General features: G+C 37.4%; 54 protein-coding genes and 1 riboswitch (1 of these 55 running past the window's edge). Of the genes, 21 read left to right on the top strand and 33 right to left on the bottom strand.

What is annotated here, in order from left to right:
- A protein-coding gene (locus MWJ95_RS00265; RefSeq protein ID WP_249074328.1) for a LysR family transcriptional regulator crosses the window boundary here: on the top strand, positions 1–13 show its 3' portion. It extends 878 nt beyond the left edge of the window; 13 of the gene's 891 nt are visible here — the last part of the coding sequence; its start codon lies beyond the left edge, outside the window; its stop codon occupies positions 11–13.
- 146 nt (positions 14–159) lie between these two features.
- Positions 160–1,284, top strand: coding sequence for an N-methyl-L-tryptophan oxidase (solA, locus tag MWJ95_RS00260; protein WP_249074329.1), 1,125 nt, complete (start codon positions 160–162; stop codon positions 1,282–1,284).
- A 53-nt stretch (positions 1,285–1,337) separates the two neighbouring features.
- Here the strand turns inward: solA and MWJ95_RS00255 are convergent, their stop codons facing one another.
- The 8 genes from MWJ95_RS00255 to rpoN (MWJ95_RS00220) all read right to left on the bottom strand — a co-directional run bounded on the left by MWJ95_RS00255 (position 1,338) and on the right by rpoN (MWJ95_RS00220) (position 15,073).
- A complete protein-coding gene (locus MWJ95_RS00255) occupies positions 1,338–1,787 on the bottom strand; it encodes a hypothetical protein (protein ID WP_249074331.1) in 450 nt (149 codons plus the stop codon).
- A gap of 364 nt (positions 1,788–2,151) precedes the next feature.
- Entirely contained in the window at positions 2,152–4,131 is a 1,980-nt protein-coding gene (locus MWJ95_RS00250) for a hydantoinase B/oxoprolinase family protein (RefSeq protein ID WP_249074332.1), read from the bottom strand.
- Between the two features lie 23 nt (positions 4,132–4,154).
- Entirely contained in the window at positions 4,155–6,179 is a 2,025-nt protein-coding gene (locus MWJ95_RS00245; protein WP_249103635.1) for a hydantoinase/oxoprolinase family protein, read from the bottom strand.
- A gap of 175 nt (positions 6,180–6,354) precedes the next feature.
- A complete protein-coding gene (locus tag MWJ95_RS00240; protein WP_249074334.1) occupies positions 6,355–7,752 on the bottom strand; it encodes an aldehyde dehydrogenase family protein in 1,398 nt (465 codons plus the stop codon).
- Positions 7,753–7,790: 38 nt separating this feature from the next.
- On the bottom strand, positions 7,791–9,119 hold the full coding sequence (locus MWJ95_RS00235) for an aminotransferase family protein (protein ID WP_249103632.1): 1,329 nt from the start codon (positions 9,117–9,119) through the stop codon (positions 7,791–7,793).
- A 633-nt stretch (positions 9,120–9,752) separates the two neighbouring features.
- Positions 9,753–11,399, bottom strand: coding sequence for a sigma-54 interaction domain-containing protein (locus tag MWJ95_RS00230; protein WP_249103629.1), 1,647 nt, complete (start codon positions 11,397–11,399; stop codon positions 9,753–9,755).
- 172 nt (positions 11,400–11,571) lie between these two features.
- On the bottom strand, positions 11,572–12,987 hold the full coding sequence (locus MWJ95_RS00225; protein WP_249074337.1) for an amino acid permease: 1,416 nt from the start codon (positions 12,985–12,987) through the stop codon (positions 11,572–11,574).
- Between the two features lie 748 nt (positions 12,988–13,735).
- Positions 13,736–15,073, bottom strand: a complete 1,338-nt coding sequence (gene rpoN / locus MWJ95_RS00220) for an RNA polymerase factor sigma-54 (RefSeq protein ID WP_249103626.1) — start codon at positions 15,071–15,073, stop codon at positions 13,736–13,738.
- A gap of 277 nt (positions 15,074–15,350) precedes the next feature.
- On the opposite strand from rpoN (MWJ95_RS00220), the gene MWJ95_RS00215 reads away from it, so the two are divergent.
- The 5 genes from MWJ95_RS00215 (at position 15,351) to MWJ95_RS00195 (ending at position 20,450) form a co-directional block, all read left to right on the top strand.
- The gene (locus MWJ95_RS00215) at positions 15,351–16,505 is read left to right on the top strand and encodes an acyl-CoA dehydrogenase family protein (protein ID WP_249074339.1); all 1,155 of its coding nucleotides are present in this window, start codon (positions 15,351–15,353) and stop codon (positions 16,503–16,505) included.
- Entirely contained in the window at positions 16,502–17,578 is a 1,077-nt protein-coding gene (locus MWJ95_RS00210) for an acyl-CoA dehydrogenase family protein (protein ID WP_249103622.1), read from the top strand. Before MWJ95_RS00215 ends, MWJ95_RS00210 begins: the two co-directional genes overlap by 4 nt.
- Before the next feature lie 47 nt (positions 17,579–17,625).
- Positions 17,626–18,432 carry an enoyl-CoA hydratase/isomerase family protein gene (locus tag MWJ95_RS00205; protein ID WP_249103619.1) on the top strand — a complete coding sequence of 269 codons (807 nt, stop codon included), beginning with the start codon at positions 17,626–17,628 and terminating at the stop codon, positions 18,430–18,432.
- Positions 18,433–18,452: 20 nt separating this feature from the next.
- Entirely contained in the window at positions 18,453–19,595 is a 1,143-nt protein-coding gene (locus tag MWJ95_RS00200; protein WP_249103615.1) for a CaiB/BaiF CoA transferase family protein, read from the top strand.
- A gap of 87 nt (positions 19,596–19,682) precedes the next feature.
- A complete protein-coding gene (locus MWJ95_RS00195) occupies positions 19,683–20,450 on the top strand; it encodes an IclR family transcriptional regulator (protein ID WP_249074343.1) in 768 nt (255 codons plus the stop codon).
- A 391-nt stretch (positions 20,451–20,841) separates the two neighbouring features.
- On the opposite strand, the gene MWJ95_RS00190 is transcribed toward MWJ95_RS00195, so the two are convergent.
- The 4 genes from MWJ95_RS00190 to MWJ95_RS00175 are packed head-to-tail and all read right to left on the bottom strand — an operon-like array spanning position 20,842 to position 24,360.
- The gene (locus tag MWJ95_RS00190; RefSeq protein WP_249103614.1) at positions 20,842–21,405 is read right to left on the bottom strand and encodes a 5' nucleotidase, NT5C type; all 564 of its coding nucleotides are present in this window, start codon (positions 21,403–21,405) and stop codon (positions 20,842–20,844) included.
- A 17-nt stretch (positions 21,406–21,422) separates the two neighbouring features.
- Positions 21,423–22,508, bottom strand: a complete 1,086-nt coding sequence (locus tag MWJ95_RS00185; protein WP_249074345.1) for an FAD-dependent monooxygenase — start codon at positions 22,506–22,508, stop codon at positions 21,423–21,425.
- Positions 22,505–23,614, bottom strand: a complete 1,110-nt coding sequence (gene ribD, locus MWJ95_RS00180; RefSeq protein ID WP_249103611.1) for a bifunctional diaminohydroxyphosphoribosylaminopyrimidine deaminase/5-amino-6-(5-phosphoribosylamino)uracil reductase RibD — start codon at positions 23,612–23,614, stop codon at positions 22,505–22,507. The genes MWJ95_RS00185 and ribD overlap by 4 nt, the downstream gene beginning before the upstream one ends.
- A 14-nt stretch (positions 23,615–23,628) precedes the next feature.
- Entirely contained in the window at positions 23,629–24,360 is a 732-nt protein-coding gene (locus MWJ95_RS00175) for a GTP cyclohydrolase II (protein WP_249074347.1), read from the bottom strand.
- Positions 24,361–24,633: 273 nt separating this feature from the next.
- Here MWJ95_RS00175 and MWJ95_RS00170 point away from each other — a divergent pair, with 273 nt between their 5' ends.
- The 4 genes from MWJ95_RS00170 to MWJ95_RS00155 all read left to right on the top strand — a co-directional run bounded on the left by MWJ95_RS00170 (position 24,634) and on the right by MWJ95_RS00155 (position 28,544).
- Positions 24,634–25,269 (top strand): GntR family transcriptional regulator, encoded by a 636-nt coding sequence (locus MWJ95_RS00170; protein WP_249074348.1) that lies wholly within the window; start codon positions 24,634–24,636, stop codon positions 25,267–25,269.
- A 283-nt stretch (positions 25,270–25,552) separates the two neighbouring features.
- Positions 25,553–26,752: a quaternary amine ABC transporter ATP-binding protein gene (locus tag MWJ95_RS00165; RefSeq protein WP_249074349.1), complete on the top strand. Its 1,200-nt coding sequence runs from the start codon at positions 25,553–25,555 to the stop codon at positions 26,750–26,752.
- Entirely contained in the window at positions 26,745–27,599 is an 855-nt protein-coding gene (locus MWJ95_RS00160) for an ABC transporter permease (RefSeq protein ID WP_249074350.1), read from the top strand. The genes MWJ95_RS00165 and MWJ95_RS00160 overlap by 8 nt, the downstream gene beginning before the upstream one ends.
- Before the next feature lie 69 nt (positions 27,600–27,668).
- A complete protein-coding gene (locus MWJ95_RS00155) occupies positions 27,669–28,544 on the top strand; it encodes a glycine betaine ABC transporter substrate-binding protein (protein ID WP_249074351.1) in 876 nt (291 codons plus the stop codon).
- A gap of 955 nt (positions 28,545–29,499) precedes the next feature.
- Here MWJ95_RS00155 and MWJ95_RS00150 read toward each other — a convergent pair.
- Together MWJ95_RS00150 and MWJ95_RS00145 are read right to left on the bottom strand one after the other, a co-directional pair.
- The gene (locus MWJ95_RS00150) at positions 29,500–29,814 is read right to left on the bottom strand and encodes a DMT family transporter (RefSeq protein WP_249074353.1); all 315 of its coding nucleotides are present in this window, start codon (positions 29,812–29,814) and stop codon (positions 29,500–29,502) included.
- Positions 29,814–30,155, bottom strand: a complete 342-nt coding sequence (locus MWJ95_RS00145) for a DMT family transporter (protein WP_249074356.1) — start codon at positions 30,153–30,155, stop codon at positions 29,814–29,816. The genes MWJ95_RS00150 and MWJ95_RS00145 overlap by 1 nt, the downstream gene beginning before the upstream one ends.
- Before the next feature lie 478 nt (positions 30,156–30,633).
- Positions 30,634–30,730: riboswitch (guanidine-I (ykkC/yxkD leader) on the bottom strand.
- 298 nt (positions 30,731–31,028) lie between these two features.
- On the opposite strand from MWJ95_RS00145, the gene speG reads away from it, so the two are divergent.
- Positions 31,029–31,565, top strand: a complete 537-nt coding sequence (gene speG, locus MWJ95_RS00140; RefSeq protein WP_249074358.1) for a spermidine N1-acetyltransferase — start codon at positions 31,029–31,031, stop codon at positions 31,563–31,565.
- A 296-nt stretch (positions 31,566–31,861) separates the two neighbouring features.
- Here speG and MWJ95_RS00135 read toward each other — a convergent pair whose 3' ends face one another.
- Together MWJ95_RS00135 and MWJ95_RS00130 are read right to left on the bottom strand one after the other, a co-directional pair.
- Positions 31,862–32,278, bottom strand: coding sequence for a pyridoxamine 5'-phosphate oxidase family protein (locus MWJ95_RS00135; RefSeq protein WP_249074360.1), 417 nt, complete (start codon positions 32,276–32,278; stop codon positions 31,862–31,864).
- A gap of 97 nt (positions 32,279–32,375) precedes the next feature.
- A complete protein-coding gene (locus MWJ95_RS00130; protein WP_249074362.1) occupies positions 32,376–32,735 on the bottom strand; it encodes a winged helix-turn-helix transcriptional regulator in 360 nt (119 codons plus the stop codon).
- 434 nt (positions 32,736–33,169) lie between these two features.
- Here MWJ95_RS00130 and MWJ95_RS00125 point away from each other — a divergent pair, with 434 nt between their 5' ends.
- Positions 33,170–33,613, top strand: a complete 444-nt coding sequence (locus MWJ95_RS00125; protein WP_249074364.1) for an aminoacyl-tRNA deacylase — start codon at positions 33,170–33,172, stop codon at positions 33,611–33,613.
- A 300-nt stretch (positions 33,614–33,913) separates the two neighbouring features.
- Here MWJ95_RS00125 and MWJ95_RS00120 read toward each other — a convergent pair whose 3' ends face one another.
- From MWJ95_RS00120 to MWJ95_RS00110, 3 genes are all read right to left on the bottom strand, one after another.
- Complete coding sequence (locus MWJ95_RS00120) at positions 33,914–34,774, bottom strand: alpha/beta hydrolase (protein WP_249074366.1); 861 nt, start codon at positions 34,772–34,774, stop codon at positions 33,914–33,916.
- 157 nt (positions 34,775–34,931) lie between these two features.
- Entirely contained in the window at positions 34,932–35,807 is an 876-nt protein-coding gene (locus MWJ95_RS00115) for a DMT family transporter (RefSeq protein WP_249074368.1), read from the bottom strand.
- Between the two features lie 141 nt (positions 35,808–35,948).
- The gene (locus tag MWJ95_RS00110) at positions 35,949–37,298 is read right to left on the bottom strand and encodes a sigma-54 interaction domain-containing protein (RefSeq protein ID WP_249074369.1); all 1,350 of its coding nucleotides are present in this window, start codon (positions 37,296–37,298) and stop codon (positions 35,949–35,951) included.
- A gap of 264 nt (positions 37,299–37,562) precedes the next feature.
- Between MWJ95_RS00110 and MWJ95_RS00105 the strand changes: the two genes are divergently transcribed.
- The 7 genes from MWJ95_RS00105 (at position 37,563) to rpoN (MWJ95_RS00075) (ending at position 45,577) form a co-directional block, all read left to right on the top strand.
- Entirely contained in the window at positions 37,563–38,570 is a 1,008-nt protein-coding gene (locus MWJ95_RS00105; RefSeq protein WP_249074449.1) for an NAD(P)/FAD-dependent oxidoreductase, read from the top strand.
- The gene (locus MWJ95_RS00100; protein ID WP_249074370.1) at positions 38,571–38,798 is read left to right on the top strand and encodes a ferredoxin; all 228 of its coding nucleotides are present in this window, start codon (positions 38,571–38,573) and stop codon (positions 38,796–38,798) included.
- 42 nt (positions 38,799–38,840) lie between these two features.
- On the top strand, positions 38,841–39,929 hold the full coding sequence (locus MWJ95_RS00095) for an aromatic ring-hydroxylating oxygenase subunit alpha (protein WP_249074371.1): 1,089 nt from the start codon (positions 38,841–38,843) through the stop codon (positions 39,927–39,929).
- Position 39,930: 1 nt separating this feature from the next.
- A complete protein-coding gene (locus MWJ95_RS00090; RefSeq protein ID WP_249103609.1) occupies positions 39,931–41,355 on the top strand; it encodes an aldehyde dehydrogenase family protein in 1,425 nt (474 codons plus the stop codon).
- 25 nt (positions 41,356–41,380) lie between these two features.
- Positions 41,381–42,451 (top strand): tartrate dehydrogenase, encoded by a 1,071-nt coding sequence (locus MWJ95_RS00085; protein WP_249103607.1) that lies wholly within the window; start codon positions 41,381–41,383, stop codon positions 42,449–42,451.
- Positions 42,452–42,494: 43 nt separating this feature from the next.
- The gene (locus tag MWJ95_RS00080) at positions 42,495–44,015 is read left to right on the top strand and encodes a BCCT family transporter (RefSeq protein ID WP_249103604.1); all 1,521 of its coding nucleotides are present in this window, start codon (positions 42,495–42,497) and stop codon (positions 44,013–44,015) included.
- A gap of 224 nt (positions 44,016–44,239) precedes the next feature.
- Positions 44,240–45,577 (top strand): RNA polymerase factor sigma-54, encoded by a 1,338-nt coding sequence (rpoN, locus tag MWJ95_RS00075; RefSeq protein ID WP_249103602.1) that lies wholly within the window; start codon positions 44,240–44,242, stop codon positions 45,575–45,577.
- A 439-nt stretch (positions 45,578–46,016) separates the two neighbouring features.
- Here rpoN (MWJ95_RS00075) and MWJ95_RS00070 read toward each other — a convergent pair whose 3' ends face one another.
- From MWJ95_RS00070 to MWJ95_RS24675, 6 genes are all read right to left on the bottom strand, one after another.
- Positions 46,017–46,634, bottom strand: coding sequence for a hypothetical protein (locus MWJ95_RS00070; protein ID WP_249103601.1), 618 nt, complete (start codon positions 46,632–46,634; stop codon positions 46,017–46,019).
- Positions 46,635–46,955: 321 nt separating this feature from the next.
- Positions 46,956–47,258 (bottom strand): hypothetical protein, encoded by a 303-nt coding sequence (locus MWJ95_RS00065; protein ID WP_249103598.1) that lies wholly within the window; start codon positions 47,256–47,258, stop codon positions 46,956–46,958.
- A 44-nt stretch (positions 47,259–47,302) separates the two neighbouring features.
- Positions 47,303–47,758 carry a leucine-rich repeat domain-containing protein gene (locus tag MWJ95_RS00060; RefSeq protein ID WP_249103596.1) on the bottom strand — a complete coding sequence of 152 codons (456 nt, stop codon included), beginning with the start codon at positions 47,756–47,758 and terminating at the stop codon, positions 47,303–47,305.
- 33 nt (positions 47,759–47,791) lie between these two features.
- Entirely contained in the window at positions 47,792–47,944 is a 153-nt protein-coding gene (locus MWJ95_RS00055; protein WP_249103594.1) for a hypothetical protein, read from the bottom strand.
- A 176-nt stretch (positions 47,945–48,120) separates the two neighbouring features.
- Entirely contained in the window at positions 48,121–48,492 is a 372-nt protein-coding gene (locus MWJ95_RS00050; RefSeq protein WP_349294132.1) for an SMI1/KNR4 family protein, read from the bottom strand.
- Positions 48,493–48,707: 215 nt separating this feature from the next.
- Positions 48,708–49,001 carry an RHS repeat-associated core domain-containing protein gene (locus MWJ95_RS24675; RefSeq protein ID WP_481817336.1) on the bottom strand — a complete coding sequence of 98 codons (294 nt, stop codon included), beginning with the start codon at positions 48,999–49,001 and terminating at the stop codon, positions 48,708–48,710.
- A 93-nt stretch (positions 49,002–49,094) separates the two neighbouring features.
- On the opposite strand from MWJ95_RS24675, the gene MWJ95_RS00045 reads away from it, so the two are divergent.
- On the top strand, positions 49,095–50,159 hold the full coding sequence (locus MWJ95_RS00045; RefSeq protein ID WP_249103590.1) for a hypothetical protein: 1,065 nt from the start codon (positions 49,095–49,097) through the stop codon (positions 50,157–50,159).
- A gap of 322 nt (positions 50,160–50,481) precedes the next feature.
- On the opposite strand, the gene MWJ95_RS00040 is transcribed toward MWJ95_RS00045, so the two are convergent.
- From MWJ95_RS00040 to MWJ95_RS00005, 8 genes are all read right to left on the bottom strand, one after another.
- Complete coding sequence (locus MWJ95_RS00040) at positions 50,482–53,433, bottom strand: hypothetical protein (protein ID WP_249103588.1); 2,952 nt, start codon at positions 53,431–53,433, stop codon at positions 50,482–50,484.
- Between the two features lie 350 nt (positions 53,434–53,783).
- Positions 53,784–53,981: a hypothetical protein gene (locus MWJ95_RS00035; protein WP_249074380.1), complete on the bottom strand. Its 198-nt coding sequence runs from the start codon at positions 53,979–53,981 to the stop codon at positions 53,784–53,786.
- A gap of 34 nt (positions 53,982–54,015) precedes the next feature.
- Complete coding sequence (locus MWJ95_RS00030) at positions 54,016–54,201, bottom strand: hypothetical protein (RefSeq protein WP_249074381.1); 186 nt, start codon at positions 54,199–54,201, stop codon at positions 54,016–54,018.
- A 668-nt stretch (positions 54,202–54,869) separates the two neighbouring features.
- Positions 54,870–55,046: a hypothetical protein gene (locus MWJ95_RS00025; protein WP_249074382.1), complete on the bottom strand. Its 177-nt coding sequence runs from the start codon at positions 55,044–55,046 to the stop codon at positions 54,870–54,872.
- Between the two features lie 57 nt (positions 55,047–55,103).
- Positions 55,104–55,388 carry a hypothetical protein gene (locus MWJ95_RS00020; RefSeq protein ID WP_249103586.1) on the bottom strand — a complete coding sequence of 95 codons (285 nt, stop codon included), beginning with the start codon at positions 55,386–55,388 and terminating at the stop codon, positions 55,104–55,106.
- Between the two features lie 187 nt (positions 55,389–55,575).
- Positions 55,576–56,583 (bottom strand): DUF4179 domain-containing protein, encoded by a 1,008-nt coding sequence (locus MWJ95_RS00015; RefSeq protein ID WP_249103584.1) that lies wholly within the window; start codon positions 56,581–56,583, stop codon positions 55,576–55,578.
- Entirely contained in the window at positions 56,561–57,103 is a 543-nt protein-coding gene (locus MWJ95_RS00010) for a sigma-70 family RNA polymerase sigma factor (protein ID WP_249103582.1), read from the bottom strand. The genes MWJ95_RS00015 and MWJ95_RS00010 overlap by 23 nt, the downstream gene beginning before the upstream one ends.
- Before the next feature lie 377 nt (positions 57,104–57,480).
- On the bottom strand, positions 57,481–57,671 hold a 191-nt coding region (locus tag MWJ95_RS00005), incomplete at its 5' end, for a hypothetical protein (protein WP_249103580.1).

Here is a 57,671-nt window from a genome sequence, read left to right as displayed (position 1 = left end):
TTCGATTTCATAACAGCCACACTTCATAAATTACGTATATTCAAAAGCACAATACTCCTACTACTGGTGGAAGATTATGCATCTTCTAGATTATTTTCTGAAAATTCTACTCTATTCGCTTTTGTTTTGTTATACTAGAGTAAAAAAGTAGGGATTGAAATGATTTATGATGTGATTGTAATCGGTGCAGGATCGATGGGGATGGCAGCGGGCTATCATTTAGCGAAGGCCGGAAAAAATGTCTTGATGCTTGATGCCTTTAATCCTCCTCACGAAGAAGGTAGTCATCATGGAGAAACAAGAATTATTCGCTTTGCGTATGGTGAAGGAGCTAGCTATGTACCTTTTGTCAAAAGAGCAGGTGAATTATGGAGAGAGCTTGAAACGTTAACGAGTGAAGCTTTATTTTTACAAACAGGTGTTATAAATGTCGGTGAAGAGACCCATCCTTTTATTCAAAATGTGAAAACAAGTGCTAAACTCTATGATTTAGCATTAGAGCAGTATTCTGCGGCTGAAGCAATGGAAAAATGGCCTGGATTATCCTTACCCAAAAACTTTGTTGCTTGTTTTGAGCCTACTGCTGGTGTCCTCCGTGTGGAAGCCTGTATTAGCGCTTATAAAAAATTAGCTCTTGAGGCAGGGGCAACCTTACATACAAACGAAAAAGTGCAATCCATCAACGCTGGAGCAATTGTCCGCGTCCAAACAGCAACTAATATATATGAAGCTAAACATTTAATTGTGACAGCTGGTGCTTGGACAACTGAGTTACTACAAACAATGGACATCGCCATTCCTGTAACACCAACGCGAAAAACATTTGCATGGTTTGAGGCTGATGAGCAGCTTTATCGAGAAGATATTTTCCCGGCCTATTGTTTTGAATTTGCTGATTCCATGTACTATGGTTTTCCTAGTATTGATGGAGCTGGTCTGAAGCTTGGCAGGCACGATGGCGGTGAAGCTATCAATCCAAATGAACCTTTATGTCCGTTTGATGAACAGGATTCTGTTGATTTACAAAATTTCATTCAGCGATTTATGCCACAGCATGGAGCATTAAAATACGGCAAAACTTGCAAATATTCAATGACCCCGGACGAAAATTTCATTATTGACTTTTTACCTGAGCATCAAAATATTGTTATTGCAGCAGGTTTTTCGGGTCATGGCTTTAAATTTAGTAGTGCCGTTGGTGAAGTACTAGCGGATTTAACGCTACATGGAAAAAGTAAGCAGGATTTATCACTCTTTAAGCTTAGTAGATTTAATACAAACTGATGCATTACTACTGTGTTGGATTAAAGCGAGAAGACTGCCATAAAGGCAGTCTTCTATCGTTTCATGATCTTTTTTACGAAATAGACGAGTACATCCAACAACACACCGTATACTAACCCTAGCCCAATGCGCACGATATAGCGAACGAACGTAAAATCATTAGCAACCATATACTCTCGTACTGGGTCATGATAGAGCAGCCACATATAAACAAAATCAGCCGTGAAAAACGACATTATAAGTTCCTTCTCATCTTGACCCATCCAATGTAAGATGCAAATACCAATCATAATGATCACAATCCACGTAGTGAAATTATTAAATGGTGCTGGAGCAAAGCGTCTTCCAGCTAAAATCACCGTAATCGGAAATACAATAATAGCAAGCCCACCAAGTATCCCTAGTTGATAAAGATCGAATAGATTAATGCCAATTACCGTCACTATATACGCAATAATACATGCCGTTATAATTTTGATATGCAAAGAACGTAAAAATGTCATTTCATTCCCTCCTGAGATGCATAAATCAAGTAACACTTTTATCGATGTCCTTCAAAACTTGCTCATCCAACCAAAACAACACCATTAGTGTAACTTTACACCAACAGTGTTGTCATTCAACCACTTTTCGTTATCCATACCGATTTGATATAAGATATGCTTGCTGATCATGTTTGATTGGGCAAATCTTTAACTTTAGATTTGTTAAAATTATGTAGTAATATTTTCCATGGTATTTGCATTGCTTTTCAAAAAAATTGTTTACCCTATTTAGCGGAGAGAGTAATGTACAGTGCACACTACTCTCTTATTTATGATTAAAGTTTTAATTGACACTTGATCAAATCATGCTAGAACGCTATATCTATCCCCAATAGGCCAAAGAACGTTTCTTCATCGCTTCCCGGTATTGCTCTGTTGAGATTGGCAATGCTTTATTTGTTTCATAATCCATAATGACACCATATTTTCGAACAACATCCATTTGATTAATTTCACCTTTGTTGTACATCTGCTCCACTTCTATTGGATCTGTCTCTAGCCATTGATGGCGATTTTTACGAATATGATCGCGTTCCTTTAATGTAGCAGCCATATCAATTTCGAAGGCATCCATATCGCGGTCAATTTCATGGATGACTACGCCATAATCAATTTTGGCACGCTCAATCGAAACATATTCATCAATCACGTCCTCTAAAACAGCGTTTACATCTCTTGCTAATGGGTCACCTAAACCACCACCTCCTGCTGAGGGACGCGTAAAGGAATCTCCTGTCTTCAACTCAACATTGGAGAAAATCGTGCCTAAAAATTTTTCATCCTCTTTGTTGGGATTTAACATAGCCCCCTGTGCAATAGAAGGTAAGCCGCCCATAATCCCCCATGTAATCGAGCGAGAACGATCACAGCAATAAGACATCACTGTTTGGTTTACATTCGTTAAAACGCCGCCCTTTTCTACACCACAGCCACCACGGTATTTACCTGGACCAGCGGAGTCTATAATAATTTCATGCTTCGTTGTAACAACCGGCGATAAACGCTCTTGCCCTTCACATGGTTGAACACTTAACCCTACCCCGAAAACTGGTGAAGTTGTATTCGCACCATCACGGTCAATACGTCCACCATGGCCACCAGCCATCCAGTCATACCACATAAAATATTCACTACTATCTCTCCGCTGATCATACCCACCTATTAATAAATACTCTAAATTAAATGAACAGGCGATAGCGCGTTCAGGCATAATATTCGACCATAACTCAAAGCAGGCATTCATTATTTTTTCAAACGCTCCTGAACAATAACCAGATACAGCTACTGGGCTAGGTGCGTTAACAACAGAGTTTTCAGGGAGGAATATTTTTACGACACGATAAAACCCTGAGTTCAGCGGAATCTCTGGGAAAAATGTTTTAGTTCCTGCATAAGTACCAGAAAGTGCCGAGCCAAAGCCTGCATTTAAAAAACAGCTAATATAAGGATGTGAATCACTTAAATCATAAGCTATTTCATCCTCCGTAATGGTCATTTTCACACGAATCGGAATAAGACCATCCCCTAATTGTGGATCCATATCGATATAATCCACCGTTTCCCATTGACCCTTTGGTAAAGCTTTAATTTTCGCTTTCATTAATCGTTCTACATAATTTTGGACTTCCTCAAAAGCCACTAGCACCGTATTTATACCGTACTTATCAATCATTTCCTTGAGCTGCTTCTCTCCAACTTTCGCCGCTTCCACTTGAGAACGTAAATCTCCAATACGTTCCTCCGGGATACGCATATTCATGACAATAATCTTCACAACATCTGTTAAATATTGACCTTTACTATAAATTCGGACAGGCGGGATACGTAGACCTTCCCCGTAATGCTCCTTAGCTGTAATATCAAAGGAACCTGGATTTGAGCCACCGACATCTGCCCAATGTCCATTTGTTTGCATGAGTGCAATTAGTTTGTCATCATGGAATACCGGTAAAACTACGCGTACGTCACTGAAATGTGTGCCTCCCCGATAAGGATCATTGACTAAAAATACATCACCTGGATGAATATCATCAGCGAAGTCCTCTAAGACAGCTTTTGCCGTTAAGTGCAATGTCCCTACATGTACGGAAATATCTTGTGTTCCTTGCATAACGGTATTCCCCTGTGCATCGCATAATGCACAGCTGAAGTCTCGATTATAAATAACAAATGAGTAGCATGTTCGCAGCATTTGTTCAGCCATTTGATCGACTAAATTTACAAAGCCGTTTTTTAACACTTCAAATGTTACTGGGTCCAGATGTTGGACCTTATGATTGGTCTCCAATTTCGTTGTACTCATTGTCCATTCCTCCTTATCATGTATTAGTTCACCGTAATAATAATATTTTTATAGGCGTCTACTTCCGCAGTAAATCCTGGTGGTATAACAGTCGTCGTATCCAGCTGATCGATAATGGCTGGACCAGCAAATTGTGTGTGAACAGGTATTTGATCGCGATTATATACTTTTGTTTCAATATATTTCCCCTCAAAATAAACAGGACGTGTTTCTTTAAAAGCATCTTCTAACGAGCCTTCAGAAACATATTGTGGGAAATTAGGCTTTGGTACGGTGCCTATAGCCGTTACACGTAGACCAAATATTTCTACGGTTTGTTCCTTATCAGAAAATGCGAATTCTCGTTCATGTTCTTTATGGAATGCTTCCAAAATAGCATCTAAGGATGTTATTTGATCCGAGACGGGAACAGCTAGAGATCGCCATTGGCCCTTATAACGAAGATCAATAAAATTCGTTAATGTCGATGTATTTTCTGTTATCCCCTCCTCTTCCAATAACTCTCTTGCCTCTTGTCGAAGATCACTAAATTGATGTGTTAGTTCCTCCGCACTTACTTCATCTAGTTTTTTCACATATGTTTTAGAAATATCATGACGAACATCTACAAGTAAACATCCCATTGCCGCTGCTACACCTGGATGCGTAGGAATAATGACCTTTGGGATATTTAAATCTTTTGCCAAATAGGCGCCGTGTAATGGGCCTGCACCACCAAAGGCTACAAGCGCAAAATCACGGGGATCGTAGCCTCTTCGGACGGATATCAATCGAACTGCATCACTCATATTGGCATTGGCAACTTCGATAATGGCACTTGCCGCTTCCTCAACTGATTGATCGAAGACATTGGCGATTTTCCCTACAGCCTCTCTAGCCGCCTCTTTGTTTAATTGCATCGTGCCATCCAACAAATCTACACCTAAACGTCCTAACACTAAATTTGCATCGGAGTTAGTGGGCTCCGTCCCTCCTCGGCCATAGCAAGCTGGCCCTGGCACCGCCCCTGCACTTTGTGGTCCATTACGTAAAGAACCGCCTTCATCTTGCCAAGCGAGGCTACCTCCACCGGCTCCTATTGTTAATATTTCAATACTCGGAAAACCGATTGGATAGCCATATTCTATAGACCAATCCTTTGTAATTCGTATATCTCCTTTATACATCAGTGAAATATCAGTACTTGTACCGCCCATATCTAAGCCGATTGCATTGTCAAACCCGCACAACTTTGCGATATGCTTACTCGCAATTGCTCCAGCAGCTATCCCCGAACTCGCCAATCTAGCAGCATAGCGTGGAACTGTGCTTGATGTCATGACACCGCCACCAGAGTGTAAAACTAAAATTTCATCTTCATAGCCCTTTTTCTGCATTTCATCACTTAACTTACTAATGTAGTTACTCATAATTGGCCCAAGAACTGCATTGATAATCGTAGTACTCATGCGCTCATGCTCAAAAATTTCTGGAAGCACTTCACTCGAAATACAAACATAAACATCTGGTATTTCCTCTTTTAAAATTTCTTTGACTTTCGCCTCATTTTCCCCGTTCACATAGGAATTGATGAAACACACGGCAATGGATTCTGTTCCTCGTCTTTTTAATTTTTTCGCTAATATCCGAATTTCATCTTCATCAATAGCCTGAAGAATATTTCCTTCATAATCTATTCGTTCTGTCACTTCAAATCGATCTCGTCGTTGAATGTAAGGTCTCGCAGTATCTTTGTAGGTATCCCAAATATCTTCTTTCGTCCCACGGCGGATTTCGATGACATCTCTAAAGCCCTTTGTCGTAATAAGAGCTGTTTTTGGCAGCTTGCGTTCAATTAATGCATTCGTTCCAACTGTTGTGCCATGAGAAAAAATTTTAATATCCTTGCCATTTAGTTTTGCTTTTGCTACTCCATTTAAAATTCCTTGCTCCGGATTTGAAGGCGTAGACGACGTTTTCGTGACGAATACTTCCCCCGTCTCTTCATTAAAAACAAATACATCTGTAAACGTTCCCCCGACATCAATTGCTAAACGACTATGTGCCATAGCTCTACCTTCTTTCTTTTCATAAAATTTAAACCCCAATTTTTTTATATAGTTAATGCCTCAAGCGAAACCCCAGATTTTTTAAGTAGTTGCGTACAATTTGAAAAAATCTGGGCCATTTCACCGAGGCATAAGTGACATCTATTTTTGGTTTTCTATTCTAAATTTCTTTCATTTACTCACTTTTGGTACTAATCGTAATTGTTTTAAATGTTGTGAAGAACTCTTTTGCCGCCTGCCCCTGTTCACGGGCACCAGTACTTGAGTTTTTCATTCCTCCAAACGGCGCTTGTGGCTCAGCTCCACCCGTTTCATCGTTAACCTGTACAAGTCCAACTTCACTACGGCTAATAAAATCAAATGCTTTCGGAATGTTATTTGTATAAATAGAAGCACTCAATCCAAAATTAGAATCATTTGAAAGTCGGATTGCTTCTTCATAATCCTTTACTTTGATGACCGCTAAAACGGGTCCAAAAATCTCTTCATGGGCAATCGACATCTCGTGTGTTACATTTGTAAAGATTGTTGGATCAATATAGTATCCTTCTACCATACCTTTTGTAGGACCACCGCCAAATGCAAGCTCTGCACCATCAACTTTTGCTTTTTCGATGGCGGATAAAATAGCATCATATTGCCCTTTAGATGACACAGGCCCCATCGTAACACCAACTTCAATTTTCTTAGCTTCTTCTATTAACTGCTCTACAACTTGTTCATAAACCGCTTCCTCGATGTAAACTCGACTAGTCGCTGTACAGCGCTGTCCAGTTTGCTTCATCGCACCTTCAATCGTTAATTTTGCAGCCTGATGTATAGTGGCATCAGCTAAAATGATTGCTGCATTTTTACCGCCTAGTTCAAGCTGAATTTTTTTATTAGTAGATCCAGCAGTATCTAAAATGCTTTGCCCTACACTATTTGACCCTGTAAATGTAATCGCCTTTACTTCAGGTGCCTCCAATAATACCTGCCCCACCTTTGAACCGCGCCCTTGCACGACATTTAACACATTTTTCGGTAAGCCTGCCTGTTCAAATAATTCTCCTATTAATTTACCGGTTAAAGCGCTTTCAATAGAAGGCTTCCAAACGACTGTATTGCCATACACTAATGCAGGTGCAATTTTCCATATAGGAATAGCGACAGGGAAATTCCAAGGCGTTATGGCAGCAACGACACCAAGCGGTACCCGCATTGTGTACAAAAGTTTCGCTTCATTGGCAGAAGGTAAAACTTCTCCTTTTGCCCGCATCCCTTCTTGTGCAAAATAACGTAAAATGGAAGCACCACGTTTCACTTCTCCAAGCATTTCATTTTTCGTTTTACCCATTTCACTCGAAGCTATTTCGGCAACTTTATCCATATTTTTCTCAAGCAAGTCTGCTGTCACGCGTAAAATTTCTCCACGTGCAACAGAAGACGTATTTTTCCAACCTTCAAATGCTTCCTGAGCTGCAACGATAACGTCTTTTGTTTCATCAATTGTCAGAAGCTCTACTTGGCCTACACATTGTGATGGTTTCGCTGGATTAAATTGTTCTCGTATTTCTCTAACGATTGTTGTCATCAAATTCCTCCTTCAAATAGTGATTGTTTATGTTACCTTTACTGCTTTTCAACGATTGTTTTACGTATATGCTCAAATGTTTCATCTAAAATACGTAGCATTTCATCTAGCTCTACTTTTGATAGAATGAGAGGCGGAGAAAATACAACTGTATCTTGATCATAAGTGACTGTTCGAAGGATTAACCCTCGTTTCATCGTTTCTTGTACAAAAATCGGACTAAGAGGAGACTCAAACAATTCACCTGTCTCACGGCTCTTCACTAGTTCAATGGCTCCGAGCAATCCTAAAGTACGGACACGGCCGATAAAGCTATATTTTTCTTGCAATGCTCGGAATCCCTCTAACAGGGCATTCCCCATCTTTTCAGCATTTTCGACGAGATTTTCACGTTCAATAATTTCTATATTTTTCAACCCAACTTGACAAGCGAGTGCATGACCGCTGTAAGTATATCCGTGCATTAACGTTCCTTTAGAAAGCTCGCATAAATCTTGATGAAGCTTTTCGGAGATCGCTACACCACCAAGTTGAACATAGCCACTTGATACGCCTTTAGCGAATGACATCATATCTGGCACTACCCCATAATGCTCCATACCAAAGAATTTGCCTGTACGACCAAAGCCGGTAATAACCTCATCTGCAATGAATAAAATACCGTACTCATCACATATTTTTCGCACTTCTTTAAAGTAGTCTTTTTGCGGAATATTAACGCCACCAGCACCTTGTACAGGCTCAGAAATAAATGCTGCCACAGTCTCAGGGCCTAACGCTTCAATCGTTTCACGTAAATTACGTGCGGATTCGCTGTATACATAATGGAAATCTGGGGCGTGTGAATTGGTAAAGTCACGAAATGCCTGTAAGCCTGTCGCATTGGTTGCCCCCATAGCTACACCATGGTATGAATGAGTACGTGAAATAATTTTTTGGCGTGCTGGCTGTCCTTTTAGTAACCAGTAATGACGCGCTAATTTAATCGCTGTATCGTTCGACTCTGAGCCACCTGAAGTGAAGAATACAGTGTTTAAGTCTCCCGGCGTTAAAGAAGCAATTTTTGTCGCTAAACGAATAGCTGGCTCATTGCTAAAGGATGCAAAGCAGGAACTAAATGCTAAGGTAGATATTTGCTCCTTTGCCACTTCGGCAATTTCTTTACGACCATGCCCTATATTTACATTCCATAAAGAAGACATCCCATCAATGTAAATATTTCCTTCTATATCTTTTAAATAAATGCCATTGCCCTCTGTAAAAATGGCAGCTGGACCTTGTGTTTGCTGTTGCTCGATCGACGTTGTTGGATGCAGAAAATGTTTTTGATCTAACGTTTTTAACTCTTCTTTTAGTTGAATTGTCATAAATGCCATCCTCTTTTCGTTTAAAATTTCATACATATTTTTAGTAGCAATTCTCATGCCAACTGATGAAAAAAATTTATTTTAACGAAAAAATATTGCAACATTTTCAAAACGTGTGGTTGATTTCCGTTCCGGCTGGGCGCTTTGTAGCTGACGCTTCGCTTTCGCTACAGATAAAACATTTGCCGCTGACGCTTCGCTTTCGCGCAGAGCAGAGCTTCCTGGGGGCGTCCGATGAGCCGCTTCGCTTCGCTGCAGGGTCTCGGGCCAACACGAGGTTGGTCACGAAGGCGTTATCACAGGATGTGATGTTCTTAGCCTTCGTTCCCCTATCGCTGATCCCCAAGGAGTCGCCCAGCCTCCACTCCAATCAACTTATATTATGGGTATACATTTCAACAAAATCATTCCTTTCTTTTGGTAATTAGTGAAAAAATCAAACGGATCTTATTGTTACTTCACAAAACTGCAAAAATGAAAAAGAGGCACTTTCTTTGTTGAAAATGCCTTTTTTCTTCGATTTCTATTAACATATTAATGATGCATTTCATCACTTCTCTTGTATTAATTAGCGAGTTTTGCGATATCACATTTTATTATGCTTGAATGAAATTTTGATGCAAAAATACATCACTAGTCCTTATATGAAATTTGTTTCGTTAATTGGAATTTTTGTATTTTACGTACTAACGTTGACTGATCACAACCAAGTGATTTAGCAGCCTGCCTGATACTTGGATAGTTGGATAATGCTTCTTTAATAATTTGCTTTTCGAACGAGGCTACTTGCTCCTTTAAAGAACCACTAAATTTTGGCGTTACAACTTGTTCCTGATGGTTTTGAATTTCTACAGGACTTTCTAGACTACGTGTAATAGTAGGGTTACTATCTAACTCTTGTTGCACAATATAGGCTGTTATTTCTGGCTGCGTTGCCAGCAAGCAAATGCGCTCCACCATATTTTTAAGTTGACGTACATTTCCTGGCCAATCATAAGACTCTAATATTTTCATTGCAGATGACTCAATCGTTCGATGGATGCCATACTTTTCTTCAACAACGGCTAAAAAGTGGTTGACTAGTGGGATGATATCTTGACGACGTTGTCTTAATGGAGGAATATCAATCGGTATAATATTTAAACGATAATATAAATCCTCACGGAAATTACCTTGCCTCACCATCTCTGCTAAATTTCGATTTGTCGCAGCAATTATGCGTACATCGATAGGGATAGGTTTTCCACTTCCTAGACGCTGAACCTCTGATTCTTGGAGTACACGTAATAATTTCGCTTGCAGCTGTAAGGGCATCTCTCCAATTTCATCTAAAAACACTGTACCACCCGATGCAATCTCAAATAACCCTGCCTTACCACCTCTTGACGCCCCCGTAAATGCTCCTGCCTCATAGCCAAAAAGTTCAGACTCTAATAAATTCTCAGGGATTGCACTACAGTTAATTGTTAGTATTTGCTTATCATGACGTCTGCTATTTCCATGAATGAGCTTTGTTATTTCTTCTTTCCCTACACCCGATTCACCACCAATTAAGACAGTCGAGTCTACCTCTGCGACTCTCATAACACGCTTTACAACCTGCATCATCTCTGAAGACACAGCTATTAAACTACTTTTTGTTATTTCTTTATTATGTAAGACCTGTAGCTTATTTTTAAAATTCTCGTTTTGAACTTCTAATTTTTTTATTTCTTTCTCTAACCGTTTTAATTGTGTCATATCACGAGTAATGGCCACTACGTATTGTAAATCACCGTACTCATCAAATATTGGCTTACCAGAAACTAAAAAGCATTTGCCATTAATGAACGTCTGCAAAATCGTTACTTTTTCTTTTGATTCAATTACTTTCATCGAGATGGAATCACTCATCAATCCTTCAGCGATTACGTCTTTTGCATATCTCCCCATTAAATCAATGCCAACAATTTCAATATCAATATCATTTTGAAATAAAATCTTGCCATCACGATCACATACTGTCACACCGTCGGAAATAGAGTTTAACACTTTCATTGACAATGGGTTCATAAAGTCAATATAGCTATACTGCATAAATGGTTTAACATGAAATAAACAACCTTGTGAAGTTTCGACTACATGAATAAAATTTCCTTCTAACTCAAAGGTTTCAGTTCCTTTACTATATGTACTGATAATTTTTTCAAGCAGCTCTATTTGAATATCACTTTTCATCATGACCTCACCATTTTTCACAATAAAAAAATGCTCATCTTTATGTAGTTGAGTTATCGACATATAGTTCACTCCCTTTCGAACTTTAAACATTCTTCATCCGTAAATACAAAAAAATCCGCTCTTTCTACGGGGCATCTTGTACGTCGCAAAAGAACTTAAAACATCCTTTACATTCTTTCACGGTCTGATATCTCGCAGAAATATCGCGAATTTTTTGTATTTTATAGTTATTCTACTCCGAGGCTAGCTTTTCCTCTATTTGCTTTGCTGATCTTGTCGACAACTTTCTCATAATCATAAACAACACAATTGAGCCAATTAATACTAATGTACTTAAATAGAATTGTGGACGTAAAGATTCAATGAGCGCTTGGCACAAATAAACGACTGTTAAAATACCAATTGTGACATACGATAGATATGGGAATAGCCACATTCTAATCGATAATGGCTCAACTGAAACTTTGTCATAATAACGTCGGAAACGAATTTGAGAAATAGCAATAAAAATATAAACGGCAATCATTAATCCCCCAACACAATTCCCTAAAAAGTAAAAAATAACTTCAGGTGAAATAAAGTATAACATCGCACAAATATACGCTACCGCTGTACTACCAATAACAGCCGGAACAGGAACACCTCGGCTATTTTTTATTTGCGAGAATACTTTTGGTGCATCGCCTTGCCGTGACATTTCAAGTAACATCCGCGAGCTTGTATAAAGAGCAGAATTCAAAACAGAAATTAGTGAAATAAAAATGACTATTTGTATAAGTTGAGCAGCAATTGGAAGCCCTGCCATTGATAAAATATTCGCATAAGGCGCTGCCAATGTTTTTGTATCATTCCAAGGTATAATTAAAACCATAATGGCTACTGAACCTACAAAAAATAAACCTAATCGAAAGACAACATTACGAATGGCACGGACAATGTTTTTCGCTGGATTTTCAGACTCTGCTGCCGCGATGGCTGCAACCTCAGCACCACAAATCGAGAAAATAACAAAGACAATGGCCGTAAAAATAGGAACAATCCCATTCGGTGCAAATCCACCGAATTCTGTTAAAATACCTAATCCCTTCGTTTCATAATTTGGCCAGATTCCTAAAATCATGGCTATACCAACTACTAAAAATACAACAATAGCAGTAACCTTAACGAAGGACAGCCAATATTCAAATTCACCAAATGATTTTACTGAATAAATGTTAACAATTGTCATTAATAATGTTATGCCCACGCTTCCAAGCCATGTTGGGATCATCGGAAACCAATTATGCAGCATTCCCCCTATGAGTGCTGCTTCTAATCCTACAATAAATACCCAGCTTGCCCAATAAAGCCAACCTACTGTAAACCCTGCCCATGGACCAATATACTTCCCTGCATAGGAAGCAAATGAGCCTAGCTCTGCATTCCCTCCTGATTTCTTTCCTAATACAATTTCTCCTGCTGCCATTTCTCCAACCATTTGCATGATCAGCACTATGAGTAAGCATGCAATTGCATACGAAATTACCGCTGCCGGACCGGTACTTAAAATATTTTTCCCTGTCCCAACAAAGAGTCCTGTGCCAATAACCCCCCCAATGGAGATCATTGTAATATGCCGTGTTTTCAATGATTTTTGCAAAGCCCCCATTAAACCACCCCTTTAATGTTATGTAGACATTTACTGCTAGCCCCTTCCTCTAATTCAATGTCTACCGTTTAATTAGCAAATTTGATGCCAAACTTACAGAATTACAGAAAAATTCAAAATTTTTACCGCGTCGATTATTGTCACTAAAAATTGTCTTAAAATGCAAGGATAAGGATGTTTGGACGCCAAAAGAAGTTAATACGTATTCCATGTATAGATGATTGGAGTGAAGGCTGGGCGACTCCCCGGGGATCAGCGATAGGGGAACGAAGGCTAAGAACATCACACCCTGTGATAACGCCTTCGTGACCAACCTCGGTGCTACTGCTGACGTTTCGCTTTCACACATATGAAAACCTTTTACATCTGTTGGTCCGAGCAACGCGAGTGAAACGGGGAGGGGAACGAAGGCTAAAGGCATCAGTCCTGTGATAATGCCTTCGTGACCAACCTCGTGCTGCTGTCGCTGGTTAACACTACGCTTTCGCGCAAAAAACATCTGTTGCCCCGACGCCCCCAGGAAGCTCTGCTCTGTAGCGAAAGCGAAGCGACAGCAACAATTGTTTTATCTGTGCGAAAGCGAAGCGACAGCAACAACAAAGCGCCCAGCCGGAACGGAAATCAACCTCACGCTATGCTGATGAGCTTTAAATTTACTTTGTTAGGAAAATCTACGAATCTCTTCATATGCGATTTTCAAAATTTGATGCAAAAACACATCATTAACTGTTTATTTACATCACCTAAACTATCCAAATACTCGATTATATGAGCTCATAATATTCATCTCTTCCCTATACTTTGCTACTGTCCGTCTGGATATTTGGATACCCTCAGCACTTAACGTGTTTGTAAGCTGCTGATCCGTTAAAGGCTTTTGTTTATCCTCTGTTTCAATTAACTCTTTGAGTCGCTTTTTAATATACATAATCGAATCCATTTTTCCAGAAATATTCATAACGCCTTTTGTAAATAGCGTTTGTAAAGCATACACACCATGGGGGGTTTTCATATATTTTCCACGAACAGCTCGACTAATCGTTGATACATGTAGATTTAACATGTCCGCTACATCTTTTAACCGCATAGGCTTCAATGTCTCAATGCCTTTATGGAAAAAATCCTCTTGCAATTCCACTAGCAATCTAGCTAATTCATACAATGTTTTCTCACGCTGCTCTATTCCTTGTAATAATAACAGAGCATCTTTCATTGTATCTTTAAAATACGTTTTACAATTCGGATCGTTTTTTAGCATTTCAACATAATGCTTATCGATAGTAACAATCGGCAAATATCCACGATTTAATTGAATCAGCCATTCCTCTCCTTGTCTTTCCACTTCGATTTCTGGCATGACATATGGAATCGTTTCGAATTTATCTCCTGTCGTCACTGGTTTTAAATTTTTTATATAGTCGACAGTTTTCTTTACGTCATGTAGAGATGTTTTATACTTTTTACTTAACTGTTTAATAGCTTGTGCAGCCACTAGCTCTAAATCCGCTTCAATAAATCGAGAAGCTAATTTCGGTGCAAGCTCATCATTGTCTACCTGAATGAGTAAATACTCCTTATAATTACGTGCCCCTACCCCTATTGGCTCGAAAGTTTGAAGTAAGTCCAATAGTAATTCTACATGCAAAACATTTGTATGACATTTCTTTGCAACAATTGCTAAATCCACATCTAAAAATAGACGCTCATCTAAGGATTGAATTAAAAACGTTAAAATTTTCAAATCTAAAGAAGATAGATTTTTATGCATAGGGACTTGTTCCATCAAAAACTGCTCATAGCTTTCTTTCACAGCAAACTTCATCTCAATAGCGTTAAATGAATGCTGTTGTGGTGCATTATATCTCGCAGAATAACTTTTATCGGAATAACTTGCTAATTGCATAATGTCCTCATATTGCGTCTTTACTGACGCATCGGTAACAACTAATAGTGGGTTTTCATTCCCCTTATCATAAATATACTGTTCTAACTCATTTGTTGAATATTGCAGTATTTCTAAATGCTGTACTAATTGTGGTGATAAAACTTGCATTAATTTTTGGGAAGTTTTGATAGCTAATTGCATATCCCCTACCTCCAATACAGAATTTTCTACATAGTAACATTTTTATGCTGTGTTTTTCCATTTTTTCAACAAAATTTATTTTATACATAGCTCATTACTAAATTCCTTAGAACAGTGGAAGACAACGCCAAAAGTCGGAACGGAAATCAACTACACGCTTCATAAAATTTTCTAATAATTCCAAAAAAGTAATTGACTACAGCTATAAAGTGGTCATAAAATACACATATACAATAATGGTTACCACATTACGGTAAAATTTTAAAGGAGTGATCAAATGTTTCAATTACCAACTGTGCAATTTACACAAGAGCAAGAGCAATTTCGTTTAGATGTTCGAACGTTTCTACAGGATGAATTAGCAAAAGGAACTTTCACGCCTAAATGTGACTCTTGGCTAAGCGGAGATGACCCTGAATTCTCTAAATTAATCGGTCAAAAAGGCTGGATTGGCTTAACTTGGCCTAAACAATATGGCGGCCAGGAGAGGAGCACCATTGATCGATACATTTTAACAGAGGAATTTTTAGCCGTTGGTGCACCGGTTGCTGCACATTGGTTTGCCGATCGTCAAACAGGACCACTTCTTTTACGATATGGAACAGAAGAGCAGCGCGAATATTTCTTACCGAAAATTGTGAAGGGTGAATGCTACTTCGGCATCGGTTTAAGTGAACCAAATAGTGGATCTGACCTCGCTTCAGTTAGCACACGTGCTGAAAAAGTAGAGGGAGGATGGATCGTCAACGGTCAAAAAATATGGACGAGTAATGCACATCTTTGCCATTATATGGTGACTTTAGTCCGTACAAGTCCTTTTGATGGAAAAAGTAAGCATGCAGGGCTCAGTCAGTTGATTGTTGATTTACATGCGGAAGGTATCACTATTGTTCCAATCAAATTTTTAACCGGCGAACATCATTACAATGAAGTGTTCTTTGACAATGTTTTTGTCCCTGACAGTATGGTTGTTGGAGAGATCGGTAATGGGTGGGCTCAAGGCTTAGCAGAGCTTGCCTTTGAGCGTAGTGGTCCAGAACGAATATTGAGTACATTCCCATTAATCGATGAGCTTATTCAGGAGTTAAAGCGCCAAAACAATTTAGAAGGGTTACAGCAAGCGTCTAAAATAGTAGCTCGTCTTTGGGGTCTACGTAATTTGTCCATTGGAGTTGCCCAGCTTTTAGAATCCGGTAATGGTGATGACGTATCTATTCCTGCTGCACTTGTGAAAGCACTCGGTACGAAATTTGAGCAAAGTATTCCTGAAATCACACGCTTAATCATCCAAACTTATCCAACACTTGATGCGCATCGTAAAATCGATCGCTTTATGGCTGAATCCATTTTACATGCACCAGGTTTTACTATTCGAGGAGGAACGTCAGAAGTACTGTATGGCGTTGTAGCGAAAGGGGTTGTCGCTCAATGAGTGAAATGAAAGATATGATCGTTGACGTTGTAGAGCGCATGTTAAAAGAAAAAGTCGATAAAGAGTTAGTCGATACAGTTGAACAAGGACATTGGGCACCAGAATTATGGGAGTTATTGAAAGAAAACGGGATGACTGATGTAGCCATTACAGAAAAAAATGGCGGTGCTGGTGGTGACATAGAGGATTTATTGAATATTGTTCGCTTAACTGGTAAATATGCTGCACCAATCCCATTTACAGAAACAACATTTGCAAATTATTTATTGGAGTTTACTAATTTACAAGTCATTGAAGATTTGGCTACGTATATGCTCTGCCCTAACCAAGCTTTTTCTTTAGAAAATGGCAAATTAACGGGAGAGGCCATACAAATTCCTTGGGCACGTCATACAAAACATTTAGTAACACTTGCAAATAGTACAGAGGGTACTCATCTAGTAGAAATAGATTTAAGCCAAGCAGAAATAAAGCTAGGGTCGAATTTAGCAGGCGAGCCGCGTGATACTGTGATATTCCAGCATGCTAAGGTTTCACAAGTTTCTCCTGTGTTATCTTCTGACGACGTTCACGCTATAACAACACTCCATTCAGCGTTTCAATTAGCTCTGATGACTGGTGCCATCGATAAAATAAATGATTTAACAGTTCAATATACGAAAGAACGTGAGCAATTTGGTCGACCGATTCATCGCTTCCAGCTCGTTCAGCAGCATATAGTGCAGTTAGCAGGTGAAACGGCGATTGCCCTAGCAGCATTTAATAATGTAACCGAAGCCCTTCAGATGAACAATCAAAACAGTGAGGTTGCTTACGCTCGCATTCGTTTCGAAGAAGTTATTCAAGCAATAACAACCATTTCGCATCAAGTACATGCTGCAATTGGTACGACACACGAGCATAGTTTACATCAATTTACACGCAGACTTTGGTCATGGCGCGATGAAGGAACGAGCACCTCGTATTGGACTAATTTGGTCGCAACTCAACTACTAGAAAATAGCGGAGATAGTCTATGGGAATATTTAACTTCGTTTAGCTCTAACTCTCCCCTTCTTAAAGTAGAAGGATAAGAACTTAATAACCATTTGTAACAAACTACTAATAAGGAGTGTTAACAATGACTGATTTACTTTTTGATGTGCAAGACCACGTTGCCACAATAAAATTAAATAGACCTGAGGCGTACAATGCTTTTAGTGAAGAAATGATCTCAAAATGGATTGAAGCGCTTGAAAATGTTCGTGATTCAGAGGATATTCGTGTCGTCATCGTAAAAGGGAATGGAAAATCATTTTGTGCTGGTGGAGACATTAAGGCGATGCAAGCTGGTGAAGGATTTTTCCAAAGCGAGGACGATATTTCTTCTACAGGTTTAGCGCGAAAAAATTCACTTTGGAAAAAGATTCAGCGTATCCCCCTACTTCTTGAAGAAATCGATAAACCCGTTATCGCACAGGTACACGGGTTTGCCATGGGTGCAGGACTTGATATGGCCTTAATGTGCGATATACGGATTGCTGCAAAATCTACAAAGATTTCTGAAAGCTACATCAACGTTGCAATTGTGCCGGGCGACGGTGGAGCATATTATTTACCAAAATTAATCGGTATCGATCAAGCATTGGACATGTTCTGGACAGCTCGTGTATTAACTGCTGACGAAGCAAAAGACAAAGGTGTTGTGACATTTGTTGTTGAAGACCATGAGCTTGAAGAATACACATTGAATTATGCAAAGGAATTAGCAAGTCGCCCAACGACAACATTGCAATTCATTAAACGTGCTGTTTATCAAAGTCAACGAATGGATTTACGTTCTGCCCTTGATTACATTTCATCACAAATGGCTATTGTAACAGAGCTAGATGATTTTAAAGAGGGTGTCAACGCAGTTGTAGAAAAACGTAAGCCTGTTTATAAATGACGTGTGAAGGAGGAAGAACGATGCAACCTCTTGCAAATATTCGAGTGTTAGATTTATCGCGTGTTTATGCTGCCCCTGCCGGCTCCATGATGTTGGCAGATTTAGGAGCAGAAGTCATACGCATAGAACATCCAAATGGCTCTGATAGTATGCGTGATTGGGGGCCATTTGTAAATGGTCAGAGTACGTATTATTTATGTGCCAATCGCAATAAAAAATCGATCACATTAGATTTAAAGACAATAGATGGCAGAGAAAAATTTAAAGAACTTGTCAAAGATGCCGATGTCGTACTCGAAAATTTTAAAACGGGGGACATGGAGCGAATGGGACTCAGCTATGAGGAATTAAGAAAAGTGAATCCCAGAATTATCCATTGCGCTGTTACAGGATTCGGTCAAACAGGTCCTCTTGCACAAGAACCAGGCTTCGATCCAGTTATTCAAGCAATGAGTGGTTTAATGCATGTCACAGGCTCACCTGAAGGAGAAGCGACAAAAGTCGGTGTCCCTATTGCAGATATTTTAACATCTAATTATGTCGTCATTAGTATTTTAGCCGCCTTACGAATGCGCGATCAAAACAATACAGGGCAATTTATTGACTTAGCTTTATTAGACATTCAGATGAGCAGCTTAGCAAATGTAGCAAGCGCTTATATCAATACAGGCTTTATCTCAGAACGTCTTGGCAATCGTCATAATAATGTTGCGCCCTATCAAGTATTTAACTGTGCGGATGGCCCCTTAATGATTTGCGTTGGGACAGATGGTCAATTTAAAAAGTTTTGCACGATGTTGAATCGTGCAGAATGGGCCGATGATCCGCGCTTTGTCACAAATACAATGCGCAAGCAACACGAAGCGGAGCTAGTTCTGATGATCACTGACATGACCATGACAAAAACACGGGATGAATGGATTACCTTATTGCAACAATACAAAATTCCAGGCGGACGTGTGAACACGATTGCGGAAGCACTAGAACAACCGCAATTTAAGGCCCGCGACATGATTGGTGAAATAGAGCACGAACAATACGGGACAATCAGATTCATCAAAAACCCGTTAAAGTTCTCTGATTTAAATATTCAATATAAACAAGCTCCTCCGATACTTGGAGAACATACAAATGATTTTCAAAAGTCCACTCTACAACAATAAAATTACGCTATAATATAGATAAAATATATTTCAGAAGATAAATCCTCCGGCGGTTGTCGAAGAAAATTTTATTACGTAGGTGACGGGATGAATCAGGAGATTTTCGAAAAAAACTATACAATGTCATCGCTGCACAAAGCTATTAAAGTATTAAAAGCTTTCTCAAAAGATGAACCAAACCTTTCCCTAACAGAGTTAAGCAAAAAAACAGGGATCAGCATTTCGAGTTTACAGCGTTTCGTCTCTACCTTTGTGTACGAAGGCTTTCTTCACAAAGATGAACGTACTAAGCGCTATCAATTAGGTCATTCACTTCTGTATTTAGGTAATTTAGTAAAAGAAGAATCAAGTCTACTTATTGTCGCAGAGCCTATTTTAAAAAAGTTAAACGAAGAAATCGGCGAAAGTGTTTCCATGAATATTATTGATGGCTTGGAAAGACGATGTATTGTAAACTACGATTCAACATATCCGCTGTCAACGAAAATGTTTGTAGGTGACACCTCTCCCCTTTATGCAGGTGCATCATCTAAAATATTGCTCGCATTTATGCCGAATGTTGAAGAATATGTAGAGAATATAAGTCTTGAATGTATCACTGATAATACTATACTTTCAAAAGAGCAGCTGTTAACGGAATTAAAGCAGATCCGTTTACAACGGTTTGCGAAAAGTAATAGTGAACGTGTGCGTGGAGCATGCTCTGTATCTGCACCGATTTTAAATGCATCCAACCAAATAATTGCGTCCGTGTCACTTGTTATACCAGAAGTACGCTATAGTGACTATGATGAAAATTTATTAATTGACACTATTCAAGGCGTTGCATTAGAAATCGAGAAGCAATTGTATTGATAAAAACAAAAAAATAAACCCGAATGGATTCACTGATGAAGTGCTTTCCATTCGGGTTTTTTGCTTTAATTATTTTTGCCTGGAATCGCTGATAAAATCATGGAACCGCTGATAAATTGCCTGAAATCGCTAATAACATCATGAAATCCGCTGATAATTTGCCTGGTATCGCTGATAACTTCATGAAAACGCTCATCATCTAAATTTGCGGCTGATTTTTTATTAAAAATCTGACCTTATTAGTTGATTGGAGTGGAGACTGGGCGACTCCTTGGGGATCAGCGTCACAGATGAGACCCTGGAGCGAGCAACGCGAGTGAAGCGGCTCATCGGACGCCCCCAGGAAAGCGCCCAGTCGGAACGGAAATCAACTACACGCTATGATGAGGAGTTAATTATTTACCAATCTTACGAAATCATCCCAATGAGTTAAGCGTGGCAGTTCAACATGCTTGTTATACGATTGATTTTTTAAAATCACTTTTGTATTCACATCTTGCAGTGTTTCTAATACAGCTGGTTTATCATCCACATAAACATCTAAAGCTAGCTCTTTGATGATTGCTACTTTTTCTGTATCCTGCATTCCACAGAAAAAGTGACCTGCTGTGATAGGAAATCCTTGTGCTTTCATCCATGCTTGTGTTTGCTCACAATACTGTTTAGGACGTGAAGTAATATAATAAATGTCATGTCCCTGCTGTGCTAAAGTGTGGAGCACCTCTAATGCTCCCTCAAAAGCAGGACAATTTGTAAAATAAATTTCCGCTAATAACCGATTCCACATCGCCGCTCCTTCAGCATCTGTTAAACCAAAAGGTTCGTGAATTTCAACCCTTTGCAAAGTTTTAAATACTTCTTGCGTAACATTTTGACCAAGTTTTTTATTATAGAGCTCAAAGGCGTGTGCTCGTAAATCAATGAGTGTATCATCTATATCAAAACCAAATTTCATCTTGTTCTTTCTTCCCTTCAAGAAGCCATGTTTATGAAGTTCACCGCAAATGTTTGCTCTTTTTCAATTTGCTTCGCTAATACTTCGTCAATGGCCTGCTCGCGCATTTGTTGAAAATCTTGTACGTTAAAATGAGCAAGCGTATCTTTATTTAAGAGTGATGCTAGACACTCTGCATCCTTGAGTGCACTATTGAGTCCAAATGCTCCAGTTGGTGTCATCGTATGAACAGCATCTCCTAACAAGACAAGGCCCTTTGTTCCCCAACTGTAACAGTGACTACTAAAGACATCCAGTAAAACAAAGTCATGCCAAGATGTGATATGTGTCTTCACTGTCTCTGCTAACTCTGGAAATGCCTCTGAAAGCTGATTGATAAACGGTGTAAAGGTTTGTTTTCTCAGCTGTGGAAAACTTCCCTGATGAATATTCCATCCAATTTGAATAAAGCCGCCTACCTGCGTAAACAATGATAGCTGCATATCCTCTATTAATGCCATTTTAATAGATGGCTCCCATCCATCGGGGGCAGGAATTTTTGCCCAAAGTAAGTCAAAGCCGTGTTTATGCTTTTGAATCTCAATATTCGCTTCTTTACGAATCGTTGAGTAACGACCATCAGCACCGATAATTAACTGACTACTAATTTCAATTGTCTCCCCATTTTTCGAAGCAATGACACCTGTATATCTGCCCAAAGAATCAACTATGAGCTTCTTTACCTTCGTATTCAGGAAACAAGAAAAGTGCGGAAAATGCTGCGTTTCTTGTAAAATTCCCTTTAATAGATTTGCTTGCGGCACATGAATTCCCAAATGCCCTACAGCTTCATCAGGAAGAATGGTTTTAAATGCCCTACCTTCTACGTAATATTCAAGCTTTTCCATACGTAATAAGCCGAGCTCCTCGACTGCTTCAAAAAGCTGATGACTCTTTAAAACAGCCTCACCCTCCTCATTTAAATGTTCACCGCGGAATGCCTGCCCTAGTGCTGCGTTTTGTTCCAGTAGTATTACGGAAAGACCCTTTTTCGCTAGTAAGTGCGAAAGCAATGCTCCACCCGGCCCAGCTCCTACGATACAAACATCTGCTTGATAATTCACTTTTCTTCACCAATCTTTGGATAAGCAATAATACGTAAATCTTGCCCAACCTGCTCAAACGAAGCAAATTCCACATCCAATGCTTCATCCATGGAGGCTGGATTTTGACCAGCGATAGGTGTTAATGATAAACGACCGCCAAGAATCTTCGGCGCTATGTAAATCATATATTTGTTAATAGCACCTTGCTGTAAAAATGAAGCGTTGATGGTACTGCCACCCTCTACTAAAATATCCGTAATGCCATATTGATATAATTTTTCAAGCATATCATCAATAACAAGCCCCTCGGAATTATGTCGAACTGGCAATACTGTTACGCCTTTTTCCTCAAATGCCGTTATTTTTTTGGGATCGGCATTCTCACTACATACAATAATTGTTTTTGCTTCTTCTACACACAAAACATTGGCATGAGCTGGTGTACGAAGTGAACTATCCATAATAATGCGCACAGGATTTTTCCCGTACTGTTCTTTTAATCTTGTCGTTAAAGATGGATTGTCAGCTAAAACAGTACCCACACCAACTAAAATACCATCCACTTCATGTCGAATACGGTGTACATCCTCACGAGCTGCTTCACCTGTTACCCACTTGGAATGTCCTGTATGAGCAGCTATTTTTCCGTCTAAAGTCATCGCATATTTTGCCAAAATAAATGGTCGTTTTGTCAGCATATTATGAATAAAACGTTCATTTAAACGGCGAGCTTGCGCTTCCAAAACACCCACCTCTACCTCAATACCTGCATCTCGTAACAATTGAATACCGCGCCCAGCAACAGCAGGATTTGGATCTTGCATCGCTACTACAACACGACTAACTGCTGATTCCTTCACTAAGTTTGCACAAGGAGGTGTTTTTCCATAATGTGAACATGGCTCAAGCGTCACATAGAGTGTCGCACCTTTAGCATGCTCTCCTGCCATTCGGAATGCATGCACCTCTGCATGTGGTTCACCTGCTTTTCTGTGTAAACCTGTTCCAACAATTACCCCGTCTTTCACGAGTACAGCCCCTACAAGTGGATTCGGGTTCGTATTTCCTTTTGCACTAGCGGCAAGATCAAGAGCTAGCTGCATATATTTTTCATCTTTTGTCATCTTTGTTCCTCCACTCACTTCTCTTCGCGCAAATGTCCAGATTTCTCTACTTTCGTGTCTAAATAGAAACGGTTTGTCTCCGTTAATCCTCCCCATAATGGGACATGTCCTTCTGCTGCTAAGCCATGTGCCTGTAATGCGGCAAGTTTCTTCGGATTATTAGTAATCAGCGTAACTGGTTTTGAACGAAGCGCAGTTAACACTGTTATGGCGTCTTCATAAGAACGGCTATCGTCTGGGAAGCCAAGAGCATGGTTTGCTTCAACCGTATCTAACCCCTCTTCTTGTAATAAATAAGCAAGAGATTTCGAGAATAGCCCGATCCCACGACCTTCATGATCGGCTAAATAGAAAATGGCACCGCAACCATGTTCTACAATCATTTTCATTGATTCATGTAATTGGTAACCGCAGTCACAACGCTGGCTGCCAAAAATATCACCTGTATGACAGATACTATGCATGCGAATTAGAGCATCCTCTGCATGTTCAAAGTCTCCATATACCAGCACTGATGATTGTTGTGTAAAAGCTAAATTTGCAGATGCTAAACCATCAATAATTTCTTCTTTTGACAGATTGGCATCTACTTTTAGCCAGTTATACCATTGAAATGTTGCTGAAAAATCGCCCTGTTTTACCGGTAATTTCACTGGACCGACTAGGCAAACACTTTCAGTTTCCGTTTGTTTCACGATTGTCATTTTGTCTTGCACTATATCCAAAACTTTAGTTGTAATTGTCATAATTTCTCCAACCTTCTATTGTTAACAGTTAGCCATATCCACTAACTGAGTACTTTTATTTTCACATAACTTACATAATGTAACTTAGTTTATATTAATAACTAACTACTGTCAAACAACAGCACCTAATTCTATTAAAAATAATGAATAAGAAACAAAATCTGCTTCATGACGTTTTTATCATATACTAATAGCTTATGGAGATGCTATTTTTTCTGTGCAGGCTAGTCTATAATAAGCTGTGGTAACTGTCATGACGAAAGGAAGTTAAGAATGCAATTAGAAAAAAATGTGCAGGTGAAGCAGCCAAAATACCAGCAAATAGCTGTCGATCTGGCCTCAAAAATCGTGGAAAGAAAATATCGAATTGGCGATAAAATTTATGCCAGATCATCTCTAGCTAGCCAATACAATGTCTCTGCGGAAACCGCAAGAAGAGCGATTGCCGTTTTGCAAGATTTAGAAATCGTGGAAGCCTCCAAGGGCAGTGGCGTTATTATTATCTCCTATGAAAAGGCGGCGCATTTTGTAAGGCAATTCCATGATGTTCAATCTGTCCATGAACTTCAGCACGAGCTTATGACTAGCATCCAGAAGCAGCACCAAGAATTAATAAACCTACAGGACAAGACGAAACAACTGATTAGTCGAACTGAGCATTTCCGATCTGTCAATCCATTTATCCCCTATCAATTAGAGATGACAGCTGAAAGCCCTTGTATTCACCAAACAGTACAGGAATTAAATTTTTGGCAAAATACATCTAGCACAATTGTCGGAATTCGTCGTAAAAATGAATTATTACTATCACCTGGTCCTTATGTATCCTTAGAAGAAGGTGATATCATTTACTTTATCGGAAATGATGAAAGTTTTGCTCGAGTTCAGAGCTTTTTATACCCAAATTAAAATCCGCTTAAGCGCTGATATAACAGCGTTTAAGCGGATTTTTTCTCATTTGTCGATTTGACAGAAGTAACAACTCTTTGTTAGTGTAAAGTTGTTACTTGTTCATATTTGGGTATCATTATCCTCAAATAGTATTTATCTTCATTCAGTGGGTGTCCAAACACCTACTGAAAAGAGGAACTGGAGCCTAAGATCGCCATGTCTTGTGGCAATCTATCAGTGCGTAAGTGAAGCAATATCAATTACGCCAAGGCGAAATTGATCTACGAAAGGAGTGGTTCTATTGGAAAAAATAAAAGTGGAACATGTTTCTAAAGTTTTCGGAAAACATATTCCCCAAGCATTAGAACTCGTCAAGCAACAAAAAAGCAAGACTGATATCTTAAAAGAAACAGGTGCAACTGTTGGTGTATACGATGCAAGTTTTACCGTAAATGAAGGTGAAATTTTCGTCATTATGGGATTGTCAGGAAGTGGGAAATCAACACTTATTAGACTTTTAAACCGACTAATCGAGCCTACAAGCGGAAATATTTATATTGATGGAGAAAATATTTCTAAAATGGGTAAAGATAGTTTACGTAATGTAAGAAGAAACAAAATGAGTATGGTCTTTCAAAACTTCGGTTTATTCCCCCATCGTACACTTCTTCAAAACACTGAATACGGCCTTGAAATTCGAGGCATCTCAAAAGAAGAACGTCAAGCAAAAGCAGAGCAGGCTCTCGAAAATGCAGGCTTACTTGCTTATAAAGACCAATATCCGAGTCAATTATCAGGTGGTATGCAGCAGCGTGTTGGATTAGCACGGGCACTTGCCAATGACCCTGAAATATTACTAATGGATGAGGCTTTTTCTGCACTCGACCCATTAATTCGTAAAGAAATGCAAGATGAATTACTCGATTTGCAAAGCACTTTGAAAAAAACAATTTTATTTATCACCCACGATTTAAATGAAGCATTACGTATTGGTGATCGTATCGCCATTATGAAAGATGGCTCAATCATTCAAATTGGTACTGGGGAAGAAATTTTAACAAACCCTGCAAATGATTACGTTAAAACTTTCGTTGAAGACGTCGATCGCTCTAAAGTATTAACGGCCGAAAATGCTATGGTTCGACCTATATATGTCAATGTAGATGTAGATGGACCGACCGTTGCACTAAAAAGAATGCGCGAAGAGACGGTTAGTTTACTAATGGCCGTTGATAAAAATCGACATTTAAAAGGCTATATTACCGCTGACGACGCACGGGCTGCAGCTAAAAGACAAGAACAAACGGTACATTCAATCGTTCAATCAGATATGTTGACCGTTCCACCAGATATGCTTTTACAGGATATTTTAGGCATGATTCATAATTCTCCTACTCCAATTGCAGTTGTAAAAGATGAACGCTTACTTGGTGTTCTCATCCGGGGCGTTGTCATCGAAGCACTTTCAACTAGCGATGAGGAGGCAGTTGTACATGAATAATTTTTTAGACGATATCCCAGTTATACCATTGGGACCATGGGTAGAATCCGTTATGGACTGGTTGACGAGTAATTTTTCAGTGTTTTTTAACTTAATTCAAAAAAACGGAAAATTACTCATGAATCAAGTCACTGATTTATTAATAAGCATTCCCCCAATTATCCTGATTTTACTTGTTGTTATTTTTGCCTTTTTTGTTACTGGCAAGAAATTCGGCCTTGCTGCGTTTTCATTAATTGGTTTGTTATTTATTTACAACCAAGGTCTTTGGACACATCTTATGGAAACAACAACGCTCGTGCTGTTTTCAAGTATCATCTCAATCGTTTTAGGTATTCCACTTGGCATTCTCATGTCCAAATCAACGGTAGCCGAAAATGTGATTAAGCCGATACTCGATTTCATGCAAACAATGCCTGGTTTCGTGTACTTGATTCCTGCAGTTGCTTTCTTTGGTATTGGAATCGTACCTGGTGTATTTGCATCCGTTATTTTTGCCTTACCACCAACTGTTCGTATGACGAACCTAGGAATTCGCCAAGTACCAAAAGAATTAGTGGAAGCAGCGGATTCATATGGTAGTACCTCAAGACAAAAACTATTTAAAGTTGAAATCCCTCTTGCCAAATCAACGATAATGGCAGGGATTAACCAAACTGTTATGCTATCACTGTCAATGGTTGTAACTGCCTCTATGATTGGTGCACCTGGACTAGGTCGCGAAGTATTAACAGCACTACAACGTACACAGGTTGGGAATGGCTTTGTTGCAGGTTTAGGTCTAGTTATTTTCGCCATTGTGATAGACCGCTTAACGCAAAGTCTTAATAAGAAGAAAACCGTCTAAAGCTAGAGGTAATTAGATTTACGTTTTGTCGTTTGATACAAAACTATTAATTTACGAAAGGAAGATTTGATGAAACTGAAAACATTAACTAAATTAGGCATGGCTTTAGGGCTTGGCTTGTTGCTAGCTGCATGTAGTGGTGATGATTCAAGTAAGAGCAGTGGTAACTCAAAGGACGTCAATCTAGCCTACGTTGAATGGGATACAGAAATTGCCTCAACGAATGTAGTAGGTCAGGTGCTAGAAGATTTAGGCTACAATGTAACATTAACACCGCTTGATAATGCAATTATGTGGGAGGCTGTTTCAAAAGGGGAAGCAGATGGTATGGTCGCTGCATGGTTACCCAATACACATGCCCCACAATACAAAAAATATAAAGATGATCTAGATGAGCTAGGCGAAAACCTTTCAGGTGCCAAAATAGGCCTAGTAGTACCAAGCTACATGGACGTTAATTCGATCGAGGATTTAAAAAACCAAGCAGATAAAACAATTACGGGGATCGAACCTGGTGCTGGGATTACAGCTGCTACTGAAACAGCTAAAGATGAATATGATAATTTAGCAGATTGGAATCTATTAACATCTTCATCCGGTGCTATGACAACTTCTCTTGCTAAAGCGATTAAAAATAAAGAAGACATCGTCGTAACTGGCTGGTCTCCTCACTGGAAATTCGCTAAATATGATCTTAAATATTTAGAAGATCCAAAAGGTATTTACGGTGGCGAAGAAACGATTAACACTTTTGCTCGTAAAGGTTTAAAAGAAGATCAACCAGATGTATATTCTGTACTAGATAACTTCCACTGGACATCAGAAGACTTAGAAAACGTTATGCTAGAAATAATGAATGGCAAAGATCCAAAACAAGCTGCTAAAGATTGGGTTAAAGATAATGAAGACAAAGTTGCTGAATGGACGAAGGATGTAAAAAAATAAATTTTTAAGCATTGACAGACAACCTACAACGGTTGTCTGTCTTTTTATGTGGGTAAATACCTTTGCTTCGCGGGTATTTGCCCTCTTCCGCGGGTATTCTCCCTCTCTTCGCGGGTATTTACCTTCATTCCGCAGGTATTCTCTCTCACTTCGCGGGTATTTGCCCTCTCTCCGCGGGTATTTGCCCTGACTTCATGGGTTCACCCTCTTCCGCGGGTATTCTCTCTCACTTCGCGGGTATTTACCCTCTCTTCGCGGGTATTTACCCTCACTTCATGGGTTCACCCTCTTCCGCGGGTATTCTCCCTCTCTTCGCGGGTATTTACCTTCATTCCGCGGGTATTCTCTCTTGCTTCGCGGGTATTTACCCTCACTTCGCGGGTATTTGCCCTGACTTCATGGGTTCACCCTCTTCCGCGGGTATTCTCTCTCACTTCGCGGGTATTTACCCTCACTTCGCGGGTATTTATATCCGTTATGGTAACTTTAAACTAACGAAAACTAAAATAAACATGCCTACACTTATTCCAAAAAGTGCTATTTTCTGTACTAATGAATAGTCTCGGAATTTTTTATTTTGAAAAGCAAGATCAGAAATTATAGTCATTAGAAAAGATACAAAAACAACCTCCAAGACTCTATTAAGATATGAAATATTGAATATAGAAATTGCTATAATTGCTATACATGAAAAGATAAACAGTCTTAAATATGGGTTTTTTAATAATAGCATTTCATCACCTCTCAATTCTCTTATTGATACAAATTTGGTTATTTACACAAATTCCCCTTTTCTAATGGCTATTTTAAAATATGATCTACTACGCCAATTTTATTCATCTTCTAACCCTATAGTTGATGGGAAATTATCAAACAAACTTCCACCATTTTAAGCTTAATGAAAATCAAATATAGTCATCTAGCAACGATTCGACCGATGCCAGATGACTATTCATTAAGATAATAATTTCAAAAATATCGCGGCCCCTAAAACAAGGACTATACAAACAACTCGTCTCCAGTCCTTTGATTCTTTGAAAAACATCATACCGAGTAATGCACCACCAGCCGCTCCAATTCCTGTCCAAATTGCATATGCTGTACCCATTGGTAATGTTTCCATGGCAAATGCAAGGCCAGCAAAGCTCAAGGTAAATGCGAAAATCAATAACATTAAATTTTTCATACTTTTAGCTTCATTATATTTACTAATCATAAAAACACCCATCATCTCACATAGCCCCGCTACTAATAATGCAACCCATGCCATTATGCATCTACCCCTTTCTCTTCAGAATTTCCCGTCACAAGCTTTAAACCGACGACCCCTGCAAGTAAAACGACGATACATAAAATTTTGGCTAATTTCCATGGCTCTCCAAACAATAAGCTATCAGCACATACAGTACCCGCTGTCCCCAAACCTACGAATACTGCATAGACAGTGCCGACCGGTAAGCTTTCTCCAGCCCTAATTAGTAAATAAAAGCTAACAAAAATAGCAATAGCCGTACCCATCCATTCCAATACACTTCCTGCATGCTTTAAACCAATAACCCAACCAACTTCAAAAAAAGCAGCAATTACGACACTTAACCATTGTTTGTTCATTGTGATTTCCTCCATTTTATTGTTAAACACGGATATTGAGCGATTTTCTGTCCTACCTGATCACTTCTTCGGCATACCCGATCAGTTTCGAGGTCTACCTGATCATTTCTTCACATACCCGATCAGTTTCGGGGTCTACCTGATCATTTCTTCACATACCCGATCAGTTTCGGGGTCTACCTGATCACTTCTTCGGTATACCCAATCAGTTTCATGGCCTACCTGATCACTTCTTCGACATACCCGATCAGTTTCATGGCCTACCTGATCACTTTTTCGGTATACCCGATCAATTTCATGGCCTACCCGATCATTTCTTCGGCATACCCGATCAGTTTCATGGCCTACCTGATCATTTCTTCGACATACCTGATCAGTTCGATAATTTCCCGGGCACTTCACTCTTATTGAATTGAACTTTTCTCCCCTTCCCTCCGTAGCCAAATAAAAAAGCCTAAGAAACACTGCTGTAAACAGTATCTCCCAGGCTTTTATCCTTCCGTGTCACAAAATCAATTTGCGGTTTTCTCTCGGACCAGACTAGCATTTGCTACGGAACCCTAGAAAACTATCCTATCTGATTGTGCTACTAGTATAGCAAACTATTCAGTCATTTTCTACTCTCCCCTCAATCTTTTGTGATTAGAAATGCATTCTTCTCGCTTAGATATTTATCAAAATACTTGTTTACCATCGATCAAAATGCCATCTGTGATGGTTATGCCGCTTTGGGCCAGGAATAAACTACTTGATTGGACAAACAGGAGCTACACATAAATGGCTATTTTTATCACCTTTTTGTAATTACTTGACTATATAGTAACTATACAGTTTAGTATTTTCTATAGAAACGTATTTAGGGGAGAGAATAAAATGCAAAATAGAATTAAATTAAGGCCATTAGAAAAAGAAGATTTAAAATATGTTCATAAGCTAAACAATGATTCTAAGATAATGTCTTACTGGTTTGAAGAACCGTATGAATCTTTTGTTGAACTACAAGATTTATTTAATAAACATATTCATAAACAAAGTGAAAGACGCTTTATTGCGGAAGATGAAAATAATATTATCGGGCTAGTTGAACTAGTAGAGATTGACTTAATCCATCGTAACGCAGAATTCCAAATTATAATTGATCCTAACTGTCAAGGGAAAGGTTACGCATACTATGTTACTAGACTTGCTATGAAGTATGCTTTCAATATATTAAATTTACACAAGGTATATTTAATAGTCGATAAACAAAACGAAAAAGCTATTCATATCTATAAAAAAGCTGGATTTAACGTAGAAGGCGAACTTAGAGAAGAGTTTTTCACTGAAGGTGCTTATAGAGACGCTCTTCGTATGTGCATTTTTCAATATGAATTCCACAGTGAAGTATCTTCAGAAAATCTTTTGAAATAAAACCAGGCGCTCATACGAGTACCTGGGCTTTAGTGCTACTTACTATTGTTATCACCCGTTTGCAAATTTGCAACATATACCTTTGACTAAATTTAGCGAAGTAGTCTACAATTTAAATAATTAGAAGGGCTTGGTCATTTCGAAGGCTTACGTTTTACGTGAGCTACTCGCGTAGGAATGGCGGGGCCCGTTTTTTTATCCTTTAATACATATTTTTTTCTCAACTTTATTACCATGAGCAAATTTTCTAAATCATCTTGCTTTCCAGTTGATTCTGTTAAACATAATTCTCTTCATTACACTTCAAAGCTTTTGGAAGAAAAATTGTTATAATACCTTCCAGACAAGCTGGTAAATTTTAAAACACAGTAATCAGGATCCGTTACACCAAGAGGATAATAAAGAGTGTCGCCATCTTGCCAGATTAACTGCTTAGCTACCGGATCTTCTAACACTTCCATAGTCCCCTTAAACATAACTCCTTCAAAACGCAGTTGATCGCAAAAGTAAACACTTGCTCTTTGTTCATGACGAAATTGCGCTACCCGCATAGAGGATGTATTCGTTGTAAAATAAAAAGTATGGAATCCCTCCCTTACGCGTGGTGCAAGCATAGCCTTCACCTGAGGAAAACCTTCTTGATCGATGGAACCTACAAATGCTGTATTTTGCTGTTCTAGCAGCCTATTAACTGAATTCTGTAAATTGTTCATTTACGTATATACTCCTTTCTAATCCAATACTGTCTAGAAACAGTATACGGAGCTTTAAAACCATCGAACAGTACCCACTTTTTCGTAAGTATCTTTTTTATTCAATGAATCCCTTCCGTTTTAAGAAATCTTCCATTCCATGCTCTTGCATTAATTGAATACCGACATTTTGCATAATTTCTACTGCTTCGTAGAGTTTTTTGCCTCTTTCGCTTAAACGATACTCTACTTTTAATGGATATCCTTCAAAGGATGTTTTTTCCACAATGTTGAATTCTATTAAATCGCTTAGATGCTCTAATAACACTTTTTGAGTAATTCCTTGAATATCTCTAACAAGCTGCGAAAGTGAAGTAGGTCCTTTGGCAAGTTGCCATAGAATTATAGGCTTCCATTTTCCTTTTGTTATATCATGGGTAAATTCTAACGGACACGTATATTGATTTCTCATTTTCATCTATGTTCGCCTCCAGCATTTTTTTCTTCCTTAACAAAGTGAAAAGTATCTCTTTCATATTCTTTAAAACATTCGGTAATTAGTATAAACAGCTCCTATATAGATTTCCAAATCAACTTTTGTTGACTTTTTAGCATTTTTTGAAATAACTTTTTTCTATACTCAATGGAGTTATCTTTTTACAATATTAATATGCGTATTCCTATTGAAGCAGCTGCTTATGCTGATTTACCAATGGGGTATGAGGTGGGAAGTAGTTTGGTATTGGCTCAAGCCTAGCACATGAGGAAAATGCTACTTTATATACAAGAGCATAGGGTAGCGGGCGAACATTTTCCTTTTGCTGATTCGCATATTATTTCTGTTTGAGCATAGCGATGCGGTAGGAAGCAGGTAATTTAATAGTTCACAACAATATACATGGGGGTGTTTTTTTGAAGGTATTAAAAAGGATTTTAGAGAAGAGTAAATATACCTATGAAGTAATTCATCACGAAAAAAATATTCATTCTGCACAAGATGGTTCAGAGTATTTTGGGATAGAAGTCGGACAAACAGCACCAACATTGATACTAAAAACAGATAAAGGTTTCTTTGCCTTGGTTATATCAGGAAACGTAGGTAAAGTAGATTTCGATAAAATAGCTGACATTCTAAATTGTACTAAAGTAAAAATGGCGTCTCAAAAAGAAGTTAAAAAGGTAACAGGATTTGAAGTCGGAAATGTCCCAATGGTGGGACTTCCTATACCTTATGCGATAGATAAACAACTTTTTAAGTATGACTTTATTTATGGAGGCTCTGGTCAATCAACATTTACCTTAAAAATTGAACCTCAAGCACTAAATGAGTTAAACCACGTAATAGTTACATTTTAATAAGAAAAAAGAGGGAAAATCTCTTTTTTCTCTTGATACGCCAACTACTTCTTGAATTTTTCTAGTTCTGCTCAAATACCAACTTTAAGTATTTTTATAGGGAACTCACCGCATCTTTTATGACCCTCCTCTATTGCAGAACGGATTAGCCTTACAATAGTGCAATTGGCATCACCACTAAATGCTCCAGTATCAATTCCTAAAACCTATCAAATGCTTGATTGTCTAATCATCTAGCTATCTCTATAGCAACAAATTCTAAATTTTAAAGGATAAATTGAATTTTAAAATGAGTCCTGGTCATTTATTGATTTCGTTTAATATTTCATCAAAATGGCTAAGGTAGAGTAAGTGCCCTTGATTTTTTATTATTTTAAACGAACAACCTGTATATAACTTATTTAGCACATTGGCAGTCTGCAAAGGCCAAATAGGATCCTTGTCTCCATGCCAAATATATACTTTATAAGACTTCATATCATAGCTAATGGAGATTTTTTCAGTCATTGCTAGTGCGTCTTTAAATACTGCTACCCCTTTATTTTGATAAGCGTCTATAGTCCCTTTAACTATGGCCTCTTGATAATACTTTTGATTGGCGACTTCCTGATCCGCCTCTGGCATTTTATCAATAGAGTCTTTGACGACTGTTTGCAAAGATTGATTGATCTTTTTGCTTAACTGTTTAAAATGATATTTTATCATAAAAGGAAAATAACTATTTAAAAAACTGATGAACCTCCAATTGAGTGGTAAAGCATTCTTCGTTATTTCCCCTTTCAACGGAATAGCGCTGCCTACGAGGGTTAAAGACTTAACATACTCAGGATACATTGAGGCAAAAACTTGTGCATACAATCCTCCCGCTGACCAACCAACTATATCTACTTTATCTAAGTTGAGTTTTTCTAGTAGCGTTTTAATATCTTTAGAAAAGCCAGTCATATTATAGTTTTTCAGACTAGTATTTCCATAACCAGGTCGATTTACAGCTATAATGTATACATTTTTAATATCTAAATCAGTTTCATTTATGTATAATCCAGAAGCTGATGAACCAAAACCATGAAAATAAATGACAGCTCTACTATTATCATTACTACCATAAACCTTATAATTCAATATTTGCCCCTCTTTTAAGGTAACAGAAAAATTTTTCATCACAGACCTCCACCTATGTAACCTCTGCTATAAATACTATTCGCTTTCCCCCTGTTTATGTCCTTTAACTAATTCTCGTTATTATCCTGTTGCATCTTGACCACATATACAGTGCTGACCAGTTAACCATTAGCATGTTAGAAAAATCCGGATACAACTATGTCTCAACATAATTGATGTTAGGTTTTCTTGGCTGTAAGTTAACAATACCTACCCCAACCAATATCAAGGCCGCTCCAAAAAACTCTAACGCCGTAAACATTTCATTTAAAAAGATAATGGCAAAAATAGTTGCAAATATCGGCTCTAATGCAAATAAAAAGGCAGTACTTTCTGGAGATGTATATTGTTGGGCAATCGTTTGCATCACGAATGCAAACGCAGAACAAAAGATAGCAAGACCTAGTATTGGTACCCATTCTATAAATTTATTTGGAACAAAAAACGTATTCGTAAAAAAGCTAAAAATAACACCATAAATACTTGTATAGGCCAATTGATAGGCTCCTAATAAAAATGCATCTACTTTACGTATAAACACATTCGTCAAAAGAATATGACACGCATAGACAATCGCCGTTACTATACAAAATATCGAACCTGTCGTGAGTACTAATCCATCACCTAAAGACAAAAATAACATGCCTGTCATGACAAACACGACACCAATGATAATTTTTTTAGCTGGTAATCTTCTAGTTTTAATCGCTATAAATAACGGAACGAATATGACAGAAGTACTCGCTAAAAAACCTGCTGTAGAAGCTGAAGTTGTTTTTATACCGTACATTAATGCTAAATATGTAGCGAATATTAAAGTACCAGATATCGCACTATATCCCAACGTTTTCAAATCGACCGATAGCATCTTTTTGAAAAATACAAGGAAAATTAGAATGAATGCTATGCCAAATCGAAAAATAATGATTGAATATAGTGAATCATAGCTATCCATCATCTTCATAAAAATATATGAGGATCCCCAGGCAATAGAAACGACAAATAAAATAATAGTTGCTTGTTTGTGAGTCATACAACATTCCTACTTTCTTTATCCTATTACCTTTTTCATAAGCAGTTTTCATACCAAAAAAATTCGTAAACAAGGTGAGCATGAAATCATTCATAGCTCTCCTCATTTACGAATACTTATTTTTTAAACAGAAATCTCATTTTATAGATTTTCATTTATTTTATATTTTTGAATTAATCTCGTTGCACGTGATTGGCTAATACCTAAATATTTCGCAACTTCACGAGTTGTTCTCTTCAATTGATAGGCCTCTTCTACAATCTGCTTCGTTACTATTTCAATTCGATTATCTAACGTCCACATTTCCTCATCCTCATTCAAATCTAACTTCCCATCAATGTTGTCCATAATAACATCTGGTAAATCTGTAACATCAATCACATAATCACTTGTGAGTACTAATCGCTCCATTAAATTCTCTAGCTGCCTCACATTTCCTGGCCACTCATACTGTGTTAGCACGCTGATACAACGATCTGAAATGGTCTTACTCATTTGGAATTTTTCATTGAACTTGTGTAAATAGGAGTAAATTAAAGGCAGCACATCCTCTTTTCTTTCTCTTAAAGGAGGCATTTCGATATCAATGACGTTTAATCGATAAAATAAGTCCTCCCTAAATGTGCCCGCCTCAACCATCCTCCATAAATCTCTATTTGTAGCCGTTATGATTCGAACATCTACTGTCTTTTCTTTAGTAGATCCGATAGGCATAAACGTTTTTTCCTGAATGGCCTGCAATAGTTTTGCCTGAGTCGATAAATGCAGTTCTCCAATCTCATCAAGGAAAATTGTGCCTCCATTTGCTATTGAAAATAGACCTTCCTTACCTTTCGATTTTGCCCCAGTGAAAGCTCCACTTTCATAGCCAAATAACTCTGATTCTACTAAATCTACTGGCAAAGAGGCACAGTTGATGCTGACAAATGCTTGGTTAGCCCTTGTACTAATCGCATGTATATATTTGGCGAAAACTCCCTTACCTGTTCCAGACTCACCATGAATAAGAATTGTTGTATCTGTTTTAGCAATCTTTTTACAGAAATCTAAAATGGATTGTATCTTTTTGCTTTTAAATACTAATGTCGGTGTTTTTATTTGCAACACATCTTCTTTTCGTTGAATTTTTTCTTCATATTGTCTGCGTTCTAATGCATGAATATCAGTAGCTGTACAAAGAATATAACGCAGCTCCCCATGATCATCTCTAATTTTATATGCTCGTGTAAGTAGCTCTTTTCCTATAAAAGTACGTTGCTTTAACGTAATCATATCTTCGTTTTCTAGCACACTAGGGATGATAGATGGCTTCCAAAAGCCTCTTTCTAAAAATTCATCATTATGTTTACCAAGCACTTCATCTTTCCTCAAGCCATAATGCCGCTCACAAGCTTTATTAACGAATATTATTTTTAAATCCTTATCAAGTACATAGATCTCATCAGATGCGTAATCTAATAATTCAACTAGAAAATCTAATGTTAATTCCATGCTTTCCCCCCTTATTTTGAACCAAAAGTGAATCAAAACCCTCTATTTATGAACCAAAAATGAATCAATGCAATGGTTTTTTTAATATTCTAAAAATTAAACTCTTTAAATTTCAACATTTTTAGAGATTGGCACGCTTCCTGCTAGTAGATATGTATAGGCGCTATTAACTTTAATAAATAATATAGTTCGATTTCAATTTCGTAAAGAGTCACTGATGCCTTATTTATTTCATAAAAGGAGGATGATTCAACCGTGTCAACAATTTCTGAGGAAAAATACTATGACACAACTATTATCGGGGGAGGACCTGTTGGCATTTTCACGGCATTTTATGCTGGTATGAGAGAAATGTCTGTAAATATAATTGATAGCCTCCCTATTCTAGGAGGTCAGCTTTCAACATTATATCCCGAAAAATATATCTATGATATTGCGGGGTTTCCAAAAATTCGCGCGCAGGAGCTAATTGATAATTTAATAGAACAGATGGAGCAATTCCCTGTGTTAAAAAGCTTAGGGGAGTCAGTTGTTACTATTACAAAATTAGACAATGGATATTTTGAAATTGAAACAACTATTCAAAAGCATTATTCAAAGACAATTATCATTTCAGCTGGAAATGGTTCATTTACACCGAAACTAGCTGGTGTTCCAAACGAAGAACATTTTAAAGACGCGAATGTTCATTATTTCGTTCAAAATATGGATCAATTCCAATCCAAAAATGTAGCAATTTTAGGTGGTGGAGACTCTGCAGTAGATTGGGCGTTAATGCTTGAGCCTATTGCGAATAAAGTTTACCTAATACACCGTCGAGATAAATTTAGAGCACATGAGCATAGTGTGTCACAACTACTGCAATCTAAAGTTGAAATTGTTACTCCCTATCGACCAGATCGCTTTGTAGGAGATTCCAAAGTTGAACAAGTAGTTTTAAAGCATGCAAAAGCTGATGAACAAAAAGTATTGAATGATATTGACGACGTATTAGTCAACTTTGGCTTTATCTCTTCTCTAGGACCAATCGCTAACTGGGGATTAGAAATAAAAGAACAATCTATCGTAGTCAATTCAAAAATGCAGACAAATATCGAAGGCATTTATGCAGTTGGAGATATTTGTACATACGATGGAAAAGTAAAGCTAATCGCAACAGGTTTTGGTGAAGCACCAATCGCTATAAGTAATGCAAAGGTTTCCATCAATCCTGAAGCAACAGTACAACCACAACACAGCACATCCATCATGGGTGCGAAAGAAGGTTTTTAAATGGCACAATACACTAAAGTAAATCGTACCACTTGTATCGCATGTGGCTCTTGTAATCCTAACGCTCCAGACCTATTTAATTACACAGCAGATGGCTACGCATTCTGTACTTTAGATGATAATAAAGGGTGCACGGCTGTACCAGACGATTTTTTAGATGATTTAGAGGATGCAGTTGAAGGCTGTCCATCCGGTTCAATCTTGGTATCTGATAGTCCATTTGACTAGTGATATATATTATAATATTAATTTTCTGAGGGGGAATTTTAAATGGCTTACAACAAAGTTCAAGACTTATCAAACAAAGTTTATTCTCGTATTATGCCTTATGAGATGTACACAAGCCCAGCAATTTTGGAAGAGGAGAAAAAACATATTTTCAATAAAACTTGGCATCTAGTTGGGCATTTGAATCAAGTTCAAGAAAATGGACAATTCTTTACTGCCGACGTATTAGGGGAACCAATTATTATTACTCGTGGCTTCGATAGTGAATTACGCGCATTCTATAACGTATGTCCTCATCGTGCAACAAAATTAGAAAAACAGGATTCTGGGAAACGTAAAATTTTCACATGTATGTATCATGGCTGGTCATTCAAAACGGATGGCTCACTGAACCGCGCTCCAAACTTCCCAAGTGAAGACGAGTGCGTAAAAGATGCATGCTTACGTACTATTCGTCTTGAAACAATGAGCTCACTTATTTTCATCAATTTTGATGAAGAAGCGAAGCCATTAATTGAAACATATGGGGATTTACATGAGCGTTTAGAAAAGCTAGGTTTCTTATCAGATTTAACGTTCACTTATCGTAAAACACGTCACTTAAAAGCGAATTGGAAAGCGTTCAATGACAACTATTTAGAGTGTGATCATTGCCACGTTGCTCACCCAAGCTTTATCGCTACATTAGATATGGATGCTTACCAAATCTTTACGTGTGAAAATTATTCGTTCCAAACATCAATCGTTCAACCAGACAAACAAATGGGTGATGTTGACTTAGATTCGGCTGAATTACGTGGAGGTGAATTTTACTGGTTGTATCCAAACTTAATGTTAACGGTTTATCCAGGTCCAGGAAACATCGCTTCGATAGAGCTAGTACCAATCGATCATGAAAATACAACGATTGTTTACACCTACTATTTCCGAGAGGATAGCTTAGAAAAGATTTCACAAGAAGAACGTGATTTAATGTCTTTCGCAGAGCAGGTTCGCGTAGAGGATATCGAACTAGTTGAACTGGAGCAAATCGGCTTTAAGTCACAGGCATTTACGAAAGGACATTATTCGCCATCTGAATTAGCAATTGTTCAATTCCATCATTTAGTAATGGAGGCTTTAGGTAAATAATATGAAAAAATATAATTTATTCATCGCTGGTAAAGAAGTAGAGACGGAAAATTATTCTTCTCTCTACACTCCTTACTCTAAAGATTTAATTGCTGAAATTGCCATTGCCAATGAATCACAAGTGAATGCAGCTATATCACATGCTTCACAAAGCTTCAAAAGTTTTTCAAAATTCACTGCCCATAAAAGATTCGGAATATTAGAAAAAGTTTCGAAGCTATTAGAGGAACGCAAAGAAGAGGCAGCGCAAATTATCGCACTGGAGCTTGCCAAACCTTTAAAATATGCACGTGCTGAAATTGCCAGAACGATTGAAACATACCAATTTGCCGCAGAGGAAGCAAAACGCATTTATGGTGAAGTGATTCCATTAGATGCTGCGCAAAGCGGAGAAAATCGATTTGGTTATACAAAACGAGAGCCGCTAGGAGTAATAGGTGCTATCACACCGTTTAATTTCCCTTTCAATCTAGTCGCTCATAAAGTGGGGCCTGCTATCGCTGCAGGCAATTCAATCGTTTTAAAACCTGCTTCTCAAACCCCTTTATCTGCGTTATATATTGCAGGTTTATTCAAAGAAGCTGGTCTACCAGATGGCGTATTAAACGTAGTAACTGGGCCAGGTAGTGTAATCGGCGATTTATTATTAGCACATGATGAGATTAAAATGATTACATTTACAGGAAGTCCCAAGATCGGCTACCAAATTTCTCAAAAAGCTGGATTCAAGCGCACTACATTAGAGTTAGGCTCAAACTCAGCGCTAATTATTGATAAAGATGTAGATGTTTCATCCATTATTGATCGTTGTGTTATGGGGGCATTTTCCAACCAGGGACAAGTTTGTATTTCTACTCAACGTATTTATGTTCATGAGGACGTAGCTAGCACTTTTGTTGAGCTATTTATCAATGCTACTAATCAATTAAAGCTCGGTGATCCACTAGCTGAAGATACTGATATTTCTGCCCTGGTATCACCAGGGGATTTACAACGCTCGCTAGATTGGATTCGCGAAGCAGAAGAAAACGGCGCACAAATTATCACTGGAGGTCATGAGGAAAATGGCGTTTTAAAGCCAACAATTATTTTGGATGCTAAAGATTTCTTAAAAGTATCTTGTAATGAAGTGTTCGCTCCTATAGTGGTAGTGAACACATTTAAAGAAATAAATGATGCCATTGGCGCCGTAAATAATTCAGAATTCGGCTTACAAGCGGGTATTTACACAAATAATGTGCCAAATGCATTATTAGCTGCGGACAACTTAGAGGTGGGTGGCGTTATTATCAATGATGTGCCAACATTCCGTGTAGATCACATGCCTTATGGCGGTATTAAAAATAGTGGTACAGGTCGTGAAGGCTTAAAATATGCAATCGAAGAAATGACTGAGATGAAGTTGATCATCTGGAACCAATCTTAATTGTGAAAGAAGGGTTAGTTTATCTATGAACAAATTTGACATTGCTGTTATACCTGGAGATGGGATTGGTCCTGAAGTAATCGCTGAGGGTGTGAAGCTACTTCGCGTACTTTCTGAGATTGATAAAACAATAGAGTTTAATTTTTCTTACTTTCCATGGGGATGCGAGTATTATTTGAAGCATGGAAAAATGATGGCTGACGATGGGATTGAGCAACTATCAAAATTCGATGCAATATATTTAGGTGCTGTTGGTTATCCAGGAGTACCTGACCACATTTCCCTCTGGGATTTATTGTTAATCATTCGCCAAAGCTTCGATCAATATGTAAACTTACGTCCAATTCGTCTTCTCAATGGAGCTCCAAAACGCCTTATTGGAGCTGAACAAAAAGATATTCAAATGACTTGCGTTCGCGAAAATAGCGAAGGTGAATATTCAGGAATCGGCAATCATTTATACAAAGGTAAGCCGGAAGAAGTCGTCATTCAAAATTCCATTTTCTCAAGAAGAGGAACGGAAAGAATTATGCGCTATGCTTTTGAGTTAGCTCGAAAAGAGAAAAAATCGTTAACAAGTATTAGTAAGGCTAACGCACTTAATCATTCTATGGTATTCTGGGACGCTGTCTTCGATGAGCTTTCCGAAGAGTACCCTGATGTAGCAACACACTCATACTTAGTAGACGCAGCAGCAATGCTGATGCTGACAAATCCAAAACGCTTCGAAATCGTTGTTACTACTAATTTGTTTGGAGATATTTTGACAGATGTTGGCGCGGCTATCGCTGGAGGAATTGGACTAGCAACAGGTGCGAATATTAACCCTGAAGGAAAATTTCCATCAATGTTTGAACCTGTTCACGGTTCAGCACCAGATATAGCGCATCAACAAAAAGCAAATCCACTTGCTACAATATGGTCGGCAGCTCAGATGGTAGAACACCTAGGTTACCCTGAACATAGTGAGAATATCATTCAAGCAATCGAATTAACTTTGCAAGAAGGCAAATTTTTAACAAAAGATTTAAATGGAGCATCTTCGACGAATGAAGTTGGTGATGCCGTTATCCGACATTTCAAAAGCTTGTATTAAGAGTAGCTGACTATGTCAGCTACCCTATCCTGGGGGGATATGTATGCGTTTTCAAACAATTGATCGTCAAATACTAGGGATAGCCCTTTCACTGATAACTGTCTTAATTGCTGGAATTTTAATTGCGAAAGAAGCAGGTACTTCATTTTTAAACTCGATTTTGAGTTTTTTAACAGGTAATCTAGGCTCGCTTTATCTCTGGGCATGTTTAATTATTTTCTTTTTTTTGCTTTATCTTGCTTTTAGTAAATATGGAAAAATAAAATTGGGAAATGAGCGCCCCCAACTCTCGACATTTAGCTGGTTAGCATTGATTTTCACTGCTGGTATTGGTTCCGGAATTATGTACTGGGGAGTTATTGAATGGGCATTTTATTATTCGTCCCCACCGTTCGGCATGGAGCCGATGGGGCTAGAAGCAGCTGGCTTTGCACAAACTTATGGGATGTTCCACTGGGGCTTCTCTGCATGGGCCATATACTGCTTACCTTCTATTCCAATTTCATATGCAGTATATGTTCGTAAAGAAAAAAACTTCCGATTAAGTAGTACTTGTCGTGCAATTATCGGTGATCGTGCTGATGGTTTACTGGGGAAAATTATTGATGTTAGTTTCATGTTTGGACTTATTGGTGGTATTGGCACTTCATTAGCATTAGGAACTCCTTTATTGGCAGAAGGTTTACACTATATCTTCGGTTTGGAAAAAACAACAACCCTTAACTTATGGATTATTATTGCGTTAACTATTTTCTTCAGTATCTGTTTGTATTTTGGATTACATAAAGGATTGAAATTATTAAGTGACTGGAACTTATACTTATATGTGGCACTATTAATTTTCATCTTTATTTTTGGTCCAACAGCATTTATTATTGCAAATTTCTCTGAAAGCGTAGGTGTTTTACTAAACAACTTCTTCAGAATGAGCCTTTATACAGATCCTGTAGGTAACTCTGGATTTAGTGAAGCTTGGACATTGTTCTACTGGGGTTGGTGGTTCTCCTATGCACCATTCACTGGTATGTTTGCTGCTCGTGTTTCTCAGGGGCGTACAATTCGGCAACTAATCCTTGGTCAGCTAATTGGTGGTACTTTAGGATGTTGGTTGTCATTCGTTATATTTGGTAACACAGCTTTCTTCTATGAGCTAAAGGGAGTAGCTCCTATTCTCGACAATTTACAAACTCAAGGTACAGAAGCCGCGATCATAACGGCATTAACATCCATGCCGCTAGGATTTATTGTTATGATTCTTTACTTACTAGTAGCTGCAATATTCCTAGCTACAACCGTAAACTCTGCTGCCTTTACATTGTCTGATGTAGCATCGAAAAACTTAGAAATGGGTGAAGAACCTGCTCGCTGGTATCGCGTATTCTGGGGGATTTTATTAACGAGTATTTCTATTATCTTAATGTATGGAGATGGTTTAAAAGCACTACAAACGTTATCCATTATCACAGGCTTCCCATTAATATTCGTAACGGCATTAATGATTGCAGCACTTGTTAAATCTTTAAGAGAAAATAAAGAGGACACTTCTTCTAATAAATTGGAATGACATCTAGTAAATCGTATTTCCACTACCTTTTTCGTGCTTATTAGAATAATAGCAAAGGCGATAGTTTTTCGTCTTTTGCTATTAATTCTCCTTAGTAAATTTATATGTAGGATTAACAGTATTTTTTATCGTAATATACTTGATTTTTCTAAGTTTGCGAGGAAAACTCCTCAAAATTAATTCCTAAATATAACTTTCAATTAAAGCAAAAGGAGGCATCTAAAATGCAATTAGGAACACATCAATCACAGCAAATTATCCAAACATTAAGCCCTCATTTGATTCATCATCTAGAAATTCTTAAATTTTCACATAGTGCATTAGAGCAATATATTTATGAAAAAGGCAATGAAAATCTTTTGTTAGTCGTTGAAGATGCAAAAGTAAAATTGGACTATGAAGATATAATGAAACTTGCTTTTATATCTCCCGATGCTGGCCTTAAAAATAAATATCAAACCAACCACATAGATTTTGATTTTGTTGAAGCACGCCTTCAGCAAAAGGAAAGTTATATAGAGATGTTATTGGAACAAATACCATTACATAAAGGAATAAGCCAGAGTGATTTGAAAATATTGAAATTCCTTATTTACTCTTTAGATGAGAGATTGTTTTTGGATATTGATATGGAGGCTGTAGCTATACAATTCCAAACGACTTGTGAGCATATAGAAAGCATTCTAAGTATGTTAAAGAGTTTTGAGCCTATAGGAGTTGGAGCACGTAACTATCAAGAATATTTATTTATCCAAATAACTAACGATCCGTCAGCACCAGAACTGGCGCCAAAAATCATTGCCAATGATTTAAAGCTTTTATCATCGAACTCTCTTAAACAATTAAGCAAAAAATATAAAGTACCTTTACAGGAAATGAAAGAGATAGTTGACTATATAAAAAATTTAAAGCCTATTATATCGACTGATAAAGCGGAAATAGCGACATATATCATACCAGATGTCGAGGTTATGAAGTTTGAAGGCGAATGGATTATCAAGCTAAATCAAGGGCATTTACCTTCCCTTTCCATTAATGAATATTACGCAAAAATTTTAAAAGATAATGCAGATTATGCACTGTATTATAAGCAGACCTTGCAAGATGCACTTAATTTGATACAAGGGATTGAACTGCGTAACAAAACGATTTATGAGCTAGTACAAATATTATTAGATATCCAGAGCGACTTCTTTCATAATGGCTTAATAGCTTTAAAGCCTATGCTTTTAAAGGATGTTGCGCAAAAATTAAACGTACATGAAACTACGATTAGTCGAACAATACGAGGTAAATACATTCAAACACCTCAAGGGATATATGCTCTACGCTCTTTATTTACGAAAGGAATTGTTAACGAATCTGGTGAGATAGATTCTGTTATACATATAAAACAGCAAATAAAGAAACTTATCGATGCTGAAAAAAAAGAAAAGCCTATTTCTGATCAACAGATTACTCAAATTTTGTGCGATGAAGGCAAAAAAATTTCTAGAAGGACCGTAGCAAAATATCGAGAAGAAATGAATATTTTGAGTTCATTTAATAGGGCACAGATATAATTTCATGAATAGTTTTATACCTAAATTGCAATTACAAGTTGTTTTCAAAAACACCCCTGAGGTTCCTTTGTCTTCTGTTCGTCGGTCGGCATAGTTCGTTCAGCTTGTATTGGCTAGGTCTGCAAGCCCTTTCTACTTAACTAGCCAATACAGGTTAGGATTTGCAGCTGACTGGTGAACAGGAGACTTTTCTGTTTCGAAGGAGGTTCAATGGGACTTGATCCCGATAACTAAACTGTTCGCCCTCTACTTATTAACACATGATTTAGGCTAGTTCGGACAAAGGGATCGCCTGACATCATGTTTTCTTTTACCCATTTACTATCCCTAACTTCCCATGTCGGCTCTTCATACGATGTTTTCGCCTTATATCAATAATGCAACATAGACGACATTGAAACAATAATCAATCGTTTCACAATAAAACAGCCATTTACGATCATTTATTGTCAGTATAATTGATTTTTAAAGCCTGTATGTTTTTTTGATATAGGCGCTGATTTCTAAAATTCATTTCAATCCATGCTAACACTGTGTCATCAAGTGTATGCCAAGTTATCAAATCTGGAATTAACTTATTTTCTACAGCAGTATCATTAAACGCAATAACACAAACTCCAAATTCTCTTTCTCCCCAAATAGCCCATTCTAATGATGGAGATAACCAGATCATTACGCTAGAGTTATATAATACTGCATCAGCTGGGCTTTCCTTTGGTCCAAATTCAAGAATATCGTAGTAATCATCCTCATCTATCCAAACAGGCATTTTAATCCAATTGTAATATTGGAATTCTTTATAAAAATATTCTTCTGGATTTGGCTCTAACACTGCCACTAGAACAAAATCATCTTTTGATTTAGTAGCTAATTTTTTTAATGTTGTCCAAAATTCATCGCTCATTGTCCAATCAAATTCTTCAAACTTAAAATGCTTATATTCCTCTTCAAAAACCTGTTCAGGAAATGTTCGACCGAAATGAAATGTAGAGTAGATTAACTTTTTTAATTCGTCAAATTCCTTCTCTTCATTTACAAAAAAATTCTTAAAGTTCATTTATACTCGACCTACTTTTCTACCTGATGTATAATCCCAAATCTGTCGCTTTTTTCTCGTAAATTTTCATTGAAAACTCGGGTAAACAATAAACAGGAAAATTTAATTCATAATTCCCAATTATTATAGAACTAGATTCATCAAAAAAGAAGTTTGAGAAGCATAACTCTCTTAGTGATAATTTTGCAAATAGTTGTAGTAGTTCTTCATTATCAACTTTAAAAGTATCATATTTTTTATTTGTATTTTTGAGTAACATTTTTAACAGCTTTTTATCGTTATCATTAAATGTGTTAATTATTGCAGTGTATGCTTTTCTTTTTAAATCGAAAAATTCTGGGCAAAATACATAAACAGGTTTTTCACCATTAAATTCATAAGCAAACTTAAAAAACTTAAGAAATTTAGTCTCTTGTTCAAAATAAAGTTTTGTGTTCTCTTATTCGATGGAGTATAAGATATAAGAAGATTTTCAGCTTCCTTAATACTTAATGGTTTACTAAACCTATCGAGTATACCTACATAAAATTTACTCTTAGGATTTTCTTCTTTCTCTATGCTTAGTTTACCATATTTAGTAAATAACATTTCCTTCTTTTTATCAGACGTTGCTTTAATATCCATAAAAATCCACCCTATAACATAATTTTCTATTAAGTAAGCTTTTATTAATACCCTTCATCGAGAATTCTCCTCTCTTTTTCTTTCAAAACTTTATCCATTTCATCTGCTTTAATATTATAATGTCGTTTATTATAATAACCAGCGAACACAATATTCGGATGTTCAATGATTGGTGTTAAATCCCCATCAATAATATTTGTATCAAAAAATCTAAAGGACTCAAGTTTAGGGAAATTTTTCAAGAAAGACAAATCTTCAATTGGATAGGTTGAGTTTAAATCTAAACTTTTTAAATTACTCAACTGAAGTAATTCATCATCAATTTTCAATTTTTTAGCATTGGATATAAGTAATACTTCGAGTGTATCTGCTAGTTGACTGACTCCTTTAAAGGAAGTTAAATTTCTACAATAAGCGGTTTCAATTCGTTTTATCTTTTGACATTTTGTAAAATCATCAAAATCTGTAATATTTGTGAGAGATAAATCAACACTCAACAAGTTTGGGAACTCACAAAAATGGTAAAAGTTGCTCTATTTACTCTTTTTCTCTTTATATGTGCAAAGCGCAATATACTCCACTTTTTCAAATTCAGGTTTCTCCGCTTTTTCTTTTAAATCCTGTCCATAATAAATTTTTCTTGGTAAATCTGCATAGGGGACTGTACACAATTCCCAAAACTCCATCAACTTCACTCCTTAAAACTTTCCCATTTTAAGATATTTCCTCGACCTGAAAATATTCTTCAATAGACTGGAGGGATATAAAAGACCTTGAGGACAGGGCCCCAAGGTCAGCAAAATAAAACTTTCAATTAATTATGCAAAAGTTATAAATTGATCTCGTATATTAAAGACGACAACTATACTAGAAATTCCCCTATTTCAAAAACTTCGTCAGTCTCGTATATTTTCCCTTGGTACTTTTCTGAATTCAATGTAGTTAGAGTTTCATAAATGAAGGATTCTAAATTAGGTGCTATTACTTTCCGTTGCTTCCAATCATGCCAAAATGTAATAATTTGACCAACTTCCCCTCCATTTGCTGGGTCTAAATCAATGCAAAGTAAATCTCCTGACGTACTTTCCGCGAACGGTATCCACTTTACATTCCACCAAGACTCCGTTTTAACTGGACCAATTGCTTCTACTGATTCAAAATCATCAAATTCATTTCGTTCCAATAGATCTCTCAGTATTCCCCAAATATCAATAATATCATGAGTTGATAATATACTATACTCTAATGCCTACTTCTTCATCATCTTGTCCATTATTATCGGATAAAATTTTTCTAAGCTCCATCGGCAAAGTTATCCCAATGGTCATTTCTACCATATTAATTTCTTCACTCGTAGCACCTAAATAGTGAATTTACTATTTGTGGATATTTTTTGAACCAGTTTTTATATTCCTGCCACAACTTTTCCATCATAACCAACCTTTCATATTAATAAGTTTTATTTCTGAGGTCTCTATTGAGTTTGAGAATTTTTTGACCCTTTACTTGAGTTACATGATCTGCTGCTAATTTTTCCGTACTTGAACAATATGTACATGTAGATTCATCTTCGTCTCCTAGATCAGGGTTACGAGAAATGAAACGTGCTGTTGCTGGATCGTAGTAACGAGCTTGTAAATAGTACAGCTTTGTTTCTGCTTGAAAACCACTCGATAAATAACTTCCACTAATCGATTGCAAAAAAAATATAATGAAGGTTGTTTTATTCCCCCTCTTTAACACTTTAACTATATGAGAGCGAGAAATCGCGGATAACCTTAATCAACGACATCCACTAGTCTCACATCTCAAATAACTTTTTAGGAGGAAATAAAAATGGCTGTTTCATGTTCTCAATCTGATTTAACTGCGGTGACAATCCCAAATGTGGTACCATCTTTAAAGTTATACGGTAAAGCAAGTAATAATCAACGTTTTTTCTTGTCTGATAATCCAGAAACTATTAGTAGCTCTGTTCCATTTACTAATGGTTATGCAACGCTTTGGGCAGATACTGCATCTGGATTAAAGAGTGTAACTTATCGGATGTTTGTTTGGCATCTAAATAACACAGGTGCGACTATCAAGTTCGGTGTTACCATTGGTAATGGTTCAAGTGGCAGTACTTATCAAGTCTCTGGTGTTAAAGACTGTATCGCTACTATTACCGGCTTTGTAGCTCATGGGAAATGTGCCGCAAAAGCTTTACTCGGAAATACATTAACTCCTAGTTCTCCGGTTGATAGTTCCATTGCAGCGGGGAAAGTTGGATTACTTAAAGAATGGCAAGTACCAAATGGTTATTTGGTGGGTGGAATTATTGAGTTTACTTTATCGTCTAGTTCTGCAATGTCTTATAAAGTCAGAACAGTAGCTGCTAAAAGTACTACTGCCAATCTTCGTAGTAATCAAAATCCAGTTGTGTCACCAGTTGGGACTCATCCGCGTGGTTCTTGGAACTTTTCCAATATCGACGGCTTTGGTACTTCAGGTGGCTCTGCTGCTCTGTATACTGTCGGAGACGGCAATAAAAGTTTCTCCATAAATAATGGAGATAATGACAACTTAATGACTAAAGACACTAGCTACATGCCTGGCGATGCTGTAGCGACTAATAAGGGGCATTATGGTGTTATTTACAAGGCTAATATCACTTTCAATAATCCAACTCAAGCCGATAAGACATTAAAGGTATATTTGACAGGTCGTGGAGGTTCATACGGCGGTGCTGTGCGTTGGAACAACGGTACAACTTTTGGTGTTCCTACATTGTCTTCCAATACCCAAGGTGTTCTGATTGCTACAGTTCCTGTACCTAAAGGAACTAGTGTTACACATTCAGTCTATACTTCTACAGCTGGCTCGCTTAACACCCCAGCGGCGATACTGATTACAGAGTAATTAAATATATTAAAGAATTTCTCGTTAAATAAAGGAAATAATATTGACAATGTACAAATACATTGCACATGTCCACATTATTTTACACGACTAATGAACTTTTGAAAGCGTCTGCTTTTAGTTTTACAATAAAAGAAGACAAGCAATCCTATGGTTGACGAAATCACCTAGGACTGCTTGCCTTTTAAATTTTACGAATAAAACTTCATTTTCATCAATTCGGAAATATCTGACCATTATTTCGATTAAAGTGAAATTATTCTCTTTAGACAATAAACTTAAATAGTAATTCCCTCATAAACATTCAGATGATCACACTAATCTATTTGCCTGATACAGAGAATTCGAGATAGCTTGATACATGTTGATCTTCATCTTCTACCGTCACAAAATCATCATTTTTTTCAAATCTTCGACGGCCGCTATGTTCGTCCTCAAATCTTATTCTAGGTATAGTATCGTTGGATAAATCTTCGCTTGGTTCGTCACCAGCTGTTTTTTCATTCGATGGATTTTCGCTTGTTTCATCATCAGTTGTAGTTTCATTTGATGAACCTTCGCTTGGTTCGCCACCAGCTGGATTTTCGTTCGATGGATCTTCGCTTGTTTCATCATCAGTTGTAGTTTCATTTGATGAACCTTCGCTTGGTTCGCCACCAGCTGGATTTTCGTTCGATGGATCTTCGCTTGTTTCATCATCAGTTGTAGTTTCATTTGATGAACCTTCGCTTGGTTCGCCACCAGCTGGATTTTCGTTCGATGGATCTTCGCCTGTTTCGTCACCGACTGGATTTTCGTTTGTTGGATCTTCGCCTGTTTCGTCACCGATTGGATTTTCGTTCGATGGATCTTCGCCTGTTTCGTCACCGACTGGATTTTCGTTTGTTGGATCTTCGCTTGATTTGTCACCAACTGTTTTTTCGTTCGATAGATCTTCGCTTAATTTGTCACCAGCTGTTTTTTCGTTCGATGGATCTTCGCTTGGTTCGTCACCAGCTATTTTTTCGTTTAATGAATCTTCACTTGGTTCACCTCCAGATGTATTTTCATTGGATGAACCTTCGCTTGTTTCACCTTCGGAAGTATTTTCGTTGGAGGAGCCTTCTTTTGTTTCACCTCCGGATCTAGTTTCGTTGAAGGACCCTTCGCTTGTTTCTCCTCCAGATGTATTTTCGTTGGATGAACCTTCGCTTGGTTCACCTTTAACCCCACCGTCATCAATCATATTGGGATTTTTGAGTAGCTGACCATTTAGGTATATCTTACCGTCGGTTGTCACTATCACATAAAACATATCTTCAGGGTCATTGGACCACCCATTCATTTCTTTCGACACAAACGGTTTACCGTAAAGAGAAATAGGAGTAATCTTAGTTCCAGAATACAGCGCCTCCACACTCGATACAGATCTGCGTATTGCTTCAGCCATGGAAGGGTTAGAATGCTCATCAAAGAATTCATACCAAGAATATTCAACTAACCACCTTCTTTTAGCATCATCAACCGTGAGATTTTCATATAACAACCGCTCCCCCTCTATTCGTTTTTCGGTGAGTGCAAAATCGGCCAGGAAGGATCCATAAAAATCCCAATCATAAGGATCTACATCTCCATATACATTATGGTCTGCATATTGCAATCTATCTTTTTCCATTTGCTCCAAGTATTCATCTCTGTAAAGTAGATCGAATATATAATCTTGTTTAGTATCGTCCCAAATTCTTTCTAATGGTTCTCCATATCCAGGTTCTGAAACGCCGTATTTGTCATAGCGTATCTTCCTGTTTTTAAAAATATCGTCTAGTTTGTCTATATTCTTTAAATATATGACTTTTTCGTCCAAAGTTTTGTTTTGAAGAACTTTGTCTAAACTTCTGTATAAGTCGTTGTATACGCTGTATTTGTCGTTAAAGTCGATTTGGAAAACAGCTTGGTAGAAGTCTTTATATAAGTCGTCTTCTGCTGTATTTTCATATAACTCTCTGATATTTTCGTGTAACTCTCTGCTATATAGATTGTTCTCAAAATCCTCGCTAGCTGCTTTGTATTGGTCATATTTTTTATTTCCTTGAGGACCTTGAAGAAGAATATACATTCTTTCCCAGCTTATAGCATTAAAATACTTGATTTGTTCGTCCAAAGTTTTGTCTTTAAGAACTTTGTCTAAAAATTGGTTGAAGTCGAAGTCGTCTTGGTGAGCAGCTTGGTATAAGTCTTTATATAAGTCGTCTTCTGCTGTATTTTCGTATATCTCTCTGATAGTTAGATTGTATTTAAAATCATTGTAAGCTGTTACGAATTGATCAAATTGATCATATTTAGCATTGTTGCTTTTAAGAGTTTGCAATACTTTGAACTTGTCTATTGCATTAAAATATATGATTTGTTCGTCCAAAGTTTTGTTTTGAAGAACTTTGTCTAAAAATTGGTTGAAATCGAAATCGTCTTGGAGAACAGCATTGTATATGTTGTCTTCTGCTGTATTTTTTTGCGCCTCTCTGATAGTAAATAGATACTCACTATAAACTTTGAGGATCGATCCAATAGATTCTATTTTATCATTTTCGATAAGAATATCGATTAATTTGTCTAAATTTCTCCCGCCTACAATACCCTCAAGATATATGATTTGTTCTCCCAAAGTTTTGTTTGGAAGAACTTTGTCTAAAAATTGGTTGAAGTCGAAATCGTCTTGGAGAACAGCTTTGTATATGTCGAAGTCGTCTTCTACTGTATTTTCGTTTTGGGAAGCATCGCTTAATTCATCTCCTGCCTTATTTTCATTTTGGAAACCTTCGCTAGATTCATCTCCTGCTGTATTTTCGTTTTGGAAAGCATCTCTGGATTCGCCTTCAGCTGTATTTTCGTTTTGGGAAGCATCGCTTAATTCATCTCTGGCTGTATTTTCGTTTTGGAAACCTTCGCTGGATTCATCTCCTGCTGTATTTTCGTTTTGGAAACCTTCGCTGGATTCATCTCCTGCTGTATTTTCGTTTTGGGAACCTTCACTGGATTCACTTCCGGTTGTATTTTCGTTTGATAAATCTTCGCTGGATTCACCTACTGCTGTATTTTCGTTTTGGGAACCTTCGCTGGATTCATCTCCGACTGTATTTTCGTTTTGGGAACCTTCGCTGGATTCATTTCCCGCTGTATTTTTGTTTGATGAATCCTCTAAAGCATAAGCAGATCGATAACTCACAAAAGTTGAGGAAAAAACTACAAAAACGATCGTTATAAAATACCTAAACTTTTTCATTATTTTTTCATACATTTATAATCCTCCTTTCTTTTAGGTATATATAAATTTTACTATTTTACTCATACATACCCTAACCCAACTTTCGTGGTTTTTTTAACATATATTGAAATCCAAATTTCGGTGCTAGGTTGTTTTGTTCAATGCCAAAAGGGTTCGAGTTGTGATGGGGAGTCTATCTTCCAATCTCCTGTTTAAAATCATTCTAAATAAAAAAGAGTAGACAAATTTGCCTACTCCTAAATTCCGACTTTATTAATAATACTAATTGTATATTGACCCGTTTTAGCTAACTGCCATAACTTTTAGCACTTGTTGCCAAATTATAAGGCGTACTTAAAATATTCAAACCAAATATGGAAATATCACTCTCCTTTGTCCTCAAAGCGCTTTCGCAATACTAGAGCCGCGACAGCGAACACCGCATAAGCTACTGTTGAGGCAGCAGCAACCATCTGTACCACGTTTTCAGCTGGGGATTTGAACAACAGAGCGACCGAGACAATTAAAACGGCACCGGCTAAACCCATTCCCAAAATCGACATCGCCAAAACCTTGTTCATCAGATCACCTCACAGTAGCTAGAAGCAATTATGTTTAAACAGTAAACCTTTTCCCAACATATTTTTTATATCCCCAAATACTAATCAGCATCATAATAATGCCTATCACTAAAATGAAAATGGAAACGCTTGATAAACTTCTGTAAATCATGTCAAAAATAGCCATACCTACAAGAAACCCACTGATTGCTGAAATAAATGACCAAAAGAATCGTCTCATTAAATCATTCTCCTTCTTCAGCTCTGCACCCTCAATCGATTGAATATTCCGTCTATATTTTAATTATTATAACATTGTGAGATGTGATTTGGTGGACAAATAGGAATTCACGACAAAAGAATTTACGGTTATAAGACTTTGTAATGATGGATAGAACCTCTGGATTGGTGGATAGAACCTTCAATGTCGTGGATAGAACCCCTAGATTGATGGATAGAACTTGAAACGACGGATAGAAACACTGAAACGACGGATAAAACCTCCAAAGTCGTGGATAGAACCTCTGGATTGATGGATAGAACTTGAAGCGACGGATAGAAACACTGAAACGACGGATAGAACCTCCAAAGTCGTGGATAGAACCTCCGAAGTGACGGATAGAACCTTCAATGTCGTGGATAGAACCTCTGGATTGATGGATAGAACTTGAAGCGACGAATAGAAACACTGAAACGACGGATAGAACCTCCAAAGTCGTGGATAGAACCTCTGGATTGATGGATAGAACTTGAAGCGACGGAATGAATGACACCTCTTATAAGCAATTAACGAGTCTGTGAGCATTGATGAGCGTTGTCTAGTCATGTATCAAGCTGTAGGAGCAATTTTGAAGGCATAATAAAAGGACTTGCATTAATCATAAGCACAGTCCCATTCTTAAAGTTCCTTTAATTGAAAAGATAATTAGGCTTTCTTTTCATTTTCACTCTCTTTTTAAGATTTGACATTTCTTCTTTTAAATCATCAGTTGGACTTTTTATTCTATGCGTTACTCCTTTAATAATTGCAATTACAGCTAAAATAAAAACAATAAATCCTGCGATAAACATAAAAATTATTTCCACCAATATCCTCCCCTTATATTTCTTTATCTTCTGTCACTCATCTGCTCCGTTGGTCGACTAAGATAATGTTTTATTTAATATAAACCTATCATCTAAATCAGAATGTGTCCCGTTAAAGTCTATTTCTTTATCAATGTCCTCTAAATTTAACTTGGTCATATCACCTTCATTTCCGTTGGCAATGACAGCAATTAATCGTAAGTCTTTACCTGGGGTGCCTAAAAGCATAGCTGTAGACTGATACGTATCGAATCCAGTTTCATCACCAAGATATTCTGATAGTACCTCTAGTATATCATCTTCATTGTATTTAAATATTTTCCTTTTATCATGTTGACCCATTGCGTTTCTCTCCTATAAATTGATTACCAGTAAGTTTAATTTATTATTTAAGTTTCTTGCAACTCTTCTTCAAATGTTTAGCTTTCCATGAAGCGCAAAAAAGCACTTCACCCAGAACATGAAAGATGGTTAAGTTCTTTCATGGGGGTTAAGTGCTTTTTTTACATTACTTAGAAAAAATAATGCCCTAGTTTAATTCTATTGTAATAGGATCAAAATCAATTCGTTTATTATCACTTTGACTATTACTTAAATGAGCGAAAGGATAAAACGTTATGGATGTTGCTTTTGGGTTAAGACCATGAATAGTTGCATTCCATGTGATATCTTCACTCGAATTACCATTCTTTGTACCAGTTCCCCCGTTATAAGGAACTTTATATTTATTGCCTAAATTATCAATCGCACTTAACTCAGCTTCTACCCCCATCCATCTTTCATGAATAGCAGGATCAACATCTTGTGAATAATTAATCGTTAAATTAACATCTGTTTTGACTGCGTCGATTAACTCAACCGATACACCATCTTGACTGACTTGTTTATGTATCACAATATGTTCTCCTTCTAATTTATTTAAAGAAAACTCAAAATGCCAATCGCCTTCAATTTTTTGCCCTTCTGAAATAATCGCTTGAGGAGTCCAATTTATATTCACTATGTCTTGTGTATTATCACGCATGGACAACCTCATCATGCCAACATAACCGACACCATCCACATACTCTCCTTTATAGCCACCGCCACTAATACCAGTTGGCAGATTCTCGAAATCTGGAAAAGAACCTAAATCTTCTTCTCCTTTTATAATATATGAAAGGGTTACCATATTCCCATCGTAAAATGCTTTCTGAATATTTATTTCTATGCCATTGCTTTTTTCAAATAAACCAATATCAGTACTAATTTCCTCATAAGATTGATAGTAGTCTTCTTGTAAGATGAAATAGTCGAATGCCTGACCAATGATCGGAATTTGTGTAAAAACTTTAGCAAACGCAGGCGATACGTAAGCTGTTAAAACTGTACCAATCAATAGTATTCCCACGGCTACTGAATATTTAATCATACTTTTGAAGGAGAATTTCACATGCCTCTTCTCCTTTTTAAAGGCGTCTGACAAAATAGCATCTAACTCTTTAGAAGGAACAGGAATTTCATTAATTGCCTCTTTAAATTGGTTTTGTTCGTTCATCTATGTACGCTCCTTTTAATCCTTTTTTGATTTTTTCTAACGCTCTTTTACCATTAGATTTGACTGTACCAATCGGTTCTCCTAGTATCTCCGCTATTTGTTCAAAAGTTAAATCCCCATAATATTTTAAAAGAAGGACTGTTTTATATTTTTCATCTAATCGATAAATCGCATCAAGTAAGTCCACCTTTTCATCAGATGTTGCTATTTCGGTAGAGTTGGATTGAAATTTTAGTTCTTCCATTAAAATCACTTTCTTTTGTTTTTGAAGTATCCCAAGTGATACATTGATACAAATTTTCATCAGCCATGTCGTGAAATATTTTGGCTCTCGTAACTGATGAATGGACTCAATTGCCAGCAGCACTGTTTGTTGGAAAGCGTCTAGAGCATCCGCTTGATTACGAACATAGCTATAAGCAGTCCTATAGAGTTTCTCTTTTTCTTGGCTAAGTAAAAACAGCAATGCTTCTTGGTCCCCTTTGATTGCTAGTTTTACTTTTTTTTCGTTAAAAGTCATATTTTTCACCATCCTATCTATTAGAGAGTGTACCTTAAAAAAAAGATGCATTTTTTTCAAATAAAAAAGAACTATTCAAATGAATATGTCCTTTTTAATATTTATAACTGAGTTTTATTAAATATTTATTAAAAAATAGAGGCTCCTATAAGGTAGTCAGATATTTGATGATCTTTAAATAACGATCCGTTACTTTAAGAGAATTTTTTCACAAACTAAAGGAGTAGCTCAACAAAAAGCCCCTATTACGTTGTAGTATCCACGATGGATTGTTTCTCCTCCTTTAGAATACGCTAACCTTACAATTTTCTTCTCCGCCATATTTTTCAGGAATTCATCCATATTAACATCTTCCTGCTCTATAAAAAGATGTCTGCTCAGAATGTGATTGGGTTCACCCCGAATGTGATCGGGTTAGCCTCAAATGTGATCGGGTTAGCCTCAAATGTGATCGGGTCCGCTCCGAATATGATCGGGTTCGCTCCGAATGTGATCGGGTTAGCCTCAAATGTGATCGGGTCCGCTCCGAATATGATCGGGTTAGCCTCAAATGTGATCGGGTCCGCTC

The organism is Lysinibacillus sp. Bpr_S20 (assembly GCF_023337835.1).
Taxonomy (GTDB): domain Bacteria; phylum Bacillota; class Bacilli; order Bacillales_A; family Planococcaceae; genus Lysinibacillus.
Note: the sequence above shows the minus strand (reverse complement) of the source record. Positions and strands in the feature narration are given on the sequence as shown.

What these genes read in the sequence shown, in the direction of transcription:
- MWJ95_RS00080 (WP_249103604.1), top strand. Translation starts at nt 42,495, where the DNA reads ATGCGTTTTCAAACAATTGATCGTCAAATACTAGGGATAGCCCTTTCA.
- MWJ95_RS00230 (WP_249103629.1), bottom strand. Translation starts at nt 11,399, where the DNA reads ATGTCGATAACTCAACTACATAAAGATGAGCATTTTTTTATTGTGAAA.
- MWJ95_RS00200 (WP_249103615.1), top strand. Translation starts at nt 18,453, where the DNA reads ATGCAACCTCTTGCAAATATTCGAGTGTTAGATTTATCGCGTGTTTAT.
- MWJ95_RS00110 (WP_249074369.1), bottom strand. Translation starts at nt 37,298, where the DNA reads ATGGAATTAACATTAGATTTTCTAGTTGAATTATTAGATTACGCATCT.
- solA (WP_249074329.1), top strand. Translation starts at nt 160, where the DNA reads ATGATTTATGATGTGATTGTAATCGGTGCAGGATCGATGGGGATGGCA.
- MWJ95_RS00100 (WP_249074370.1), top strand. Translation starts at nt 38,571, where the DNA reads ATGGCACAATACACTAAAGTAAATCGTACCACTTGTATCGCATGTGGC.
- MWJ95_RS00135 (WP_249074360.1), bottom strand. Translation starts at nt 32,278, where the DNA reads ATGAACAATTTACAGAATTCAGTTAATAGGCTGCTAGAACAGCAAAAT.
- MWJ95_RS00245 (WP_249103635.1), bottom strand. Translation starts at nt 6,179, where the DNA reads ATGGCACATAGTCGTTTAGCAATTGATGTCGGGGGAACGTTTACAGAT.
- MWJ95_RS00115 (WP_249074368.1), bottom strand. Translation starts at nt 35,807, where the DNA reads ATGACTCACAAACAAGCAACTATTATTTTATTTGTCGTTTCTATTGCC.
- MWJ95_RS00085 (WP_249103607.1), top strand. Translation starts at nt 41,381, where the DNA reads ATGAACAAATTTGACATTGCTGTTATACCTGGAGATGGGATTGGTCCT.
- MWJ95_RS00095 (WP_249074371.1), top strand. Translation starts at nt 38,841, where the DNA reads ATGGCTTACAACAAAGTTCAAGACTTATCAAACAAAGTTTATTCTCGT.
- MWJ95_RS00170 (WP_249074348.1), top strand. Translation starts at nt 24,634, where the DNA reads ATGCAATTAGAAAAAAATGTGCAGGTGAAGCAGCCAAAATACCAGCAA.
- rpoN (WP_249103602.1), top strand. Translation starts at nt 44,240, where the DNA reads ATGCAATTAGGAACACATCAATCACAGCAAATTATCCAAACATTAAGC.
- MWJ95_RS00215 (WP_249074339.1), top strand. Translation starts at nt 15,351, where the DNA reads ATGTTTCAATTACCAACTGTGCAATTTACACAAGAGCAAGAGCAATTT.
- MWJ95_RS00120 (WP_249074366.1), bottom strand. Translation starts at nt 34,774, where the DNA reads ATGAAAAATTTTTCTGTTACCTTAAAAGAGGGGCAAATATTGAATTAT.
- MWJ95_RS00195 (WP_249074343.1), top strand. Translation starts at nt 19,683, where the DNA reads ATGAATCAGGAGATTTTCGAAAAAAACTATACAATGTCATCGCTGCAC.
- MWJ95_RS00030 (WP_249074381.1), bottom strand. Translation starts at nt 54,201, where the DNA reads ATGAGACGATTCTTTTGGTCATTTATTTCAGCAATCAGTGGGTTTCTT.
- MWJ95_RS00040 (WP_249103588.1), bottom strand. Translation starts at nt 53,433, where the DNA reads ATGTATGAAAAAATAATGAAAAAGTTTAGGTATTTTATAACGATCGTT.
- MWJ95_RS00250 (WP_249074332.1), bottom strand. Translation starts at nt 4,131, where the DNA reads ATGAGTACAACGAAATTGGAGACCAATCATAAGGTCCAACATCTGGAC.
- MWJ95_RS00175 (WP_249074347.1), bottom strand. Translation starts at nt 24,360, where the DNA reads ATGACAATTACAACTAAAGTTTTGGATATAGTGCAAGACAAAATGACA.
- MWJ95_RS00130 (WP_249074362.1), bottom strand. Translation starts at nt 32,735, where the DNA reads ATGAAAATGAGAAATCAATATACGTGTCCGTTAGAATTTACCCATGAT.
- MWJ95_RS00150 (WP_249074353.1), bottom strand. Translation starts at nt 29,814, where the DNA reads ATGGCATGGGTTGCATTATTAGTAGCGGGGCTATGTGAGATGATGGGT.
- MWJ95_RS00240 (WP_249074334.1), bottom strand. Translation starts at nt 7,752, where the DNA reads ATGACAACAATCGTTAGAGAAATACGAGAACAATTTAATCCAGCGAAA.
- MWJ95_RS00210 (WP_249103622.1), top strand. Translation starts at nt 16,502, where the DNA reads ATGAGTGAAATGAAAGATATGATCGTTGACGTTGTAGAGCGCATGTTA.
- MWJ95_RS00090 (WP_249103609.1), top strand. Translation starts at nt 39,931, where the DNA reads ATGAAAAAATATAATTTATTCATCGCTGGTAAAGAAGTAGAGACGGAA.
- MWJ95_RS00010 (WP_249103582.1), bottom strand. Translation starts at nt 57,103, where the DNA reads ATGACTTTTAACGAAAAAAAAGTAAAACTAGCAATCAAAGGGGACCAA.
- MWJ95_RS00045 (WP_249103590.1), top strand. Translation starts at nt 49,095, where the DNA reads ATGGCTGTTTCATGTTCTCAATCTGATTTAACTGCGGTGACAATCCCA.
- MWJ95_RS00190 (WP_249103614.1), bottom strand. Translation starts at nt 21,405, where the DNA reads ATGAAATTTGGTTTTGATATAGATGATACACTCATTGATTTACGAGCA.
- MWJ95_RS00070 (WP_249103601.1), bottom strand. Translation starts at nt 46,634, where the DNA reads ATGAACTTTAAGAATTTTTTTGTAAATGAAGAGAAGGAATTTGACGAA.
- MWJ95_RS00205 (WP_249103619.1), top strand. Translation starts at nt 17,626, where the DNA reads ATGACTGATTTACTTTTTGATGTGCAAGACCACGTTGCCACAATAAAA.
- MWJ95_RS00020 (WP_249103586.1), bottom strand. Translation starts at nt 55,388, where the DNA reads ATGGGTCAACATGATAAAAGGAAAATATTTAAATACAATGAAGATGAT.
- MWJ95_RS00015 (WP_249103584.1), bottom strand. Translation starts at nt 56,583, where the DNA reads ATGAACGAACAAAACCAATTTAAAGAGGCAATTAATGAAATTCCTGTT.
- MWJ95_RS00255 (WP_249074331.1), bottom strand. Translation starts at nt 1,787, where the DNA reads ATGACATTTTTACGTTCTTTGCATATCAAAATTATAACGGCATGTATT.
- speG (WP_249074358.1), top strand. Translation starts at nt 31,029, where the DNA reads ATGCAAAATAGAATTAAATTAAGGCCATTAGAAAAAGAAGATTTAAAA.
- MWJ95_RS00225 (WP_249074337.1), bottom strand. Translation starts at nt 12,987, where the DNA reads ATGGGGGCTTTGCAAAAATCATTGAAAACACGGCATATTACAATGATC.
- MWJ95_RS00155 (WP_249074351.1), top strand. Translation starts at nt 27,669, where the DNA reads ATGAAACTGAAAACATTAACTAAATTAGGCATGGCTTTAGGGCTTGGC.
- MWJ95_RS00035 (WP_249074380.1), bottom strand. Translation starts at nt 53,981, where the DNA reads ATGAACAAGGTTTTGGCGATGTCGATTTTGGGAATGGGTTTAGCCGGT.
- rpoN (WP_249103626.1), bottom strand. Translation starts at nt 15,073, where the DNA reads ATGCAATTAGCTATCAAAACTTCCCAAAAATTAATGCAAGTTTTATCA.
- MWJ95_RS00160 (WP_249074350.1), top strand. Translation starts at nt 26,745, where the DNA reads ATGAATAATTTTTTAGACGATATCCCAGTTATACCATTGGGACCATGG.
- ribD (WP_249103611.1), bottom strand. Translation starts at nt 23,614, where the DNA reads ATGACAAAAGATGAAAAATATATGCAGCTAGCTCTTGATCTTGCCGCT.
- MWJ95_RS00235 (WP_249103632.1), bottom strand. Translation starts at nt 9,119, where the DNA reads ATGACAATTCAACTAAAAGAAGAGTTAAAAACGTTAGATCAAAAACAT.
- MWJ95_RS00145 (WP_249074356.1), bottom strand. Translation starts at nt 30,155, where the DNA reads ATGAACAAACAATGGTTAAGTGTCGTAATTGCTGCTTTTTTTGAAGTT.
- MWJ95_RS00065 (WP_249103598.1), bottom strand. Translation starts at nt 47,258, where the DNA reads ATGGATATTAAAGCAACGTCTGATAAAAAGAAGGAAATGTTATTTACT.
- MWJ95_RS00055 (WP_249103594.1), bottom strand. Translation starts at nt 47,944, where the DNA reads ATGGAGTTTTGGGAATTGTGTACAGTCCCCTATGCAGATTTACCAAGA.